This window comes from Thermanaerothrix sp. (assembly GCA_026417795.1).
Classification (GTDB): Bacteria; Synergistota; Synergistia; order Synergistales; family Synergistaceae; genus Thermanaerovibrio.
On the sequence record JAOACP010000014.1, the window covers coordinates 1 to 49,446 of the forward strand.

At 61.8% G+C, this 49,446-nt stretch carries 54 protein-coding genes and 1 pseudogene; all 55 read right to left on the reverse strand.

Translation table 11 applies throughout. The features are described from left to right. Positions 1 to 116 precede the first annotated feature (116 nt). A complete protein-coding gene (gene argH / locus N2315_04350) occupies positions 117 to 1,529 on the reverse strand; it encodes an argininosuccinate lyase (protein MCX7828424.1) in 1,413 nt (470 codons plus the stop codon). An 8-nt stretch (positions 1,530 to 1,537) separates the two neighbouring features. After that, complete coding sequence (locus tag N2315_04355; protein ID MCX7828425.1) at positions 1,538 to 2,125, reverse strand: DUF501 domain-containing protein; 588 nt, start codon at positions 2,123 to 2,125, stop codon at positions 1,538 to 1,540. Beyond that, positions 2,122 to 2,541, reverse strand: a complete 420-nt coding sequence (locus tag N2315_04360; protein ID MCX7828426.1) for a S1 RNA-binding domain-containing protein — start codon at positions 2,539 to 2,541, stop codon at positions 2,122 to 2,124. Before N2315_04360 ends, N2315_04355 begins: the two co-directional genes overlap by 4 nt. Before the next feature lie 49 nt (positions 2,542 to 2,590). Further along, positions 2,591 to 3,160: a hypothetical protein gene (locus N2315_04365; GenBank protein MCX7828427.1), complete on the reverse strand. Its 570-nt coding sequence runs from the start codon at positions 3,158 to 3,160 to the stop codon at positions 2,591 to 2,593. Continuing rightward, complete coding sequence (locus N2315_04370; protein ID MCX7828428.1) at positions 3,160 to 3,693, reverse strand: hypothetical protein; 534 nt, start codon at positions 3,691 to 3,693, stop codon at positions 3,160 to 3,162. The genes N2315_04365 and N2315_04370 overlap by 1 nt, the downstream gene beginning before the upstream one ends. Before the next feature lie 109 nt (positions 3,694 to 3,802). After that, a complete protein-coding gene (locus N2315_04375; GenBank protein MCX7828429.1) occupies positions 3,803 to 4,111 on the reverse strand; it encodes a hypothetical protein in 309 nt (102 codons plus the stop codon). A 12-nt stretch (positions 4,112 to 4,123) separates the two neighbouring features. Next, positions 4,124 to 5,716: a FapA family protein gene (locus N2315_04380; protein ID MCX7828430.1), complete on the reverse strand. Its 1,593-nt coding sequence runs from the start codon at positions 5,714 to 5,716 to the stop codon at positions 4,124 to 4,126. Positions 5,717 to 5,753: 37 nt separating this feature from the next. Next, complete coding sequence (locus N2315_04385; GenBank protein MCX7828431.1) at positions 5,754 to 6,491, reverse strand: FliA/WhiG family RNA polymerase sigma factor; 738 nt, start codon at positions 6,489 to 6,491, stop codon at positions 5,754 to 5,756. Positions 6,492 to 6,502: 11 nt separating this feature from the next. Next, entirely contained in the window at positions 6,503 to 7,561 is a 1,059-nt protein-coding gene (locus N2315_04390) for a DUF937 domain-containing protein (protein ID MCX7828432.1), read from the reverse strand. 15 nt (positions 7,562 to 7,576) lie between these two features. Beyond that, positions 7,577 to 8,065, reverse strand: a complete 489-nt coding sequence (locus N2315_04395; GenBank protein MCX7828433.1) for a chemotaxis protein CheD — start codon at positions 8,063 to 8,065, stop codon at positions 7,577 to 7,579. 3 nt (positions 8,066 to 8,068) lie between these two features. Next, positions 8,069 to 8,698, reverse strand: a complete 630-nt coding sequence (locus N2315_04400; GenBank protein MCX7828434.1) for a chemotaxis protein CheC — start codon at positions 8,696 to 8,698, stop codon at positions 8,069 to 8,071. A 36-nt stretch (positions 8,699 to 8,734) separates the two neighbouring features. Further along, on the reverse strand, positions 8,735 to 10,807 hold the full coding sequence (locus N2315_04405; protein ID MCX7828435.1) for a chemotaxis protein CheA: 2,073 nt from the start codon (positions 10,805 to 10,807) through the stop codon (positions 8,735 to 8,737). A gap of 43 nt (positions 10,808 to 10,850) precedes the next feature. Next, the gene (locus N2315_04410; protein MCX7828436.1) at positions 10,851 to 11,933 is read right to left on the reverse strand and encodes a chemotaxis response regulator protein-glutamate methylesterase; all 1,083 of its coding nucleotides are present in this window, start codon (positions 11,931 to 11,933) and stop codon (positions 10,851 to 10,853) included. After that, positions 11,930 to 12,613: a flagellar brake protein gene (locus N2315_04415; protein ID MCX7828437.1), complete on the reverse strand. Its 684-nt coding sequence runs from the start codon at positions 12,611 to 12,613 to the stop codon at positions 11,930 to 11,932. Before N2315_04415 ends, N2315_04410 begins: the two co-directional genes overlap by 4 nt. Then, positions 12,610 to 13,521, reverse strand: a complete 912-nt coding sequence (locus tag N2315_04420) for a MinD/ParA family protein (GenBank protein MCX7828438.1) — start codon at positions 13,519 to 13,521, stop codon at positions 12,610 to 12,612. Before N2315_04420 ends, N2315_04415 begins: the two co-directional genes overlap by 4 nt. Further along, positions 13,508 to 14,746 carry a flagellar biosynthesis protein FlhF gene (flhF, locus tag N2315_04425; GenBank protein ID MCX7828439.1) on the reverse strand — a complete coding sequence of 413 codons (1,239 nt, stop codon included), beginning with the start codon at positions 14,744 to 14,746 and terminating at the stop codon, positions 13,508 to 13,510. The genes N2315_04420 and flhF overlap by 14 nt, the downstream gene beginning before the upstream one ends. A gap of 1 nt (position 14,747) precedes the next feature. Next, positions 14,748 to 16,841 carry a flagellar biosynthesis protein FlhA gene (flhA, locus tag N2315_04430; protein MCX7828440.1) on the reverse strand — a complete coding sequence of 698 codons (2,094 nt, stop codon included), beginning with the start codon at positions 16,839 to 16,841 and terminating at the stop codon, positions 14,748 to 14,750. 92 nt (positions 16,842 to 16,933) lie between these two features. Further along, positions 16,934 to 18,052 carry a flagellar biosynthesis protein FlhB gene (gene flhB, locus N2315_04435; protein MCX7828441.1) on the reverse strand — a complete coding sequence of 373 codons (1,119 nt, stop codon included), beginning with the start codon at positions 18,050 to 18,052 and terminating at the stop codon, positions 16,934 to 16,936. Next, positions 18,052 to 18,831, reverse strand: a complete 780-nt coding sequence (gene fliR / locus N2315_04440) for a flagellar biosynthetic protein FliR (GenBank protein MCX7828442.1) — start codon at positions 18,829 to 18,831, stop codon at positions 18,052 to 18,054. Before fliR ends, flhB begins: the two co-directional genes overlap by 1 nt. Then, a complete protein-coding gene (gene fliQ, locus N2315_04445) occupies positions 18,828 to 19,097 on the reverse strand; it encodes a flagellar biosynthesis protein FliQ (protein MCX7828443.1) in 270 nt (89 codons plus the stop codon). The genes fliR and fliQ overlap by 4 nt, the downstream gene beginning before the upstream one ends. Positions 19,098 to 19,107: 10 nt before the next feature. Beyond that, positions 19,108 to 19,872 carry a flagellar type III secretion system pore protein FliP gene (gene fliP / locus N2315_04450; GenBank protein ID MCX7828444.1) on the reverse strand — a complete coding sequence of 255 codons (765 nt, stop codon included), beginning with the start codon at positions 19,870 to 19,872 and terminating at the stop codon, positions 19,108 to 19,110. Next, complete coding sequence (locus N2315_04455; GenBank protein MCX7828445.1) at positions 19,862 to 20,176, reverse strand: hypothetical protein; 315 nt, start codon at positions 20,174 to 20,176, stop codon at positions 19,862 to 19,864. Before N2315_04455 ends, fliP begins: the two co-directional genes overlap by 11 nt. A 103-nt stretch (positions 20,177 to 20,279) precedes the next feature. Continuing rightward, the gene (locus N2315_04460) at positions 20,280 to 20,642 is read right to left on the reverse strand and encodes a response regulator (protein ID MCX7828446.1); all 363 of its coding nucleotides are present in this window, start codon (positions 20,640 to 20,642) and stop codon (positions 20,280 to 20,282) included. A gap of 35 nt (positions 20,643 to 20,677) precedes the next feature. Continuing rightward, positions 20,678 to 21,796: a flagellar motor switch protein FliN gene (gene fliN / locus N2315_04465; GenBank protein ID MCX7828447.1), complete on the reverse strand. Its 1,119-nt coding sequence runs from the start codon at positions 21,794 to 21,796 to the stop codon at positions 20,678 to 20,680. 3 nt (positions 21,797 to 21,799) lie between these two features. After that, on the reverse strand, positions 21,800 to 22,804 hold the full coding sequence (gene fliM, locus N2315_04470; GenBank protein MCX7828448.1) for a flagellar motor switch protein FliM: 1,005 nt from the start codon (positions 22,802 to 22,804) through the stop codon (positions 21,800 to 21,802). 12 nt (positions 22,805 to 22,816) lie between these two features. Further along, complete coding sequence (locus N2315_04475; GenBank protein ID MCX7828449.1) at positions 22,817 to 23,266, reverse strand: flagellar basal body-associated FliL family protein; 450 nt, start codon at positions 23,264 to 23,266, stop codon at positions 22,817 to 22,819. Positions 23,267 to 23,282: 16 nt separating this feature from the next. Next, a complete protein-coding gene (locus N2315_04480; GenBank protein MCX7828450.1) occupies positions 23,283 to 24,008 on the reverse strand; it encodes a flagellar motor protein MotB in 726 nt (241 codons plus the stop codon). A gap of 6 nt (positions 24,009 to 24,014) precedes the next feature. Then, complete coding sequence (locus N2315_04485; GenBank protein MCX7828451.1) at positions 24,015 to 24,803, reverse strand: motility protein A; 789 nt, start codon at positions 24,801 to 24,803, stop codon at positions 24,015 to 24,017. A gap of 66 nt (positions 24,804 to 24,869) precedes the next feature. Continuing rightward, positions 24,870 to 25,064: a flagellar FlbD family protein gene (locus N2315_04490; protein MCX7828452.1), complete on the reverse strand. Its 195-nt coding sequence runs from the start codon at positions 25,062 to 25,064 to the stop codon at positions 24,870 to 24,872. Between the two features lie 12 nt (positions 25,065 to 25,076). After that, positions 25,077 to 26,987 carry a flagellar hook protein FlgE gene (locus tag N2315_04495; protein MCX7828453.1) on the reverse strand — a complete coding sequence of 637 codons (1,911 nt, stop codon included), beginning with the start codon at positions 26,985 to 26,987 and terminating at the stop codon, positions 25,077 to 25,079. A 106-nt stretch (positions 26,988 to 27,093) separates the two neighbouring features. Beyond that, positions 27,094 to 27,504, reverse strand: coding sequence for a flagellar hook assembly protein FlgD (flgD, locus tag N2315_04500; protein MCX7828454.1), 411 nt, complete (start codon positions 27,502 to 27,504; stop codon positions 27,094 to 27,096). A gap of 12 nt (positions 27,505 to 27,516) precedes the next feature. Continuing rightward, complete coding sequence (locus N2315_04505; protein ID MCX7828455.1) at positions 27,517 to 29,064, reverse strand: flagellar hook-length control protein FliK; 1,548 nt, start codon at positions 29,062 to 29,064, stop codon at positions 27,517 to 27,519. 15 nt (positions 29,065 to 29,079) lie between these two features. Beyond that, entirely contained in the window at positions 29,080 to 29,772 is a 693-nt protein-coding gene (locus N2315_04510; GenBank protein MCX7828456.1) for a hypothetical protein, read from the reverse strand. 23 nt (positions 29,773 to 29,795) lie between these two features. Further along, positions 29,796 to 30,128 (reverse strand): annotated as a pseudogene (locus tag N2315_04515) (lytic transglycosylase domain-containing protein). Positions 30,129 to 30,355: 227 nt separating this feature from the next. After that, positions 30,356 to 30,802, reverse strand: coding sequence for a flagellar FliJ family protein (locus N2315_04520; GenBank protein ID MCX7828457.1), 447 nt, complete (start codon positions 30,800 to 30,802; stop codon positions 30,356 to 30,358). A gap of 23 nt (positions 30,803 to 30,825) precedes the next feature. Beyond that, positions 30,826 to 32,145: a flagellar protein export ATPase FliI gene (gene fliI, locus N2315_04525; protein ID MCX7828458.1), complete on the reverse strand. Its 1,320-nt coding sequence runs from the start codon at positions 32,143 to 32,145 to the stop codon at positions 30,826 to 30,828. Further along, a complete protein-coding gene (locus N2315_04530; GenBank protein MCX7828459.1) occupies positions 32,132 to 32,563 on the reverse strand; it encodes a FliH/SctL family protein in 432 nt (143 codons plus the stop codon). Before N2315_04530 ends, fliI begins: the two co-directional genes overlap by 14 nt. A gap of 418 nt (positions 32,564 to 32,981) precedes the next feature. Continuing rightward, the gene (gene fliG, locus N2315_04535) at positions 32,982 to 33,992 is read right to left on the reverse strand and encodes a flagellar motor switch protein FliG (protein MCX7828460.1); all 1,011 of its coding nucleotides are present in this window, start codon (positions 33,990 to 33,992) and stop codon (positions 32,982 to 32,984) included. Between the two features lie 15 nt (positions 33,993 to 34,007). Beyond that, positions 34,008 to 35,582 (reverse strand): flagellar basal-body MS-ring/collar protein FliF, encoded by a 1,575-nt coding sequence (gene fliF / locus N2315_04540; protein MCX7828461.1) that lies wholly within the window; start codon positions 35,580 to 35,582, stop codon positions 34,008 to 34,010. A gap of 6 nt (positions 35,583 to 35,588) precedes the next feature. Then, positions 35,589 to 35,897 carry a flagellar hook-basal body complex protein FliE gene (gene fliE, locus N2315_04545; GenBank protein MCX7828462.1) on the reverse strand — a complete coding sequence of 103 codons (309 nt, stop codon included), beginning with the start codon at positions 35,895 to 35,897 and terminating at the stop codon, positions 35,589 to 35,591. A 162-nt stretch (positions 35,898 to 36,059) separates the two neighbouring features. Then, complete coding sequence (gene flgC, locus N2315_04550; GenBank protein ID MCX7828463.1) at positions 36,060 to 36,479, reverse strand: flagellar basal body rod protein FlgC; 420 nt, start codon at positions 36,477 to 36,479, stop codon at positions 36,060 to 36,062. After that, entirely contained in the window at positions 36,479 to 36,883 is a 405-nt protein-coding gene (gene flgB, locus N2315_04555; protein MCX7828464.1) for a flagellar basal body rod protein FlgB, read from the reverse strand. The genes flgC and flgB overlap by 1 nt, the downstream gene beginning before the upstream one ends. 148 nt (positions 36,884 to 37,031) lie before the next feature. Continuing rightward, the gene (codY, locus tag N2315_04560; protein MCX7828465.1) at positions 37,032 to 37,862 is read right to left on the reverse strand and encodes a GTP-sensing pleiotropic transcriptional regulator CodY; all 831 of its coding nucleotides are present in this window, start codon (positions 37,860 to 37,862) and stop codon (positions 37,032 to 37,034) included. Between the two features lie 45 nt (positions 37,863 to 37,907). Then, positions 37,908 to 39,296 carry an ATP-dependent protease ATPase subunit HslU gene (gene hslU / locus N2315_04565; protein ID MCX7828466.1) on the reverse strand — a complete coding sequence of 463 codons (1,389 nt, stop codon included), beginning with the start codon at positions 39,294 to 39,296 and terminating at the stop codon, positions 37,908 to 37,910. After that, positions 39,293 to 39,823, reverse strand: a complete 531-nt coding sequence (hslV, locus tag N2315_04570) for an ATP-dependent protease subunit HslV (protein MCX7828467.1) — start codon at positions 39,821 to 39,823, stop codon at positions 39,293 to 39,295. The genes hslU and hslV overlap by 4 nt, the downstream gene beginning before the upstream one ends. Further along, entirely contained in the window at positions 39,816 to 40,685 is an 870-nt protein-coding gene (locus N2315_04575) for a tyrosine recombinase XerC (protein MCX7828468.1), read from the reverse strand. Before N2315_04575 ends, hslV begins: the two co-directional genes overlap by 8 nt. 68 nt (positions 40,686 to 40,753) lie before the next feature. Then, on the reverse strand, positions 40,754 to 42,088 hold the full coding sequence (gene trmFO, locus N2315_04580; protein ID MCX7828469.1) for a methylenetetrahydrofolate--tRNA-(uracil(54)-C(5))-methyltransferase (FADH(2)-oxidizing) TrmFO: 1,335 nt from the start codon (positions 42,086 to 42,088) through the stop codon (positions 40,754 to 40,756). After that, positions 42,078 to 44,198, reverse strand: coding sequence for a type I DNA topoisomerase (gene topA, locus N2315_04585; protein MCX7828470.1), 2,121 nt, complete (start codon positions 44,196 to 44,198; stop codon positions 42,078 to 42,080). Before topA ends, trmFO begins: the two co-directional genes overlap by 11 nt. Before the next feature lie 2 nt (positions 44,199 to 44,200). Beyond that, positions 44,201 to 44,470 (reverse strand): hypothetical protein, encoded by a 270-nt coding sequence (locus tag N2315_04590; protein ID MCX7828471.1) that lies wholly within the window; start codon positions 44,468 to 44,470, stop codon positions 44,201 to 44,203. Between the two features lie 136 nt (positions 44,471 to 44,606). Then, positions 44,607 to 45,743 (reverse strand): DNA-processing protein DprA, encoded by a 1,137-nt coding sequence (dprA, locus tag N2315_04595; protein ID MCX7828472.1) that lies wholly within the window; start codon positions 45,741 to 45,743, stop codon positions 44,607 to 44,609. Next, positions 45,740 to 47,245 (reverse strand): YifB family Mg chelatase-like AAA ATPase, encoded by a 1,506-nt coding sequence (locus tag N2315_04600; GenBank protein MCX7828473.1) that lies wholly within the window; start codon positions 47,243 to 47,245, stop codon positions 45,740 to 45,742. Before N2315_04600 ends, dprA begins: the two co-directional genes overlap by 4 nt. Before the next feature lie 7 nt (positions 47,246 to 47,252). After that, complete coding sequence (locus tag N2315_04605; protein MCX7828474.1) at positions 47,253 to 47,633, reverse strand: YraN family protein; 381 nt, start codon at positions 47,631 to 47,633, stop codon at positions 47,253 to 47,255. Further along, positions 47,623 to 47,910 (reverse strand): EscU/YscU/HrcU family type III secretion system export apparatus switch protein, encoded by a 288-nt coding sequence (locus tag N2315_04610; GenBank protein ID MCX7828475.1) that lies wholly within the window; start codon positions 47,908 to 47,910, stop codon positions 47,623 to 47,625. The genes N2315_04605 and N2315_04610 overlap by 11 nt, the downstream gene beginning before the upstream one ends. Before the next feature lie 3 nt (positions 47,911 to 47,913). Then, positions 47,914 to 48,936: a flagellar hook-length control protein FliK gene (locus N2315_04615; GenBank protein MCX7828476.1), complete on the reverse strand. Its 1,023-nt coding sequence runs from the start codon at positions 48,934 to 48,936 to the stop codon at positions 47,914 to 47,916. Between the two features lie 2 nt (positions 48,937 to 48,938). Beyond that, on the reverse strand, positions 48,939 to 49,446 hold a 508-nt coding region (locus N2315_04620), incomplete at its 5' end, for a ribonuclease HII (protein ID MCX7828477.1).

Here is a 49,446-nt window from a genome sequence, read left to right on the forward strand (position 1 = left end):
CATTGGAGGAGCTGGGAAAATGCGGGGCAGAGAAAAGAAAACAGGGATCCCCCAAAAAGATCCCTGCCTTCGTTTAGGCTTTCACATGAGGCAACCCGTCTCGTTCGTTTAGATTCTTAAGAGAGGCAACATGGGGGGGTTTCCACATCCGAAAGCCAGACGGAGAGCCTGCGCTCCCCCTCCTCCCTTTGGCGCCTCACCTCTTCCCTCGAGGTGCCGCCGTAGGTGCGCCGCCGGTCCACCGACACCTTCACGTCCAAAAGGGGCAGCAGGTCCTCCCGGGCCTCCGGGATGAAACGATTTATCTCCCCAAGGCTCAGGGACTGCAGGGGCCTTCGGTTGTCCACGCACCAGCGGACCAGCTTGCCCACCTTCTCGTGGGCCTCCCGGAAGGGCACGTTCCTCACCACCAGGTACTCCGCCACGTCGGTGGCCAAGGCAAGGCCGTCCTCAAAGGCCTTAACCCCCCTGTCTTTATCCACCTGAACCCCCTCCAGCAGGGCGGACAACACCGACAACACCGACTGGGTCACGTTCAAGCTCTCGAAAAGCCCCCGCTTGTCCTCCTGAAGATCCCGGTTGTAAGTCAACGGCAGCCCCTTCACCATGCAAGCCAGGTCCACAAAACGCCCCAAAACGCCGGAGGCCTTGCCCCTGGAAAGCTCCAACACGTCGGGGTTCTTCTTCTGGGGCATCATGCTGGAACCGGTGCAGAACTGGTCCGGCAGGTCCATCCACCCGAACTCCCGAGAGGCATATATTATGAGGTCCTCACACAGCCTGCTCCAGTGAAGCCCACAGGACAGGCAGAAGTAATGCACATCCAAAAGCACGTCCCGCTGGGCCACCGTGTCCAGGCTGTTCTCCGTGGGGCCCTCAAAGCCCAGCTCCCGGGCGGTCATGAACCGGTCCAGCGGCAGCGTAGACCCCGCAAGAGCCCCGGCCCCCAACGGACACAGCCTCAAGGACCTCATGGCAAAGTCCAGCCTCTCCCCATCCCTCATAAACGCCCAGAAATGGGACATCCAGTAGTGCCCAAGGCTTATGGGCTGGGCCTGCTGAAGATGGGTGTAGCCAGGGACTATCACGTCCTCATGCCTCTTCGAAAGCTCCAAGAGGCTCCTGAGCAGCCCGCCCAAAGAGAGCTTCAAATCCCTAAGGCGCCGCCTCAGGTAAAGCCTCACCGCCGTGGCCACCTGATCGTTCCGGCTCCTGCCGGAGTGGAGCTTGGCCCCCGAAGGCCCCACCTTGGCGGTAAGACGGGCCTCCACGTTCATGTGCACGTCCTCAAGACACGGATCCGGCACAAACTCACCGGATCTTACCTCCTCCAGGATCTCAAGAAGGCCCCCCTCTATCAAGGCCAGGTCCTCCTCGGATATTATCCCCACTTGACGCAACATCCTAGCGTGGGCAATGCTGCCCCTTATGTCGTCCTCCGCAAGACACCAGTCCAGGTCCAGCGACTGGGTGAAATCCCTCACCCGCTCGTCCGTGTCAGCCTTGAAACGGCCCTTCCACAAAAGCATCACCCCCGCTACCCTCTTCCTTGGGAGAAGCCGCACCTCCCGTCGGAACAGCCCATGTCCCCCACCTCCAAGGAAAGATGGGATCCCAAGGGATGATAACCCAACCCAAGGAACGACCCCACCTGCAGGTGAAGACACTTGGCGCCGAAAGAACCGGAGAAGTCGGTGCCTCCCATGCCCTTGCTGAGCACGGGAATAGCCAGCTCCGACCTCTTCCTCATCAAAGACCACTCCGAAGGCGTGAGAAGAGCCCTCCGGACCATACGGTGCATCCGGTGGTAGTCCCTCATGGCCTCCACGTCCCTTCTCATCCTGGCCTCCAGGCGGGCAACCCCGCCGGCGGACTCCAACTGGGAACACCGATCCATCAGGTAGGGACAAACCAGCCAAAAAGAGGTGGGAAACGGCCCCTTCCTCGACAGAGGGCCGCACAACAACACCCTAGGGAAACCCCAGGGACACAGGGCGCAAAAACCCCTCACCACCGACCGGTCCCTTATCCTTACGGGGTAACTCCAGGATACCCCAAGATGATCCACCGGAACGTAGAAAACCGGGGGGCAGCCGCCCCCCGGCACCAGAACCCTTAAGGTCATCGCTTCCCGGTCTTCCTCTTCCCCCCTCGGGAATCCTTCATCTTGCTGTTGAGGTCGGCTATCTTCTCATCGCTGGCTTTCAAGAACATGGAGAGCTTCTTCTCGAAGTCCATCTCCTGACCACCGGCGCTTCGCTGCTGAGGCTTGGGCTCCCTGGGCTTCAGCGCCTTTATGGAGAGGTCTATGCGACCCCTCTCATCGATCTTGATCACCTTGGCGGTGACCTTCTGCTGAAGCTCCAGAACGTCCTCCACCTTCTTGACGTAGCTGTGGGAAAGCTCCGATATGTGCACCATCGCCTTCTGGCCGTTCTCCAGCCTCACGAAGGCCCCGTAGGGAGCTATGTGCTCCACAGTCCCGGTAACCACGTCCCCAACGTTCACCCCAGCAGCCATTACCGTCTTCTCTTCCACCATGTGCCGCTCGACCCTCCAGTTTTATCGTCTTCTCCCTCCAGGGGGAAACCTAAAGCCATATCCACCTGACCGGATCCTCCGCCCCAAATACCCTCACCATGAGGAGCCGAACGGACCTCTCCCGCGACGGACCATCGCGGTACCACAGGAGCAACCTGCCAGACCTCTTGTCCAAAACACTCCGCTTCACAAGCCCCCTGATTATAGGGTAGAACACCGCCATAACGCTAGCCCCCTTGATCTCCAGGGCACAGTACCTTATCCGGTTGCTCCTCTCCTGGGGAAGGCCGGCCACCCTCTCCAAACCGCCCACCACCCGTCCCCGCAACCCCAAGGGGACGCCCTTAACCGCCGCCTCGTAGACATGAAGCCCCCCGAACACCCTTACCGCCTTGGGGTCGAAGAGCCATCTACCGGGGCTTTCCACCCGCATCCTGCCCCACTTAACAAATGAGGCCTCCACAACCCGGGGTGACAACCCCATGGACCTGACCCGAACGTCACGGCCCCCCCTAAGGCTTAAAACCTCGCACCCTCGGGCCACAGCCCAGGATCTAACCTTAACCCTGCCCAGGAACAGACGGCTTAAGGCCCCTAGAATACCCTCAATGGAATCCATCAGATCGGCTCGTCCCTCAAGGCCTCTAAAGCCCTGGATATCCGCCCGAAGGGCTCTAAAACCTCCATGGTCTCCCCAAGGGACACCAGGCTATCGGAAACCTTCTTTATCTGCTGCACCTGATCCTTGGTGACCGTCACCCTTAAGGGCGAGCTTATGGGGTCCACCTGAAGCAGGAACTCAACCTCCCCCTGCATCTCCACGTGCCCCGCCCTCTCAAGGGGCGAGAGGGCGGTCCCCTCCACCGCCACCGCCAGGACCTTGCCGTGCCGCCGAACCGCCCCCAGCAGCTCCGGATCTTTGACTATCCAGATGGCGGGCTTGGACTCCACCGCCTCCGCAAGGCTCTTCACTATCACGTCCTCCCTCAGGTACACCTCCAGGGCGCCACCGTAAAGGATCCTCTCTATCTTGGTGGGACGCAGGGGCTCCGTGTACCTAAAGTCCACCGGCACCCCCCGGGAGTCCACCACCAAAGCGGCCCCAAGGTATAGCCCGTCCCTCTCCTCCACCACCATGTAACCGGCAGTCAAACCGGAAGACATAAGCTAAACAGCCCCTTCTCTCACCATAAACAAAAATCGAACGCCACCACCAAGGGCGGCTCCAAAAAGCTCACCCCCGCAAACCAAGAACAAAGCATCAGCCGTAGGCCTCAAAGGAGGTTCCAGCCCCTCCGGGCTTCTTATCCTCGCCAGGCCCGCCTTTCCTGCCGCCCCCACGGCGCTCCCGGCGGCCCCCGGACTGCCTCTTATCCGCCGCCTCCACGGGCCTCTCGGAGGCCGTCTTCGACGCCTCCTGAAGCCGCCTCCGCTCCTCCTCCCGGCGCTTTTCAACCTCCACCTGCCGGGACGCAAGGGACGCAAGGGACACCGGGTCCTTCGGCCCCTCCTGGGCCCTCTGCTCCAGGTTCCACATGGAAAGATGCCAATCCACCGGCCGCAAGGACACCTAAAACACCCCCTAGTAGTCGAAGGGCTTTATCCGGATCTCCCCCTCCTCCACGAGGAAGGTCACGAAGCGCTGGTCATCCCGTACTATGTAGTTCATGCCCCTTATGGACACCACCACCCCGTTGTGGCAGACCCCCTTCACCCGGACCTTGCCCACCGCCTTGCTCCGCTCCATCTCCTCCTCTATGGCCTTAAGCCGACCCTCCGAAAGGGACACCTGCCCCTGAAGCTGAAACTTGGCCCTGGTGAGCCTCACCATGAGGGCCCGCTTCTGGTCGTCAAGGAGGTTCCGCTCCTCCATCTTCTTGAGATACCCCAGGTTGGTGTCCACCTCCGCCATCTTGACCTTCAGATCCCTAAGGGCCTCGGTGAGCCTCTTCCGCTCCTCCATCAGCTCCGGAGGCACCCCCACCACCACCTCGGTCCTGGTGCCCATGTCGCTGCCCAGGGTCTCACAGACCACCTCAAGGCCCGCCTGAACCCGGCCGCCCACTATCTGCCCCTTCTTGCTGCCCTGGACCACCACGGCCCCACGGGCGGACACCAGACTGTGGGTTATGGCCTCGGATACGTATACGTCTCCGCCGGACACCACCTTGGCCTGGTCTATGTACGGACACCTTATGTCACCCTTGGCCTCCAAAACTGCCTTGCCGGTGCCACGCACCCCCACCTTCAGGTTCATGGCCCCCTCGCTTGACAGGAAAGCCCCCTCCACAACCCCCTCCACGAAGAGGTCCCCGCCGGCCTTCACGGAGAATCCCTCCCGGACGGAACCGTGAACCACCACGGGACCCACGAACTGGATGTTCCCAACCCCGTAGTCCACGTCACCCTTGACCTCGAAGATGGGGGACACGCAGAGCTTGCCGTCCTTTATGGACACATGGCCGTCCTGGGCGGCGTAAAGCCGGGTCCTGTCCTCCGAAAGCTCCGTTCCAGGACCGGCGGGAAGGTTCTTGTCCTTCCCCACCTGGGCCTTCACAGGCTTACCCATCAAGGTGATACCGTCGGCGCCTTGAACCGGCGGCAGCTTCTCCGCCAGCTCCTGCCCCTTTAGGACGTTTATGACCGTGCCGAGGTCCTTCATGTCCACCCGGCTCCCCTCGCCGGTCTCCTTAGGCTTAAGGCGCTGAAGGTCTATCTTGTAGTTTATGACCGCATCCCTGCCGTGGACCGCCTCCCGGCCTTTGGCCACCTCCACCCACTGCCTCATGTGCATGCCCCGAGAGAGCTCCTCCAGCACCTCATGCTTTATGCCCTCCACCACGCCATGCTCCTTTAGAAACCTCTCCAGGTGCTCCACGCTGGGCAAGGGCAAAGGCCCCAACGGGGGTATGACCCGGATGGAACAGCTCATGGCGTCCTCGGAGATCCTTATCTCCACCTCCGCAGGCCGATCAAGTTCCGGTTTGCGATCCGCGATCTTCACCGGCTCACCGGTCCGCTCCTGAACCGCCTTGGCCACCGCCTGGCCGTCGTAGTCCTCTATCCTCCGCTCCTTCAAGAGGGCCACCACGTCCGAAAGGGTCACATCCCCCTCCGGGTTCACCACCAAGAACATGCCCTCGTCGGTGACCTTAAGCCTGAAAAACCCTTCCAACCCGCCACACCCCCCGCCAACTGGTAAAACCACAACGCTACAGCAACCTGGAACGAAGCATGCCTATCGCCTTGCCGTGCAGCTGGGAAGCCCTTGACTCCGTAACCCCCAGAACCTCCCCTATCTCCTTTAGGGTAAGGCCCTCCTCGTAGTAAAGGGAAAGCAGAAGCCGCTCCCTCTCGGGCAGCTCCTCCAGAGCCCTCCGGACCCTCTCGCGCTCCTCCTTGAACTCCACCTCCTCGGCGGGGGAAGGGGATGGGTCCTCCAAAAGGCCGTCCCGCTTAACCTCCCCCTCCTCAAGGGAGAGCACCTCGTCCAGGGAAACCAGATAGCACCTTCCCGCTATCTCCAAGAGCTCCCTATAGCTCTTTTCGTTCATCCCAAGCCTCTCCATTAGGGCCCCGTCGTCCTGGGGGATGCCCATGGAGTAAAGCTCCTCCATGGCCTTCTCAAGGCGCTGTAGCTTCTCCCTGCCGTTCCGAGATATCCAGTCGTAGCGCCTCAGCTCATCCAGTATGGCCCCCCTGATGCGGGGAACCGCGAAGGTCTGAAAACAAAAACCCCTGGAGGGGTCAAAACGATCCAAGGCCTCCAAAAGCCCCATGGCCCCAAAGCTCAAGATGTCGTCGTAATCAAGCCCCGGCGGGGGGGTCACCGACATCCTAGCGGCCACGTACTTCACCAGGGGCAGGTAACGCTTAACAACCCTCTCCCGGTTCTCAGGAGAGGGGTTCTTCATGTAATCATCCCACAGGGCGCGGTCAGAGGCCTCCATGGACAACTACGTCACCCCCTAAGCGCCATTATGAGGACCAAAAGGAACAGCACAAGGACCCCCAAAACCACCGCCGCAACCCCAGGCCCCCCTCTGGCGGCCCTCACCGGCTCCTGGGCGACCCTTATCTTCATGTCCTTGGACATCTTGAAGACCGCAGATATCCCTTCGGACACCGCCAGCTTAACCACCGCGTCGCCCCCCTTGGTCTGCTCCACCGCCTCCACCGGGAACTCCACCCTCCTGCCGGCCCGGGCCACAAAGCGGCTTATAAGACGACCCACGGAACTGGAGTCGTCCAAGTCCACCGGCACCAGATCCCCAACCTTCAAATCCCCAACGCTCTTGCCCCTCACCGGGTCCAGCTGGGGTTTGCAGTGGAGGGTTATCTCCGCAAGCTTCGGCCTCTCGGCCTCCGGTTTCGGCTCCTCCCGCTGGGGCTCCTTAGGCTTCCCCAAGGGGGACATCTCCAAACGTATCCGGTGGAACCTCTCAACCTCTATGGAGCACACCATGTCCAGCTTGTAGGCCTGGGATAGGGCCTCCTTAAAGGCCTGGACCTTGGAGCTCACGGCGGACGGGTCCTTGAACAGGGTGTTCAACGCGGTGGGGGGAAACATGCGCTCCAACAGCCCCTCCAGCTGCCTGTAGGCACCCCTGTCAGGGGACATGGGAAGGGACCTTATGGCGGACCTCACCGCCTCCCAGCCGGCGGACACATCGAAGGAGTCCGGCACACCCCCGGACCCCACCCAGAAGCTGAGATCCAGCACCTCACCGGTGACGCCCTGGGCCACGTAACAAAAGACCCCCTGCAGGTCTCCCCTGCGGCGGGTCTCAAAACGGCCCTTCACGGCCACGTAGGTAGGGGCCGCGGCCATGAGCATGGCCACCGCCTTATCCTGGTCCACCCCGGAGGCGGATATGGCCTTGAGCACGCTCTCCTTTGAACACCCAAGAAGAGATGCCAGATCCTCCACCACGTCCGAGGGGATCAGGTTAACCAGGCTCTCCGGAACCGATCCCCCAATGTCGCCCCCAGGGCCTGTCTCAATCCTTCCTTCAACCATGACGACTAAGCTTGCCTACAGCTCCTTGACCCCGGTGCCCAGGGTCTTAACCACCAACACCCACGTGTCGGTGGAGAACTCCACGCTGCGCCCCTTGTTGCCACCCACGTCGGAGGCCACCAGGGGAACCCCGAACTTCGCGAGCATCGCAGAGGTGGCCTCCACGTTCCGCTGGCCCACCGCAAGGAGGGAGCTCTCCTTGCCAGGGATGTTGAACATCTGGGCACCCCCCGCCATCTTCGCCTTCAGCTGGGACTTGTTAACCCCAAGATCCCTCAACTTGTCCATCATGAGGGGCACCGCCGTGTCGGCGAACTTGCCGGGCTTCAAGACCTCCTTGGCATCCCTGCTGTCGGGCAGCATTATGTGAGCCATGGCGGCCACCTTGGAGGACTGGTCGTATATCACCAAGCCGATGCAGGACCCAAGCCCCAAGGTTATCAGCGTGGCCGGGTGCCTAACCGCCACCAGATCCGCCATCCCTACGTGTATAGCGGAGGACATGGGCTAGAGCACCCCCAATCTCTGAAGCAGAAGCTCCAGGGAACCGGGATCCGGGACCATGATCACCATTCCCTTTGCCTCCGTTTCGGAATCGATTATCTTGAGGGTGGTCTTCACCAACAAGGCGGTGTCCCCCATTATGCCGAACATGGCGGCCACCACGTCCATTATGGATCCCAACATGTCATGGGCCACCGCCGGCACCGACACCGGAAGGGCCCAGCCGGTCATGCTGGAAAGGGCGTTAAGGAAGGCCCCAAGTATTATGTTCCCCACCTCCGCCAAGGCGCTGTCCCGGATCTGAAGCCGAACCTCCTCCTCCATGGAACTCAAGTCCATGGATATCAGAAGGTCCGCCAGGGAAGAGGCCTCCTCCTCGTACATGAGGAATATGAGGTTGCAGGAGAACTCCCCATCCGCCCTTATGAGAACGCCGCAGGCAAGATCTTCCGGCGACCCGTAGTGCTGGGCCACCTCGTACACCGACACCAGCTCCGCCACGGGCACGTCCATGTCCACGGTCCTCCCCAAAAGCTTGGAGAGCGCCGTGGCGGCGTTGCCCGCCCCGATGTTCCCTACCTCCCTTATGGCATCCAGCTGAATGCTGTTGAAAGAATCGAAGTCAACCGACATGGCCTCACCAAAACCCTCTTCCGTTCAAAGGATCCCCTACAGGGAGGCGGCGTCCAATATGAGCGCCACGTTGCCGTCCCCTAGGATTGTAGCCCCCGCCACGCCGCGCACCTTCTGAAGCAGCTTGCCCAAGGGCTTTATCACTATCTCCTGCTGCCCAACGAAGTCGTCCACCACGAAGCCTATGCGGTTCCGATCCCGACCCACCCGAACCACCACCACCGGGTGCTCCTCCACCCCCTCGCGGTTCACCTCCGTGGAAAGGATGCCCGCCAGGTCAGACAGGGTCAGTATCTCCCCCCTCACGGTGGTGACAGGAGTGCCGTGAACGTACTTTATCTCGCTCTTCGGCACCAGCAGCGTCTCCTCCACGTTCTCCAGCGATATGGCGTAGATCTCGTCTCCAACCCTTATGAGCAGGGCAAGCACTATGGCCAAGGTCAACGGCAACCTTATGACCACCCGGGTCCCCTGCCCCAGCTTGGAGAACACCTGGAACTGACCGCCCAAGGATTCTACCTTGCTCTTAACCGCGTCCATGCCCACGCCTCTTCCCGACAGGTCGGTCACCACGTCGGCGGTGCTGAAACCGGGAAGCAGGATGAGCCTTATGGCCTCCTCGTCGGTCATGAGCTGGGCCTGCTCGGCGGTCACTATGCCACGCTCCACCGCCTTGCGCCTCACCTTGTTGGTGTCTATGCCCCGCCCGTCGTCCTGAACCTCTATTATGACCCCGTTGCCCTCCTGGTAGGCCGCCACCGTTATGGTGCCCTCCCGGGGCTTGCCGTTCTTAACCCGCTCCTCCGGGCTCTCCAGGCCGTGGTCCAGGGAGTTCCTCAGAAGGTGCACCATGGGATCCCCTATCTCGTCTATGACCGTCCTGTCCAGCTCGGTCTCCCTACCCTCCACCACAAGCCGGACCTCCTTGCCCATCTGGCGCGAAAGGTCCCGCACAAGCCGGGGCAGCCGGTCGAACACCATGGACACCGGCACCATCCGGAGCTTAGTCACCAGCTCCTGGATCTCCCCGGATATGCGCCCCAGCTGGGACAAGGGCTCGTCAAAGGCCTTCATCTTGGTCTCCTGGGCCAGACGCTCTATCCTGGCGCGGCCTATGACCAGCTCCCCCACCAGGTTCATAAGCTTGTCAAGCCTTCCTATGTCCACCCTCACCGTGCGGCTGCCCTTCTTATTGGCTCCCTGAGGCTGGGACGGCTGAGCGGCTCCACCTGCAGCAACCCCCTCCGGGGACCTGGGAGCCGCCGAGGCCGCCGCCACGGCCGCCGCCACGGCCTCCTCCTCACCCTCATCCCCTTCCTCAAGATCGCCGATGGAAAGCCCCCCGTCATCGTCAAAGTTAAGGGGCGTCACCTCCACCGATGCCACCTCGCTTATGGAGGATGCCACACCGGAAAGGGCCTCCCCGCTCTCATGGGTGGCCACGTACACCCAAAACTCGGTGTCGAAGGCCTCCCGCTCCAGATCCTCCACACCGGGCTGGGTCTTTATGAGCTCCCCCATCTCCCCAAGCCGGGTCACCACCATGTAAGCCCGGGCGGCCTTGAGCATGCAGCTTGGGCTCAACGCCACCTTAAGCTCGTACACCGACATGCCCTGGTTGCGGGCCTCCCTGACCCAGCCCTTCTCCTGCTCTGTGAGCTCCAACTTCTTGCTTCCCTTGGCGGACTTCGAGGGGGAGGCCGCCGGAGCGTCATGAGCCTTGTTCACCAAGCGATGCAGCTGATCCACCAGGGCCTTCACGTCAACGTCCTTGTCGCTGCCGCCTCCCCTGATGGAGTCCACCATGGCGGTTATGGCGTCAAGACACTTGAAAAGCAGATCCACGTCCTCGGAGTTGAGCACGTGCTCCCCGCTCCTGGCAAGACCCAACAGATCCTCCATGGCGTGGGTCAAACCCGCCATTCCGTCAAAACCCATGGTGGCGGACATGCCCTTGAAGGTGTGGGCCACCCGGAATATCTCGTTTATTATTCCCATGTCCGACTGGTTCTGCTCCGCGGCTAGAAGCAGCTCGTTCAGGTTCTTAAGCTGATCCGTAGCCTCATCCAGGAACGCGCCCAAGTACTGACTCATATCCATGTTAGTCATCGGTTATCGGCCTCCAGGTTCAGGGGATTTTGTTTTCTCGAACCTAAGGGCATGCGGCCCATCGATGCAAAGCCTCGGGCATATCGTACAGGGGAACCACTTCCTCCGCTATGCCCGCCTCCACTACCGCCCTCGGCATTCCGTACACCACGCAGGTATCGGGACTCTCCGCCAGGATAACGCCTCCCTTGCTGTGCAAGGCCGCCGCACCGTCGGCCCCGTCCCTGCCCATGCCGGTCAACACCGCCGCCACCACGGACCCGCCCACCACGTCGGCCACGCTCATGAAGAGCATGTCCGCCGCGGGCTTCACGGACCTGACCGGAGGCGCGTCAGATAAACGGCACACCAGGTCTGGGCCAGACCTCTCCACAACCATATGATAACCTCCAGGGGCTATGACCGCCATACCCTTTTGAGGTTTTAAACCATCGTACCCCTCCACAACCCTAAGGGGGCTCGCGTCATCCAACCTCTGGGCAAAGGAAGAGGTAAAACCCCGGGGCATGTGCTGCACCACCAGGATGGGACAGGGGAAATCACCCCTTAGGTTGGGGATCACCTCCTGAAGGGCCCTGGGGCCTCCGGTGGAGGAGGCTATCAACACCAGGTCCACCCGTTGGAGCTTCCGCCTTGGAAGAGCCCCCAGGGGGGCGGCCGGTAGCTTCGAAACCTCCCTTGCGGGACGCTTTGGAAGCCCTCCAGGCTTCAGCCTGGAACGGTCCACCGTGCTGGCCACCCAAACCTTCTGCCGAAGCTCCTCCTCCACCTTGTGCATGTCCAGGGATATGGTGCCCGAAGGCTTGGTCACGAAGTCCACCGCCCCCAGCGAGAGGGCCTGAAGGGTGACCTCCGCCCCCTCCTTCGTAAGGCTCGACACCATCACCACCGGCGTAGGCCGGCGCTCCATTATCTCCCTCAAAGCCTCCAGACCGTTCTTCCGTGGCATCTCAACGTCCATGGTTATCACGTCCGGATCCGCCTCAGAGAGCTTCTGAAGCGCCTCCTCCCCATCCCTCACCCGGGCCACCACGTCGAATCTATTGTCCGACGCAAGCATGTCGCCGATCACTTTCCTCATGAAGGCAGAGTCGTCAACCACCATAACCCTCACTTTGCGCGTCATGGCACATCTCTCCCCTGGCGGGAATTAAGTTCTTGGGTCCTTATGAACTCTATTATATACTTTTCCGCCCACCTAGGTACCGCCTCAAAGGCCCCCCCACAATCCCAAAGACCATCGGAGGTCTTATCGGCCCTCATAACCTTAATGAGGCCCGGGAAAGGCCTATCCCCCAGGGGAAGCATGCACAAAAACCTGTCCCCATGGGACAGCCTGTAGGGGTAGTCCATCCGAAACCTCACACCCCCAAGGCTCATGTCCACCGCCGTGCCCTTAAGCCACCGGCCGGACAAAGGAGACCTTGCCTCCGCCTCAATGGGAAACAACCGAAACTCCCTAAGACAGGGCACCCTCAAGTAGCGCCTGCGCTGTATCCTCTCCGGGGGGCCGAACATCTTGACCCAAAGCATGGGCACCGTACCGGTGATGTCGCTCCTCACCACCACGCAGGACACCCTCACGGGGGACCTGTTGTCCTCCGCCACAAGCTCACACTCCATGTCCCTGTAAACCGGCAGGAGCGCCCCCTTGAACATCGGATGAGCCAGCCCAAGCATGTCCTCCCGTTGGTCCTCCAACCTGGTGGGGTATGTGCCCTTGAAGAGCCCATCCTCCACCTTGAACTCCCCCTTGGCCCCCACGGGTAGCCCTATCTTCTCCCCATCCCGGCCCAAAGAGATCACCCCTTAAGCCTCATCCTCTTGCCAAGCCTCAGCATGAAGGCCTTGAGCCCCCTGCCCCCCATGTTCTCCTCCCGATCCACCTTAAGCAGCCGCCGGGCTATGACCCTCACGCAGGAAGACGCGGGAGAATCGGGGCTCTGCAGCACGAAGGGCCTTCGGCGCCTCACGGAGTCCATAACCCGCTGATCCCAAAGCACGTATCCAAGGTAGTTGACGTTGAGGTCCAGGAACTGGCCCGCCGCCAGCCTTATCCGATCCGCCACGGAGAAGGCCTCGTCGTCGCTCATGGCCATGTTGACCACCAGCGACACCCGAGGCTTCCAGGACAGTCCCGCCACCAGGGACTTCAAAACCCCGTAGGCGTCCCTTATGGCGGTGGGCTCCGTGGTGGTCAAAAGGAGCACCTCGTCGGCGGCGGCGGCGAAGGATATGACGTTCCTGTGTATGCCCGCTCCCGTGTCCACCAACAAAAGGTCCGCCCGCCCCTCCAGGGCGGAGAACTTCTCTATCAGCATGGCCTGGCTCTGCTCGTCCAGGTCCGCAAGGTCCGAAAAACCCGCACCCCCTGGGATCAGGCTCACACCCTGCTCCACCGAGAGAAGGATGTCCTCCAAACCCATGTGCCCACCTATCACGTGCCCCAGGTGGTGCTTCGGCACCACGCCCAGGAGAAGATCCGCGTTGGCAAGCCCCATGTCCGCGTCCATCAGCATGACCCGAACCCCCATCTGCCCCATGGCGAGCGCCAGGTTCACCGAAAGGTTGCTCTTCCCAACCCCTCCCTTTCCGCTCACCACCGCGATGGACCTAAGCCCCTGGAACTTGGACCTGCCAACCCCAGAGGAGAGCACCAGCTCCCGCAGGGCGGCGGCCTGATCCCGTCCCGACACCTGCCTATCCAAGGCCATCCCCCTCCAGGATGAGCCTCACAAGCCGCTCGGGCCTTGCAACCTCTATGTCGTTGGGGACGTTCTGCCCCACGGTGAAAAAGGACACCGGGAACTTGAAGTCCTCCAACACGCTGAGCAGGGGGCCGAAGGAATACGTCTCATCCAGCTTTGTGAATATGACGGACCTTATGGGCACCACGCCCATCCTATCTATCACCTTCAGCATGTCCTTGTACTTGAGGTTCGCCGCCAAGACCAGATGCACCGCATCGGGCATGAAGGCGTCGTACAGCACCTTGAGCTCCTCCATCTTCTTCGAATCCTTGGCGCTCCTGCCCGCGGTATCCAAAAGCAAAAGATCGCAGGAGCCGTGCTTGGAGAGTATCCCCTCGAAATCCTTTGGCTCGAAGGCCACCTCCATGGGTATGCCCAATATCTTGGCGTAGGTCCTGAGCTGCTCCACCGCCGCTATCCTGTAGGTATCCGCGGTGGCCAGCGCCACCCTGCGGCCCTCCCACAGGGAGTGAACCGCCGCCAGCTTCGCTATGGTGGTGGTCTTGCCCACCCCGGTGGGGCCCACGAACATCACCCGCCTGCCCCCCATGGCGGACACCGGGTCGCTGCCAACCACCTTGATCCTGGAGGACAAAAGCTCCTCCAGGGACACATCTGCACCCCTATGGCCCTCGATGATCTTGGAGGCCACCCCAGGATCCACGTCGGCCTCCACAAGACGCCTCACCATGGGGTCGTCTCCGCAGTAGCCGCCGCCGGAACCCACCCGCCGCAAGACCTGATCCAAGGTGCGGCGGAGCTCCTCCACCTGCTCCTCCAGCTTGGTGCCTGGGGCCACAGGGGCGGGCGCCGCAGCAGCATAGGCCCTCTCAGCCTGGGACGCCGCCACGTAGTTCAAAGGCGCCACGGGGACCCCCTGGGGCTGCGGATTAACCGGTTGGTCCTCCTCGGGCCCCATTACCGCCCGGTGAACTTCCTTCCGCATGTCCAAAAGCTGCTGGAACGAGAACAACCTCTGCCGGGACTCCTGGTCGATCCCCTGGGAATCGTCCTCCAATATACCGGCGGTTACGATCAAAACCCGCTTGCCGAAAAGACCAAGGAACCCGCCCTTCTTGACCGGTCGGGAGCTCAATATCACCGCGTCCCTGCCAAGCCTCTTGGAGGCTATCCTCATGGCCTCCGCGTCATCCCGGGCCTCGAACTCTATCTGCTTAAGAACCCTCATGCTACTCCACCACTCCCAAGGATCTCAGCTGGGTTGAAGGGGCTATCTCGTTATAGCTTACCACGAAGAGCTGCGGCAAGCTCCCCTCCACTATGCGGCGCACCACCAACCTCACGTCCGGATGGGTGAGCAACACCGGCGTTATCCCACCCATGGCCATGGCCTCCACCGCGGAAGCCACGGCCTGCATGAGCTCCTGCATCTCCTTGGGCGGCATGTTAAGCTGCCAGCCCTGCATCAAATCCCCCTTCATGGCCTCCTTTACGCGCTGCTCCCAGCGGGGAGACAGGGTGTAAACCCCCAACACCCCATCCTGGTCCTGAAGCCGAAGGGTTATGACCCTGGACAGCGCCTCCCGGGTCCTCTCCATCAGATAGTCGGTGCTCTTGGTGTAACGGCCGTGATCCGCCAGGGTCTCGAATATGGTGACCAGGTCCCTTATAGGAACCTGCTCCCTTATGAGGCCCTGCAAGACCTTCTGCACGTCCCCAAGGCTCAGCACGTCCAGAAGATCCTTGGTTATGGCGGGGTTGGACTCCCCCACCAGGTCCACCAGCTTCTGCACCTCCTGGCGGGTGATGAGGTCCGCCCCGTAGCACTTTATGACCTCCGAAAGGTGGGTGGCCAGCACCGACGGGCAGTCCACCACGGTGTACCCCAACCCCTCCGCCTGGTCCCGTATCTCCGGGGATATCCACACCGCCGGAAGCCCGAAGGCGGGCTCCTTGGTGGGTATGCCCACCAACAGATCCTCGCCGCCGGTGCTCATGGCAAGGTAGTGGTCCGGCAGCAGCTCACCCCGGCCCACCTCCGCCCCCTTTACCCTTATCAGGTACTCGGTGGGCTTAAGCTGGATGTTGTCCCTTATCCTTATGGGGGGCACCACAAGCCCCAGGTCCATGGCCATCTGACGCCTTATGGTCCCTATCCTCTCCAACATGTCACCCCCCTGGGACGGATCCACCAAGGGGATGAGGGCGTAACCTATCTCCACCTCCATGGGGTCCACGGTGAGAAGGGGCAGGACGTTCTCAGGGCCCGAAGGGGCCGGGGCGGGCTGGGATGGGGCGGAAGGGGCCTGGCCCTTAGGCGCCGCCGGTCTAACGGAATCCCCTCCCACCTCCGACGTGGCCGCCTCCCGCTGTACCCCGTAGGCCATGGCGGCCATGCCGGCCCCAAGAAGGCCGAAGGGTATGGTAGGAAGGCCGGGGACCGCCGCCAGGGCGAACAGCAGGCCGGAGCCTATGTAAAGGGGGCGGTGGTTCCTGGTAAGGGACGACACCATATCCTTGCCCAGGTCGCTCTCCCCCGCCGCCCTGGTCACTATGATGCCCGTGGCGGTGGATAACAAAAGGGCCGGTATCTGGGCCACCAAACCGTCGCCAACGGTCAAAAGGCTGTAAGTTCCAAGGGCCTGCTTGAGCTCCATCCCCCTCTGCAGCACCCCTATGGCAAGCCCACCCAGTATGTTTATGGTGGTTATGATGAGGCCCGCTATGGCGTCCCCCTTGACGAACTTGGAGGCACCGTCCATGGCGCCGTAAAAGTCCGCCTCCCGCTGCACGTTGGCCCTCCTGCGGCGGGCCTCCTGCTCGTCTATCATCCCCGCGTTAAGGTCCGCGTCTATGGCCATCTGCTTGCCCGGCATGGCGTCCAAGGTGAAACGGGCGGCCACCTCAGCCACCCGCTCGGCGCCCTTGGTGATCACCAGGAACTGGATTATCACCAATATCAAGAACACCACGCCGCCCACCACGTAGTTGCCCCCCACCACGAAGTTGCCGAAGGCGTTTATTATCTCCCCCGCGTAGCCGTTCAACAGCACCAGCCTGGTGGTGGAGACGTTAAGGGCCAGCCTGAAGAGGGTGGCCATGAGGATTATGGTGGGGAAGGCGGATATCTCAAGGGCCTGCTTGACGTAGAAGGTGCTCAGCAGTATCACAACCCCAAAGGTTATGTTGAGCGCCAAGAGCACGTCCAAAAGCCACGTGGGAAGGGGGATTATCATCATCCCCACGATTAAAACCAACAAAACCGCCATGCCCACGTCGGCGTATCTCATCACCTTGTTGGAAATCGAAGCGGAACCTCCCATGTCTGCCTCCCGTTGAACTAGAAATTCTGCGATCCCGTGTCAAACGAAGCCGGCCGGCGCCGGGTCGAAAGCCAACGATAAAGGATAAAGCCTCAGCCCCTGCGCCCCTTCAAACGGTACACGAAGGCCAGCACTTCCGCAACCGCCTTGTACAACCCCTCGGGGATCTCCTCCCCTATCTCCACCTGGGAGTATACGGCCCTGGCAAGGGGCGGGTTCTGCACCACCGGCACCCGATTCTCCCTTGCAATCTCCTTGATGCGCTCAGCTATGAGACCCTGTCCCTTGGCAAGGAGCACCGGAGCGTCCGACACCTTCCGGTCGTAGTTCAGCGCCACCGCCACGTGGACCGGGTTGGTTATGACCACGTCCGCCTTCGGCACGTCGGACATCATCCGCCTTTGGGCCAGCTCCCTCTGCCGCTGCCTTATGCGGCGCTTTATTAAGGGGTCCCCCTCCATCTGCTTGTACTCTTCCTTTATCTCCTGTTTCGACATCCTTATGGACCGCTCGAACTCCCACCTCTGGTAGGCGTAGTCGAAGAGCCCCAGCACCAGCAGCATCAAGGTCATCTTCATGCTCAGCGCCCAAACCCGCCCCATGACCGTTCCAAGCCCCTCCATAAAGGGATGCTCCACCGCCTCCACCAGGACCACCAGGTCCTTCTTCAGCGCCCCGTATAGCATGAATATCAGTATCCCCGCCTTCACAACCCCTTTAAGCATCTCCACGAAGGACCGGCCGGAGAACATCTTCTTCATGCCGCTTACTGGGTTCAGGCGGTTAAAGTTCGGGATCAGGGGCTTGGAGGTGAAGAGGAACCCCACCTGGTACGCCAAAAGCCCAAGGGCCGAAAGGGCGCATATGAGCCCCAGGGGAAGCCAAACCAGGAAGTAGGAGGACAATGACCGCAGGACGGGGAAGAGAAGCCACCTTTGGGTCCCCATGGAGGGCTCCTTGAGGTACCCCATGGTCACCTCAAAGAGCCTCGTAAGGTTGTCCATGAAGAACCCCCCAAACAACAGGACCCCGATGAGCCCCGAGGCTATGACCACCGCCGCGGTGAGGTCCTGGCTCTTGGTGACCTGCCCCTCTTCCCGGGCCTTCTGCCTCTTCCTTGGGGTGGCGGGCTCGGACTTCTCCTCCGCGAAGAACTGTATGTCCACGTCCATCGAAGGTATCCAGCCCCTCTTCAAGACCTCCGGTTCCATCAGCGCCAAAGGACAGTCCCCTCCAGGGCCCAGATCACCGCCTTGCTCACGTGGCCGTAAAACACGTCCACCGTCAAGGGCATCACCGCCATGAGCAGGATGAGGCCAAGGCCTATCTTGAGCGGTATGCCCAGGATGAAGACGTTCATCTGGGGAACCGTACGGGCCACGAACCCAAGGCCTATGTCCGCCAGGAGAAGGGCCCCCATGATGGGAAGCGACAGCCTTATGCCCAGGAGAAAGAGCTCCGTAAGCCACCGCCCCAGGGACTGGGACAGGGGGATGCCAAGAAACCCCTTCCCCACGGGGACCAGCGTAAAACTCCTGTTGAGGGCCTCCACCAGGAGCAGGTGTCCGTTCCAGTGGAACAGGAACCATATCCCCAACAGATACTTCATCTGCCCCACCAACGCCACGCTCCCCTCCTGGGAGGGGTCGAAAAGGGTGGCCATGGCAAGCCCCATCTGGCTGCCCTCCATGTAGCCGGAAAGCTGTAGCGCGTACAGGGGAAGGGAGGACAGGAACCCCACCGAAGCGCCTACTACGAACTCCCTCGCCCCGAAGAGGGCGACCCCCGTCCAGGTGGAGAGCAGCGCCATCGGCACCTGGGGATTGACCGATGGGACCATCACCAACGCCAGCATGAAGGCAAGCCAAAGCTTTATCGGCATGGGCCAGGAGGGCAGCGCGAACAGCGGGCTTGCGAACATGAGCCCCGTCAATCGGAGGGAACATAGCAGGTACACCAAGATGAGGTTTACTATCTCCTCGTAGTTCATGACACAAACCTGTACAGGGACTCGAACAGGAAGCGGGTCATGTCAAGCACGGTCCTGCCCATCCAAGGCCCCAGCAGTATAAGCCCCAGGATCACCGCCAGTATCTTGGGTATAAAAGCCAGGGTCTGCTCCTGGATGGAGGTGGCGGTCTGGATTATCCCTATCACCAACCCCACCAGCATGGCGATCACCAGTATGGGCATGCTGCTTATCATGGACACCCAAAGGGCTTGACTGAAGGCGTCCGTCACGCTCAGGGTCCCCAACCAAACCACCTCACTTAAAGCTGGTGACGAGGCTGGCTATCACCAGATCCCATCCGTCCGCCATTACGAAGAGCAGCACCTTGAACGGCAGGGATATCATCATGGGGGGCAGCATTATCATTCCCATGCTCATGAGAACGCTGGATACGATCATGTCCACCACGATGAAGGGGATGAATATCACCACCCCCATCTGAAAGGCGGTCTTCAACTCGCTCAGGATGAACGCGGGGATGAGCACCCTGGTGGGCACCTGGTCCTGGTTCTTTGGCTGCTTCATCTTGGCAAGCCTCACCATTAGGGACAGCTCCTGTTCCCTTGTCTGGCGCAGCATGAAGGCCCTCACTGGACCCTCCGCCCCCTGAAAGGCCCGCTCCGCGGATATCTGCCCCCTCATGTATGGAACCAAGGCCCCCTTGTAGACCTGGTCCCACACCGGAGCCATGGTGAAGAATGTGAGGAACAGCGCCAGGGACGCTATCACCTGATTGGGGGGTATCTGCTGAAGCCCCATGGCGTTTCTTACAAACCCCAGGACCACCAATATCCTGGTAAAGCTGGTGAGCATGAGCACTATGGCGGGAGCCATGCTCAAAACCGTCATCAGCGCCACTATCTGCAGCGTCAACGCCACATCCTGCTGGGACCTGGCGGCGTCAACCCCTATCCTCAAAGCAGGCACCGGCAAAGTGGGAGGCACCGGCTGGGCGTGGGCACACCCCGCCAGAATAGCGCAAAGCGCCGCCCCCAATAACAAACCCCGCTTAAGGCTCAACCGCCCCACCCCCCGTATCGCCGCTGCGTTCAACGTGGCGTTCGAACTCCTCAGCCTCCCAGCGATGAAGCACCTCAAACCCCCCCTTGGGGGACGAGATTACCGCCACCACCGTGGGCCCCATTTTAAGAACATAAACAAGGTCCCGCCCCACGGGGGTCACCGACAACACCGCGACCCCACCGGAGGGGTTAAGCCGCCACAGCCGCGGCAGGGCCCGAACCAACAGGGCCCCCGCAGCACCCAGCACCAAAAGACCGCCTAGCACCTTGATAAGGTAGCTCCAAAGGCTGACTTCCTCCACCGGGACACCTCGCATGATAATTTAATATTAACCAATAAAAGATAAAAAAATAAAAGGAGTGCCGGGGGATACTCCCCGCCACCCCCTTGGGGAAGCCGCCTCCTCAGGATAGGGCCTTGCTCAGGGCCTCCAGCACCCTGTCGGGCTGGAAGGGTTTAACTATGAAGTCCGCCGCCCCCGCCCTTATGGCCTCTATGACCATGGCCTGCTGGCCCATGGCGCTGACCATAACCACCTTTGCGTTGGGATCCTGCTGCTTTATCTCCTTAACCGCCGCCAGGCCGTCCATCTCCGGCATGGTTATGTCCATGGTGACCACGTCGGGCTTAAGCTCTGAGTACATCTGAACCGCGACCTTACCGTTCTCGGCCTCGCCCACCACCTCGAAGCCGTTCTTGGTAAGGATGTCCTTCAACATCATCCTCATGAAGGCTGCGTCATCTACTATAAGAACCCTGGTTCCCATTCTGCCCTCTCCTTCCTGGAAGAAAATGGCCTGCCTTAGACGCCCATGGAGCGGATCCGCTCCGCCCGGCTCACGATCTCGGTTATCCTCACCCCGAAGCTCTCGTCTATGACCACGACCTCGCCCCTGGCTATGAGCTTACCGTTGACCAACACATCAACCGGCTCACCGGCCATCCTGTTCAATTCTACCACGGAGCCGGGGCTCATGTTCAATATATCCGCGATGGTCTTTCTGGCCCTACCGAGCTCAACAGTTATTCTAACAGGAATATCCGCTATCAGGTCAATAGCGCTGGAAGAAACCGCCACCTCCTGCCCTCCAAGGGGGGCAAACTCCGCGGGGCGCACGTCCACGGGAGCGGTGGAGATCGAGGCGCTTCGGGGGGCAAAGGCCGCCTCCGGAGCTGCCTGGGAAGGCCGCGGCGCGACGGGCTGCTGCGGCGATGGAGCGCTCCGCGGCGCCTCATGGGGCTTCTCCTGAGGCGCCGAGGCCTCCCTTATGCGGTTTGCCAACTCCTTGGCGCTGCCCGCGGGCAACACCACGAAGATCGAGAAGGGGTCCACCCCCTCCACCGCCACGTCCAGCCGGGCTATCCAGGCCTCCTCCGTAACCGGCAGGGAGTCAAAGGGCACCCACGAAAAGTCCGAAAGCCCGCCGGACGTATCCTTCGGCGCAAGCCTCGCCCCCTTCAGCATCCCGCTTATGCTGGTGAGGGCGGAACCTATCAGCTGGCTGAAACCCTCCTGGGCGGCGGAAAGATAGAGGTCGTTGGGCTCCTCCGGCAGCTCCTTGGCATCCCCTCCCATCATCAGGTCCGCCAAGGTCAACGCCCCCCGGTCGGTGGTCACCAGCCTGGCGGGGGCATCGTCAAGGCCGTCCCAGGCCATGGAGAAGGCGAAGATGGACATGGCCCCCACCTTCTCCACCACCGAGTTCTGAGGCGCCGATTCGCAAAGCCCCACCGAGACGGACACGGACCTCCCAGCCAACATGCCCATCACGCCTCCCACGGCGGAAGCCGCGGTGGAGGCCACCTCCTTGAGCACCTCCATCTCGTCCAGGGTTACAGCCCCGCCGCCGCCCCCTCCCGAAGGCTTGCCGCCGGTCAGAAGGGCGTCTATCTCGTCTTGGCTAAGGAAATCCTCGCCCATTTCTTAATCCTCCCCGTGATGGGCGAGCCCCTCCCCGCTTAATACCTCGAGGATCCTCGCCGCATAGTGCTTTTCAAAGGTTCCAGCCTCACACAGGAACTTGACCCTGTTGCCCACCCTAAGCCCCAAGGGGTCCGACGTCTTACCGTCAAGCCGGATAACGTCCCCCTCCCGAAGCTGAAGCACATCCCCAAGGGTGAGCACCGTGTGCCCAAGCTCCAGCGCCATGGGCACCGCCACCTGGTGAAGCCTCGCCTCTATGGCATCCCTGGCGCCCTCCACGTTCTTCCTTCCCGTGGAGGCAAACCAGTGCTGGGACGACAGCTTGTCTATCATGGGCTCCATCACAAAGTAGGGGATGCACAGGTTCATTATCCCCTCCGTCTCCCCCACCTGAATCTTCAACGTTACCAAAAGCACCATGTCGCTGCCGGGACATATCTGCACGAAAAACGGGTTGCTCTCCATGCTCTCAAACCGGAACCGTATGTCCACCACGGTGCTCCAGCTCTCCTCAAGGTGCTCCAGGATCTTCAGCATCACCCGCTCCACCACGGTGCGCTCTATGTCGGTAAGATCCCGGGGCTTCCTTATGGGCTCCCCCTTGCCGCCAAGCATCCTGTCTATTATGGAGAACACCAGATGAGGGTTCATCTCCAACACCGCGTTCCCGCTCAAGGGGTACATCTCAAGCACCCCCATCACCGTGGGCTGAACCAGGGACCTTATGAACTCGTCGTAGGCCAGCTGGTCAACGGACACTACCTCCGCGGAAACCATGGACCTCACCAGCGTGGACAACGACGTGGTCAGCTGCCTGGCGAAGGAGTCGTGTATCATCTGGATGGCCCTGAGCTGGTCCTTGCTGAACTTGTCGGGGCGCCTGAAGTCGTAAACCTTTATCTTCCTGTCGTCCTGCTTCTCTATGGACGCCAGGTCCACGCTCCCGCTGGACAGGGCCTGCAGAAGGGAGTCTATCTCGTTCTGGGAGAGAACCTCCGGTACCACTTAACCACCTCCCTACTGCAACATGAACTGGTCGAAGAGGACCTGCCTTACCGCAACCTTGTCATCCTTCTTCGTCCTGGGAAGCAACGAGTTAAGCCGCCCCCTGAGATCCTGGGCCAGTATCTGAGCCCCCTCGGAACTCTTGAGCTCGTCGTAGCGCCGGTCCTTCACGGTAAGTATTATCTCGTTCTTAACCCTGGACATCCAGCCCGCATCGGATAACAGCGCCGCCGCATCGGGATCCTCCATCTCCAGGGTAACCCCCAGCTGTATCAAATGGGGCTCCGGGTCCGCCAGGTTTATGGTGAAGTTCCCCACCGACACCGTGGGCCCCGGAGGCAGAAGCTTCTCCTTGGGCTTATCGGGGCCGAAGAACTTAAGCCCCACCATCACCCCTCCTCCTATGCCGAGGAGCAGGACCACCACCCCTACCACCACGAAAATCACAGCCTTCTTAGCCATGGCCCCTCCTCCTCGATCAAAGAGAGTTGTCAGTAAGGATAACCAGATCCACCCTTCGGTTTAGAGCCCGGTGCTCCGGCGTATCGTTGGGCACCAGGGGCTTGGAAGCTCCGTAACCCACCGCCTGGACGTTCCTGTCCGACAGCCCCACCCGGTTCACCATGTACGACGCCACCGCAGCGGCCCTGGCGGCGGAAAGCCCCCAGTTGTCTCCGTAGGGCCCTCCCTCCAGTGGAGTGTTGTCCGTGTGCCCCTCAAAGGATATGGGGTACCGAACCCCTATCAGCACCTGCCCCACCTTGAAAAGAAGCCTCCTGGCCAATGGGCTCAGCTCGGCGCTCCCGGGGGCGAACAGGAACTGCTCCGAAAGGGACACCGTGACCCCCCTCTGGTTTATCTGCACTATCATCTGATCCTGAAGCCCCTGGTCCTTGGCAAGGGCCTGAAGCTGCTTCGCTATGCCCTCCTTGAACTCCTGGGTCCTCTTCGGCGCGTCCCCCGCGTCCTGACCCACTCGGCCGGCGTAAACCCCCGCCCCCTCCTGGATCGTCTTGCCCCCGGGCAACACCCCTAAAGCCCCCTGGAAGGAGAACATCATCTTCTGGAACTTCTGGACGTCTATGGAGGAAAAGGAGTACAGGAACACGAAGAACGTAAGAAGCAACGTGACCATGTCCCCATAGGTGGCCATGAACAAAGGAGCCCCTGCGGAACCCTCAGGCTGCTTCTTCTTACGCGCCAAAGGACATCACTCCTCCTGTCCCTGTTCCTTCTCCGCCTCCATCTTGGCCCTCAAATCCGGGGGCAAGAAGACCTTCAGCTTCTCCTCCACTATCCTGGGGTTCTCCCCCGCCTGGATCGCCAGTATCCCCTCCACCATCAGCTCCCGCGAGAGGATCTCCTGGCTGGACCGATAGGCCAGCTTCTTCGACGTGGGAATACATATGACGTTGGCTATGAAGGACCCATAGAAGGTGGTTATGAGGGCCGTGGCCATACCGGGGCCCAAAGCGTCAGGATCGTCCAGGTGCCCCAACATGACTATGAGGCCTATCAGGGTCCCCAGCATCCCGAAGGCGGGGGCAAGCTCCGCCATTATGTCGAACATGGCCTTGCCCGCCCCGTGGCGCTCCTCCAAAAGGCCTATCTCGGTGTCCAATATGGACTTCACCAGCTCCGGGTCCGTGCCGTCCACCACCAGCTGGATGGACTTCTTCATGAACGGGTCGTCCAGCTGAGACGCGTCCTCCTCCAACGCCAAAAGGCCCTCCCGCCTGGCCTTCTCGGCGAAGCTCACCAGGGTCTGGATGAGGCCCGGAAGGTCTATGGGATCGTTGAAGAACGCCTTCCGAAGGATCTTTGGAAGCGCCTTGGTCCTCTCCATGGGGTTAGCCATTATGGCGGCCCCCAACGTCCCCCCTCCGGTTATGAGAAGAGACGGGACGTCTATAAACGCCCCAGGATCGCCGCCCGCCAATATTCCCCCTATGACCAGTATCAGGGCCAGAAGAAAACCTATTACAGTTCCAAGATCCACCGGAGCCTCACCTCGACGATTCCCATGATGTTAAAGCCTCTGCCAGCCCCAAACCTCCGCTAAAACTCACCTCGGAAGAGCCCCAAAAACCCTGCGCTTGAACTCCACTACCTTGTCTATTATATCCTCAGGGGTCTCCTTAACCACATACCTCCTGCCGTTCGACATGGTCACCACCGTGTCCGGATTCGCCTCAACGGCCTCTATGAGGTCGCTGTTGAGCACGAACCGACCTCCCCCAAAACGGGTAAGCTCTATCAACGCCTAAGCCACCTACCTCTTAAGGTTTATCAGTTCCTCCAGCACCTGGTCCGATGTGGTTATCACCCGGGCGTTGGCCTGGAAGCCCCTCTGAGCCACTATAAGGTTCACGAACTCCTGAGACAGGTCCACGTTGGACATCTCAAGGTTGCTCCCCATTATGCGGCCAGCCCCTCCTTCCATGGGCTTCACTATCTGGGCTATGCCGGAGTTGGCGGACTCAGAGAACACCGTGGAACCCTCCTTGTTGAGCCCCTGGGGGTTCGCGAAGAGCGCCAGTGCCATCTTATATAGAGGCTGGCGCTGGCCGTTGCTGTAGACCCCCTGCACGGTGCCGTCGGAGCTCACCGCGTAGTCCTGCAACACTCCCATGGGATAACCGTCCTGGTAGTAGGCCTTGGTGGTGAAGGCGGACCCGTACTGGGTAACCCCCTCTATGGCCTCCTTGCCGAAGGACCTGCCGCTGAAGTCAAGCTTCACCGTTGAGTCCTCGGCGCCCAGGGCGGCGAAGTTTATGGTGACGTCAAACTCCGAAACCCCCTCTATCTTCCCCAGGGAGTCGAAGTTGATCACCCCGGTGTTGTTCGTAAGGGTTATGTCCGGCTCATCGGGCAGGAATGCCCTCCACCTCCACTGGTTGTTGTCTATCTTCTCCCAGGACACCTCCAGGGTGTGGGGGTTCCCCAAGCTGTCGTATATGTCCATCTTGCTGGTGTGGATGCTGCTTAAGCGGTTGTTAAGCGTAGCCACCGTGGTGGCCCCATCCTTAACCACGAGGCCCAACCCATCGGTGGTGGCCTGAACGGTAATGGCGTTGCCGCTCGGCGACTGGGCGGCGGTCAATATGTTCTGAGCAGCGCTCAGGTCAAAGGTTCCGTCCGCCTTGGTGGGAACCGTAAGTGAAAACCGGGTTGCGGCGCCGCCCGCCGAAGCGTCGGGCCCCCATAGCACCAGCTCCTTGTAGCCGTTGGCGGCAACGTCGTTGAACTCCGCCAGGTACCGATACACGTTGTTGGACGCGTCGGTCACGGTGAGCACCTCAAAGTCCATCATGGCGGAGAGGTCCACGGTGCTGCTGTTGGTTCCATCGGTGACCGTGAGCTTGCCGGTCAGAGGATCGTACGAAGCCCCCGTAAAGGCCCCCGCGGTGGTAACCTGGGTCAAGTTGGGAAGCAGCGACGTTGGGTCCACCGTGGGACCAGCGGCGGGGAACCCAAGCTGAACCGAGTTGGTCCCGTCCGTTAAGGTGAGGAAGTTGCCCACCGTACCGGCCTCCGCTATGTTGTTAAGCGTGTACGTGTTGGCGCCCAGGACTATCTTGACCGACGAGTCGTTGCCGGTTATGCCCATGGGAAGGTGCGATTTAACCCGGCTGTCCAGGTTGCACCGGTAACCCCCAAGCTGGGTCTTCCGGGCCTCAAGCTTCTGCCCCACCGGTATGTTTATGCTCCCCAAGGGGCCTTCGATGTACTTGGTGGGATCCGTGGGATCCTTCTCCATCTTGTACCCCTGGTACATGTAGCCCGATCCGGACATCACAAGGTTGCCGCCGGAGTCCAGGGTGGCGGATCCAGCCCTGGTGTAAAGGGTGTCCGCCCCGTTCTTAACCACGAAGTACCCGTCCCCGGACACCGCGAAGTCGTTTCGGTTGCCGGTGTACTGCATGGTGCCCTGGGTGTGTATGGTCTCCACGGCCCCCACCAGGCTTCCAAGACCTATCTGCATGGGGTTTATGCCGCCCCTGCCCTGCCCAGCGTCGGGGGACATGGCGCCCCTCACGTTCTGGTACAGAAGGTCCTGAAAGAGCACGTTAGACTTCTTAAAACCCGTGGTGTTCACGTTGGCTATGTTGTTACCCACCACGTCCAGATAGGTTTGATGCCCCTTGACGCCGGTGACTCCAGAATATAGGGACCTCAGCATCTCAAGCTTCCTCCTCCTAATAAAGCGATAAAGGCCATACCTTCCCTAGATCCCAAAGCCCTCCGTCCCTGGGGGCCAAACCATCCAAAGGCGCTAGAACACCAGGTCATCCCACGTACTGCACCTTGTCCATGGGGATCGACTTGCCGTCCTTAAGGTGAAGGGTGACGGCGCCGTCCTTCATCTCTACGAACTGCACCACCCCAGCGGCGTCAGATCCGTCTTCACCGGTGTAGCCCACCGTGCGCCCCACGTAGTTCACCGCCGACGCCATGGACATCTTGGCCAAACTCTCTATCCCCTTGGCCATGTTCACCTGCTGCTCCAAGGCGGAGAACTGGGCCATCTGGGCTATGAAGTCCTTGTCCTTAAGGGGGTCCAGCGGGTCCTGATGGGTCAGCTGGGCCACCAGGAGCTTCAGGAAATCGTCCTTACCTAGCTCCGTCTTGGTGGTCCGCTGTTTCTCCGCTCCAACCTCCACGCCGCTGCCGCTTACCCCGTTAACCCCGTCAGCCATCCCTATACCTCCTCACGCAAGCCAGTGCAAAAGCCCGTTCCTCAGGTCAACCCTGAAAAGCTGGCCATCCTCAACTTCCTCTCCGTCCCCCTCAATCCCCACGGAAGACCTCCTGCCCTTCCCCGACGGGCCATCCTTGGGACGGCGCTCATCGTTCCTCAAGTCCACCGAAAGGCCCGACACCTGAAGGCCCTGGGCTTCCAGGGACTCCTTAAGCCGCTGTGACTGGGCCTGCACCATCCCAAGAAGCTCACGGTTGTCAACCCTTATCCGGGCGCTCACCTCGCCCCCATCCAGGAGGAGCTGAACCTCAACCCGGCCCAAAGAGGGAGGCTCCACAACAACCGTGGCCCTGCCGGCTCCGGACGCGGCCTCCTGGAACACCCGAACCAGGCCCTCGCCAAGCGCCGCTTCCCCGGTGTGCCCAAGCCTCAGGGGCCAAGCCCCTGGGGCCGGGGCGGGGTCCAAGACAGACCCATTAAAACCCGCCTCCCGGTGAGGGGCAAGGTGGTTCAGCAAAGATCCCTGGGGCACTGGTCTATCCTTCCTCGCCCCATGGGAGGCCTCCGAAACCCTCAAGACCTCCCCCTGCTCCTCCTCGAAACCCCTCTTGTTCCTCAAGGACACATCCCTTGACCCCTGGGACGGCCTTAGAGCTTCAAGGGGCGAGCCGCCAACCCTGGGAGCATCATCCTCCAGGACCGATCTGCCTTCCAGCTTCCCATGGGCGGCTACGGCCTTCAAAGGCGGCTCCGCCTGGGATTTAGCCTCCATGGATAAACCCGGTGGATCGGCCTGAGCACGGGCGTCTTCCAAAGAACCTGGAACTCCGTCCTCTACCTCGGCTGAAACCGCCGTGGCTAAGGCCTCCGAACCCGCAACGCAAAGCTCCCTTTGGCCCTTGGCGCCCCTCCCCATCTCCTCCAAAGCGGCGATGAACCGGGAGAGCCTCACGCCTACGGGATCATCCTCCACCCATGCCTCTTTGGCTTCTGAGGGGCCGTCCTCGCCGCATCCCAGGGCCCTTGCCTCATCGTCTCCCATGGGCGCACCCTCGCCGTGGGCACGGAAGCTAAGGTCTCCTTCCACCTCCCAACCCGCTGGGGCGCCATCGCTGCATTCCTCGTCGCTTCCCTTAAAGAACAGATGACTCAAAGGCGCCTCAACCCCACGGGAGGACGGGGAAGAAACCTGGTTTGCGCAATCATCGGGAACTGTTGGATCCTCTACGGACTTGCCGAGGGCCGCATTTAAATTTAAAAGCCGCTGCCTCAGGTGCCACTTAAGGCCAACGGCGCCAGCCGACACCTTCCCCTGCGGCGCCTCCCTTGTCCCTTGCGCCTCGGCCAATCCGATTAAATCACCAAAGGCCGCCTCCACCTGCACCCCCTCGGAACCCTCGCCGGCAAGGGCCCTCTCCAAAGCGCTTGCGAAGGGGTTCCCATCCCCGGATGACAGAACCAACCCCCCCTCAGGGGACCGCACTCCCCCCAAGGGGCGCACCGCTTCTCCGGAGCTAACCGTCCCCTGATCCAAAGGGAAAACCGAAAGGTCACCCATGAACGCACCTCCACGTCAAGGCTTCTTACCCATCTTAGCAAGCCGTTCCGTCAGCCTCGCCGCCCGGTCCGCGTCCATGCGTCCCAGTATCTTGGCCGCCTGTTCGTTAGGCAGCCTTGAGAGTATCTCCACCGCCAGGTCCTCGTCCATCTTGCCCAGTATCTGGGCCGCGTTCCTGGGGGACATGTCCTTGTAGGTCTTCAATACATCCTCCAGGGACTCCTCTAAGACCTGCGGTTTTGTATCGTCGCTCGAGGCAAGCTCCTTTAGCTTCGCCTGGAGTTCCTCCTGAAGCTTCACAACCTGAAGGGTCCTGCGGCTTAAGTCCTCGGAGACCGCCTCCGCGGCGGCCTTCTCCCGGTCCAGCTCCGCCTTCATCTTGGCCAGGTTCTCCTCCATGAGCTTGATCTCCATCATCCGGCGGTCCTGGGCGGACATGGCGTAGGTGGAGGGTATGCCCAGGGCGGCGCCCAAAGAAGATCCCACCTTGGGTATGCGGTACACGGCGCTGAAGAGAGGCCCCCTGAGGTCCACCGCCCCTGAAAAGTGAAGCCCCAGCGCCGCCCCAAGGGACAAGAGCAGGATCAGCCCAAGGCGCTTAAGAGCGGAAGAGCCCTTGGACTTCTTTTTCTTGTCATCCTTCTTAGGCTGTTCCTTCGGCCTCTCCTCCAGGAGCTCCTCCTTATCTATCTCCACGTCCTGGGGCATCACATGCTACCTCCCCGGTCATACTTCCTGTACAGTGCCAACACGTTCTTCACGTACCTCTGGGTCTCGGGGAACGGAGGAACCCCGCCGTAGGAGTCAACCCTGCCAGCTCCGGCGTTGTAAGCCGCCAGGGCCTTCTCCACATCCCCGCCGTAGCGCTCAATGAGCTGGGCCAGGTACTTTATCCCCCCCTCCAGGTTCCTCACCGGATCCCTGGGATCCACCCCCAAAGCCCTGGCGGTTCCCGGCATGAGCTGCATGAGCCCTATGGCCCCTGCGCTGGACACCGCGTCCTCCCGACCCCCAGACTCGTGCCTCATCACCGCCCTCGCAAGATCCGGATCCACCCCGTACTGCTCGCAAAGGCGCCTCAACTCCGGCTCCCACTTCATAAGCCGCTCCGACACGCTGGAAGGGACCTCCGGGTCTCCCTCCGGAAGGGACGGATCCCCAAGGTCCCCCTGGGCCTTGGAGAGCACCTCCTCAAAGGACGCGGCCTCCCCCATCGGCCTTCTCTCGATGCCAAAACGTGACTCTATCTCCCTTATCCTTCCAAGGACAGCATCCATGCAACCCTCGGGCCTCATGCCGCACCTCCAACCCCGTTTCTACGAAGAGCAATCTCATCCAAAAGGGCCTGCTCCGCCGCGGACTCCTCCGCCGCCAGCCGGGACCTAAGGCGCCCCATGTAGTTCTCCAACACCTTAAGGTCCCGATGGCTCTCCTTTATGGCCTCCACTGTCCGCTCTATCTCGCAAAGACACCTCTCAAGGTCCTCCCCGGCGGAACGAACCCTGTCCTGGGCGGAATCGATGGAACTCCTCATCATCCAAAGATCCCTGGCGCTTACGGTGCCGCACAGGGACCTGAAATCCTCCTCCGCCCTCAAACGCTCCTCCTCGAGCTGCCTTATCCGCCTGCGGAAGGCCTCTTCTTCCTCCCGGCGCCTCGCGAGCTCGGACCTACGCTGGTCCAGCTCCGCCTCATAGGTCCTGTATATCCTCTCAAACCTGGCTATGCGCTGCCTCATCAAGGGACACCACCCCCCTCATCTCAAAAGGGCGCAAGCTCCAAAAGCCTTGACACGGTCTCCTCAAAACCGCTTCTCTCGTGCATCCCCTGTCTTAGGAAGTTTCGGACCTCCTCCAGGTGTTCCAAAGCCCAGTCTATCCTGGAATTGCTGCCCGCCCTGTAGGCCCCTATGTTTATGAGGTCCTGGGCCTCCTCGTAAACCGCCAGCAGCTCCCTGACCCTTCCCGCCGCCATAAGGTGCTCCTCCGAAACTATGCTGGGCATGACGCGGCTCACGCTGCGCCCCACCTCCACGGAGGGATAGTGGTTCTTGGCCGCCAACGAACGGCTAAGTACTATGTGGCCGTCCAGGATGCCCCGCACCGTATCCGCCACGGGCTCGTTCATGTCGTCCCCCTCCACCAGAACGGTGTATATGGCGGTGATGCTACCCCGCTCCCCAGCGCCGGACCTCTCCAGAAGCCTCGGGAGAAACGCGAACACCGATGGGGTGTACCCCTTGGTGGCCGGCGGCTCCCCTATGGCAAGCCCCACGTCACGCTGGGCCATGGCCACCCGGGTGACCGAGTCCATCATGAGCAGCACGTTGGCCCCCTGGTCTCGGAAGTACTCCGCCACAGCGGTGGCGGTGAGCGAAGCCTTGAGCCTCACCAGCGGGGGCTGGTCCGATGTGGCCACCACCACCACGGACCTCTTAAGCCCCTCGGGCCCCAGGTCCCGGTCCACGAACTCCCTGACCTCCCTGCCCCGTTCACCCACCAGGGCTATGACGTTCACGTCCGCCTCGGTGTTGCGGGCCATCATCCCAAGAAGCACGCTCTTGCCAACGCCGGAGCCGGCGAATATGCCCACCCTCTGGCCCTGGCCCAACGTCAAAAGGCCGTCTATCACCCGTACCCCCACCGAAAGGGGGCGCTCTATCATCTGGCGCCTCAAGGGGTGCGGGGGCGAAGCGTAAAGGGGGTAGAACTCGCTGGCCCCCACGGGCCCCAGGTCGTCTATGGGGTTCCCAAGGCCGTCCAGGATCCTCCCCAACAGATCCTCCCCCACGTGGACCCCAAGGGTGGGGCCAAGGGCCGCCACGTCGCAGCCCGGACCTATGTCGTTGAGGTCCCCAAGGGGCATCAGCAACACCCGGTCGTCCCGGAAGCCCACCACCTCCGCCTTCAAGGGGTTCCTGCGGTTCCTAAAGGATATCTCGCAAAGGTCCCCAACCTGCACGTCCGGCCCCTGGGACTCTATGACGAGGCCAACCACCTGAACCACCCGGCCGTTGAGCCGTATGAGCTCCGTCCTGTCAAGCCGCCCCTCAAGGGCCTTTAAAACCTCAATCCCCCTCAACTTCGTCTCCTCCGAAGAGAAGGGACGACACCTGAAGTCCCACCTGCTCCAGCTGGGTCCTCCATCGGGCGTCGTAGACCCCAAGGTTCGTCTCCACTATGCAGCTCCCCTTGTCCACGTCGGGGTCTGGGATAACCTCAAGATGCCGGTTGCCCCGAAGCAGGTCCCCAAACTCCGCCAGGGCCCTCTCCACGTTGCCGTGGTCCTCGGGGTTAAGGTACACGAGCAGCCTCTCCCGGTCGCTTATCTTGGCGAGCACCCCTTTAAGGACCCGCAAGGCCACCCCTTCGTCCATCCGAACCCGGTCAAGGAGCATCCTGGAAAGGGTCTTCTCCCACAGCCTCACCATCTGGGGCACCAAAAGCCCCAGCAACGCCTCCCGTTCCTCCTCCAGGGACCTATGGAACCGCTCCGCCATCCCCAGGGCCTCCTGGAACTTGGACCGGTAAAGTTCTTCCATCTCCTCCCTGGCGGACCGAAGGCCCTCCTCCCGGCCTTGCCTTAGGCCCTCCTCCCGGCCCTCCGCCTCCGCCTCAGAGCGGGCCTCCTGGATCTTAATGGCCGCCTCCTTGAGAAAGGCCTCCCTCTCCTCCTCCTGGCGGAGCTTCAAGGAGACCAGCTCCCCCTCCAGGGCGGCAGCCCTGTCCTGAGCCCTCTTGAGCTCCTCCTCCAGAAGGGCCAACCGCTCCCTTAAAAGGTCCTCTTCCGAGGGGGCGGCATTTGGGAGCTCCTTTGGGTCATCCCCCTTCAAGGGATCCTCCAAAGGCCTAGCCTTGGCGCCTATCCGAACCGCCTCGGGCAGCACTCGGACCGCCTTCAAGAGTCTGTGACGGGAGCTAGACAACCAGCTCCTCCTCTCCACCCCTGGCTATGACGATCTCTCCCGCCTCCTCCAGGGAACGCACTATGTTCACTATCTTCTGCTGGGCCTCCTCCACCATTCTGACCCGCACGGGACCCATGAAGTCCATGTCCTCCTTCAGCATGTCCGCCGCCCGCTTGGACATGTTGCGGAAGAACTTCGCCTTCAGCTCCTCCGTGGCTCCCTTCAGGGCCAGGGCGAGGTCCTTCATGTCCACCTCACGGAGCACCCGCTGCAGGGACCGGTCGTCCATGCCCATGATGTCCTCGAACACGAAGAGCCGTTTCTTTATCTCCTCCGCCAGCTCCGGATCCTGTTCCTCCAGGGCCTCTATTATGTTCCGCTCGGTACCCCGGTCCACCCGGTTTATTATGGCCACCACCGCGTCCACCCCTCCCGCCATGGTGAAGTCCTGCCCCATGACGGTGGAGAGCTTCCTCTCCAGCACCCGCTCCACCTCCCGAAGCACCTCCGGGGTTATCCGGTCCATCCGGGCTATGCGCCGGGCCACGTCCCACTGGGAGGAAGGCGGAAGGCCGCCCAGTACCTGCCCCGCCTGCTCCGGCGAAAGGTAAGACAGTATGAGGGCGATGGTCTGGGGATGCTCCCCCTGGATGAAGGATATGAGCTGCGACGGGTCCGCATGGCGCACGAAGTCGAAGGGGCGCACCTGAAGGCTGGCGGTGATCCGCCGCAGGATGTCCTGGGCCCGCTCGGGGCCCAGGGCCTGCTCAAGCAGCTTCCTGGCGTAGTCCACGCCCCCCTGGGTCATGAACTCCCGGGCCATTATTATCTCCTGGGCCTCCTTGAGGACCTCGAGCTTCGTCTCCGGGGTTATCTTCCTCATGTTGGCTATCTCAAGGGTAAGAAGCTCTATGGTGGCGTCGTCCAGGTGACGGTAAACCTGGGCTGACACCTCCGGCCCTATGGCCACCAAGAATATGGCGGCCTTCTCCCTGCCCCTGAGGTCCTTGGCCTTTGCCATCTCAACCCGCCCTTCCTAGATGTCCTCCGCCAACCAGTTCTTTATAAGGTTGGCCACTTCCTCCGGGTTGTTGGAGGCGTAAAATCTGAGCTGCTCTTCCAGTATGGCCAGCTCCCCCTGGGCGGTCATAAGCTCCGGGTTCTCCAAAAGCTCCTTGAGGGACGGGGCCTTCTCCCCTCCCTCCTGGGGGACCAGCCTGGCCAGCGCCGCAAGGCGCCTGCGCTTGTACCACACGAAACCCGCCCCGGCGGCCACGGCCAGCACCAAAAGCCCAACCAGGGCGGCGCCTATCAGCTTCTGGCGCCTCTCCGCCTCCAGCTGGGCCAGCATCTGGTCCGCCAGGGTGGTGTCGAACTTCATGGCCTGGATCACCAGCTTGTCACCCCTGGCCTCGTCAAGGCCTATGGCGGCGGCCACTGTCTGCCTTAAACCCTGCACCTTAGCGTCATCCAGCTCCCCGTCCACGATGACCGAGGCGGAAAGACGCTTCACCGACCCCGGCGTGGCCACCGTCTGGGACTCCTGGGTGGTTATGTCGTAGTTGGTCACCGTGTCGGTCTTGTTGTACTCCACGTTGCCCGTCTGGTTCTGGTTCACCACGTATCCCGGTATGTTGGTGGTGGTCCCCGGAGCTCCCCCCGGCGGGGTTCCAGGCCCCACGTAGCTCTCCTCGGTGTTCTGCTGGCTGCGGACCACCCCCTTGCCGTCGGGGCCTGGGATGAACTCCTTGCGGGTGCTGCTCTTCTTGTCGAAGTCCAGCTCCACCCGCACCCGGACCACCGCCTTGCCGGGGCCAAACACCTTCTCCAACATCACCCGGACCTTACGCTCCAGCTCCTGCTCCTGTTGACGCTCCAACTCCCGCTGCACCGACGAAACCGCCCTGCCGTCGGAGCCAGAGGTGTATATCAGGGAATCGTCCTGGATGAGGTCCGACAGGACCTTGCCGGAGGTGTCCACCACCGTCACGTCCTCGGGGTTCAAGCCCTCAACGCTTCGGGCCACCAGGTTCACTATGCCCCTAACCTGCTCCTGCCCTATCTCCCTGCCGGGCTTTAGGCGAACCAACACCGAGGCGGTGGAGGGCTTCTGCTCCTCCAGGAAGAGCCGCTGCTCCGGTATCACTATGTTCACCTTGGCCTCCTCCACCGCGTCTATCTTGGATATGGTCCTTGAGAGCTCCCCCTCCAGGGCCCTGGAGTAGGCCACCCGCTGCTGGAAGTCGTTCATCCCCATCTTGGGCTGGTCGAATATCTCAAAACCCACCACCCCGCCCCGGGGAATGCCCATCTGGGCCAGGGCTATCCTGGCCTCGTACACGTTCTTCCTGGGCACCAGTATGGCGTTGGCGGAAGGATCCACCTTGAAGGGTATCTTCTGCTCCTTCAGGTACTCCACCACCGCCCCCTGGTCCTCCATGCTGAGCCCTGAGAAGATGGGATCGTAACTGGTCCTCCCCGACAGGGCGGCCAACAGCACAAGGGAGGCCAGGACCAACGCCCCGGCCCCCAATATGGAATATCTCTGCCAACGCTGAAGCCCCCCGAAGAAGACCTTAAGGCGCTCCAGCTGCTCCTTAAACCGATCCATAAGGGGCTACACCGGCATCCTCGATATCTGCTGGTAAGCGTCCACCAGCTTATTGCGGATCTCCACCAAGGTCCTCAAAGCAAGCTCCGCCTTCTCCACCGCCACGGAGACCTGGGACACATCATCTACCTCGCCAAGGGACAGCCGGCGCACCATCTGGTCAGCCCCCATCTGAAGGGAGTTAACCTGCTTCATGCTGGACTTGAGAACCTCCTCAAAGGGAGTGACCGGAGACGACGGCGTCTGCGCGGACGGCACCCCGGAACGGGCCCCCAAAACCCCGTAACGAGACAGATCCAAACGGACAACGTCCATGAAAGCGAACCTCCTCAAGGGCGCCCCAAAGGGCGGTTTTATCGTGTCGTTCAAACCAAGACCAGTCTAAATGCCCCGGGCAAAATAACAAAGTGCTTTAAGTCGCAATGTCACAAGACAGGGGTACCCTCCTCATGAGCCCTAAGACCCATATTAGAAAGCCTACCCCCTCATTATCTCCAGGGCGCTGTTCCACATGGCCTTCCCGGTCTCCACCACCGTAAGGTTCGCCTCGTAGGCCCGGCTCGCCACCATCATGTCCGCCATCTCCCTAACCACATTGACGTTGGGGTATGCCACGTAACCCTCGGGGTTCGCGTCGGGATGGTCGGGCTGGTAAACCATCCTGGGCGGCAGGGGGTCCCTCTCTATGGACACCACCTTGACGCCAGATGCGGTGGAGCCGTCCTTCAACGCCTCCATGAGACGCTCCTGGAACACCGGGACCCGCCTCACGTAGGGCCCCCCCTCGGGGGTCCTGGTGGTGTTGGCGTTGGCCAGGTTGGAGGATATGGCGTCCATCCACACCCGATGGGCGGTAAGGGCGCTGCCCGCCACGTCCACGCTTCTGAAAACCCTCATCACCGACCACCTCCTATGGCGGTCCTGTACATGGCTATCTTGCGGCTCAAGACCCTGGTCATGGCCTGGTACAACATCCTGGTCTCCGCAAGCTTCGCCATCTCCACCTCCGGATCCACGTTGTTGCCGTCGTATCTATATATCTCGTCTTGAACTCTGGACTCCACGGGGCGAACCTGCTCCACCCCAAGGGGCACGTTGGTCATGTGCCTCTCGTGGCTCACCGCCATGGGAAGCCTAGAAGGCTGGTCTATCACCGCCTTGAGCTGGTCCTCGAAGGTTACCTCCCTCCGGGCGTACCGAGGGGTGTTGGCGTTGGCCACGTTCTGGGCCACGGCTCCCATCCTTCGGGACAGCCCCTCCAGATCCACCTGTATGACGTCCCAGGTGAAATCTCCCCTCATCGCAACACCTCCCCAAGGACATGAAATACACGGAGATTATAACCTTCAACACCGGAAGGACGAAGGGCCTATTTAAAGTTGCAACCTTTGTTTTATATTTTCTTATCTTACAAAAAGCGCCAGGGGGAAGGCCCCGGCGCCTAACCGTCTACTCCTCTATGCCCAGCTCCTCCAGGAACAGGGAGCTTATGACCTTTATGTAGGTGCCCTTCATGCCAAGGCTTCTGCTCTCGATGATGCCGGCGCTGCTGAGCTTCCTTAAGGCGTTCACTATCACGCTCCTGGTGACGCCAACCCGGTCCGCCACCTTGCTCGCCACCACCACGCCCTCGGACCCGCCGAGGTCCTGGATTATGTGCCTCACCGACTCAACCTCCGAGTAAGACAGGGCCCTCATGGCCATCTGGACCACCAGCCTCTCCCTGCCTCTCTCCTCTATGGACCTGGAACGGTCGTGCAGTATCTCAAGGCCCACCACCGTGGCCAGGTACTCCGCCAACACCAGATCCCTGGTGTCGAAAGGACAGCCGAACCGGGCCAGTATCAAGGTCCCGAGCCTGTCGCCGCCGCCGTTTATCGGCACGTACAACACGTGCTTGTTGGAGTAGGTGCAGGGCTGGTCCGCATAGGCGCACATGCCGTTGTCCGTGTGGTTCAGCACCGACTCGTGGTACTGGTTGAGCCTGTCCATGTAATTGACGGGAAGGGTGTTGGAGGACAGGATGTCCACCATTATGGGGCAGTCGTAGGAACTTATCCAAGCGTAGCCCAGTATCCGTCCGTCCCGGCTCACTATGTACACGTTGGCCGCCGAGAGGTCGCAGAGAAGCCTGGACAGCTTGGCATAGTCCGGCGCCCCCCGGTCCTTCCGGTTCTGAAGGGCCCGGGCCACAAGACGGGTCTTCTCCAAAAGGTCCTGCATGGCCGAGGGGTCCAATATCTTAGGCCTTGATTCCACCAAGTCGCTAGGGGTGTTCATCGTCATTCCTCCTGATCTTTAACCTTAATTTATCTTATAAGAAACCTAGAGAAGGTACCTTCTCGGATCTCTCTCTTCCAAAAGTCCGCCCAACCGCTGCCTCACGTAGGCCCCGTCCACCCGCACCTCGCCGCTTATCCCGTCGGGGGCGTCGAAGCTTATCTCCTCCAACAGCAGCTCCATCAACGTGTGAAGCCGCCGGGCCCCTATGTCCTCCATCTGGCGGTTCATCTCCGAGGCCAGGCGAGCCACCTCCCGAAGCCCCGAGTCATCAAACGCCAAGCTCACCCGGTCTACCTCCAACAGGGCCCGGTACTGGTCCGTGAGGCTCCCCGCGGGCTCCTTGAGGATCCTGTAAAGCTCCTCCTCCCCAAGGGGCTCCAGCTCCACCCTTATGGGAAGCCGGCCCTGAAGCTCCGGGGCTAGGTCCGAAGGCTTGGCCTTGTGGAAAGCCCCGGCGGCTATGAAGAGCACGTGCTCGGTGCTCACCGCCCCGTGTTTCGTGTTAACCACGGACCCCTCTATCAGGGGAAGAAGGTCCCTTTGAACCCCCTCCCGGCTCACATCGGGCCCGTGGGATCCCCCCACGGAGGCTATCTTGTCTATCTCATCTATGAAGACTATGCCCTCCTCCTGGGCCAGGGCCACCGCCTCACGGCTCATGGCCTCCCGATCCAGGAGCTTCTCCGCCTCCTCAAGGGCCAACGCCTCCCTGGCCTTGGCCACCGTCATGGACTTCCGCCTGGTCTTCTTGGGGAACAGCCCTCCAAGCATCTCCCCGAGGTCCAGCCCCTCCATGCCCATGGGGCCCATCACCGCCATGCCAAGGGAAGGGGCCTCGGAAAGCTCCACCTCCACCACCCGGTCGTCCAGCTTGCCCGCCCGAAGCAGCTCCCGGAGCTTCTCCCGGGTGGCGGACCTACGCTCCTCCCCCTCCCGATCCTCCTGCTCCACCGAAGGCTGATCCTCCGAGATGCCAAGGAGCCTCAAAAATCCCTTCTCGGGCCCCTTGGGGCGGGGAGAGGGCAGCAGGGCGTCCAAAAGCCGCTCCTCCGCCATACGCTCCGCCTCGGGCTTGACCTCCCCAAGGCGCCGGGACTTCACCATCTGATGGGCCACCTCCACCAGGTCCCTTATCATGGACTCCACGTCCCGGCCCACGTACCCCACCTCGGTGAACTTGGTGGCCTCCACCTTCACAAAGGGAGCCCCAACGAGCTTGGCAAGCCGCCGGGCTATCTCCGTCTTGCCCACCCCGGTGGGACCCACCATGAGGATGTTCTTTGGATAAACCTCCCGGGCCAGCTCCTCCGGGAGCCTGCGGCGCCTCATACGGTTCCTCAAGGCCACCGCCACCGCCCGCTTGGCCTTCTCCTGCCCTACTATGTACCTGTCAAGGTACTGAACTATCATCCGGGGAGTGAGATCCATCATCTCGCTATTTCCTCCAAGGTGACGTGGGAATTGGTGTATATGCATATCTCCGACGCTATCTCCAAGGACCTGCGGGCTATGGAGGCGGCGTCCCAGTCGGTGCCCTCCAGAAAGGCCCTGGCCGCCGCCAGGGCGTAGCCGGAGCCAGACCCTATGGAGGCGCACTGCTCCTCCATCTCCAACACGTCCCCGGAGCCGGACAGAAGAAGGGTCCTCTCCAGGTCCGCCACCAACATCATCGCCTCAAGGCGCCTCAAGGCCCGGTCGGTACGCCACTCCTTGACCAGCTCCACCGAAGCCCTTAGAAGATCTCCCTTGTTGGCATCCAAGCTCCTCTCAAACCTCTCGAAAAGGGTCATGGCGTCGGCGGTGGACCCAGCAAACCCCGCCAACACGTTCCACTTCAGGGGACGGACCTTTCTAGCTCTTGTTTTCACAATCTGAGACCCCAATGTTACCTGCCCATCCCCCGCCATGGCAACCCTGAAATCCCTTCTGACGCACACCACGGTGGTTCCCTTAAACAACCCTATCCCCTCCAGCCCTGGGATGGGAGAGCTGGTAGCTCTCCTTCATCCTCTCGGCGGTTATGTCCAAATACCTCTGGGTGGTCACCAGGCTCTCGTGCCCCATGAGCTCCTGGACCACCCGCAAAGACGCCCCGCCCTCCAGCATGTGGGTGGCGAAGCTGTGCCTTAACGTGTGGGGGCTCACTCCCCAAAGGCCAACCCGCTTGGCGCAGCCGGTGACTATCCGATGGACCGTGCGGGAAGTCATCCTCAAGGCCCCCCGCTTGCCTGGGAAAAGGGGCCCCGATCCGCCGGTAACATCCCGCCAGGCGCGAAGCAGCCCCTGCACTGGAAACCCAAAGGGCACCATGCGCCCCTTGCTCCCCTTGCCGCTCACCCTCAGCCAACGCTCCTCCAAATCCACATCGTCCCAATCAAGGGCGCAAAGCTCAGACACCCGAAGGCCAGACCCGTACAGCACCTCAAGCACCAGCCGGTCCCTGAAGGCGTCCTTGCCCTCAGGCCCCTCCTCTATGAGGCGCTTGACCTCATCGTAGGATATGGCCCGTGGCAATCCCTGGGGAGACCTGGGACCCCTCACCCCTAGGCAGGGATCCTCCTGGATCACACCCATCTCCTTGAGGTACCCGGTAAAACCCCTTATGGACGACAGCTTCCTCAAAGCCGACGTCTTGGCAAAGCCATAACCCAAGAGGCTCCTCAGGTAACCCCTTACGTGATCGCGGGAAATCTGAGGGATCTCCACCACGCCGGCACCCTCCAGGTACTCGGCGAACTGCCCAAGATCAACCCCGTAATTTATCACCGTGTGATCGGAGCGGTTAAGACTTCTTAAATATTCCAGAAAAGAATCTATCAAGGGGTAAATTCCGCCGACCATGCCGACTATTTTACCCCATGTTCAGCCTAGCGCAATATTCCGAATTTTTAAAGTTCGACCCCCAAGGGCCCAATATCGGTATTCTCCGCCAGGAACTTCTCCATGGCCGCCAAGGACCTGTCAAAGTACCGGGAGCACCTCTCCCTCCTATCCCTTATCCTCTCGTTGAGCGGAGGGAAGATGCCCAGGTTCACGTTCATGGGCTGGAAACCATCGGGCCTGGCGTCCCTAAGGTACTTGAGCAAGGAACCCATGGCGGTCTCCTCCGGAATCTCCGGAAGCGGCATCCCCCTTAAAACCCTGCCCATGAACAGTGCGGCGCAAATCCCCATGGCGGCGCTCTCCACGTACCCCTCCACCCCGGTTATCTGCCCCGCGAGGAACAGGTCCTCCCTCCGGGCCTCCCTGGGCCTCAGGTGCCCGTCCAGCACCCTGGGGGCGCAAACGTAAAGGTTCCTGTGCATAACCCCCTTGCGGACGAACTCCGCGTTCCTCAACGCTGGGATCATCCGGAAAACCCGCTCCTGCTCACCCCAGAGCAGATTGGTCTGGAACCCCACCAGGTTGTACAGCGTCCCCTCCCGGTTGTCCTGGCGGAGCTGAACCACCGCGTAGGGCTCCCTGCCGTCGGGGCCTGGGAGCCCCACGGGCCTCATGGGGCCGAACCTCAAGGTGTCCTTCCCCCTTCGGGCTATCTCCTCCACGGGAAGACACCCCTCGAAGAAACGGCTATCCTCGAACTCGTGGCGCTTCACCTGCTCCGCGGACACCAGGGCCTCCCAAAATGCCGAGTACTCCTCCTCGGTGAGGGGGCAGTTCAAGTAGTCCTCCCCTTCGCCGTAGCGGCTTCCGCGATAACAAAGGTCCATGTCCACGCTCTCTATGGTAACTATAGGGGAAGCGGCGTCGTAGAAGTACAGGAACTCCTCCCCCGCAAGGCCCCTCAAGGCCTCCGCCATCCCAGGGGAGGTCAAGGGCCCGGTGGCGATGATGCAAGGTTCCTTGGGGATCTCCGAAACCTCCTCCCTTATCACCTTGAGGTTCGGAAGGTTTGACAGGGCCTTTGTAACCTGCCTCGCAAACCCGTCCCTATCCACCGCCAAGGCCCTGCCCGCTGGCACCCGGTTAAGGTCCGCACAGTCCAACACCAAGCTCCCAAGGCGCCTCATCTCCGCCTTCAGTATCCCCCCTGGGGCACCGGGCTGATCCGCCCCCAGGGAGTTGCTGCAAACCAGCTCTCCAAAAAGGTCCGTCTTATGGGCAGGCCCCTGCTTCACCGGCCTCATCTCGTAAAGGGCCACGCTGAAGCCCATCTTCGCAAGCCTAAAGGCGGCCTCGCTGCCCGCAAGGCCGCCGCCGATCACAGAAACATCAAACCTCATCGGACACCTCCGTAACGTCCCCGCCCTTGGAGGGCTTCTTCCAGGAGGCATAGTCGCACTGGGGGTACCTAGAACAGCCGTAGAAGCTCCTCCCCTTGCCCTTTCCCTTGGAGGCCTTCCTCACCACCAAAACCCCTTCGCCGCACTTGGGGCACTGAAATCCCGTGGAGGTCTCCTTGCGCTTGGTGAACCGGCACTCGGGATAACCGCTGCACCCCACGAACTCCCCGAACCGGCCTCGCTTAACCACCAGGGGCCTGCCGCAGTCGGGGCACAGCTCCCCGGTCTGCTCCGGCGGGACCGACATCCTCTCGGCGGACCGCTGCACCTGCTCAAGCTTCTCCTCAAAGGGGCCGTAAAACTCCTCTATGGGGCGCCTCCACTCCAGCTCCCCCGCCTCTATTAGGTCCAGCTGGTCCTCCATTCGGGCGGTGAAGTCCACCTGCACCACCTCCGGGAAGTGCCTAACCAGGAAGGAGTTCACGTACCTTCCAAGGGTGGTGGGGGCAAGGCGCTTCTCCTCGTCCCGGTCCACGTAACCCCGGTCCGATAGGGTCTCGATTATGGTGGCGTAGGTGGAGGGCCTTCCTATGCCCTTCTCCTCCAGCTCCTTTATGAGCCCCGCCTCGGTGTACCGACCCGGCGGCTGGGTGAAGCGCTGCTCAAGCCTCACTTCCCCTGCCTTAAGCTCCTCCCCCTCCCTGGCGGAGGGCACGTCCTTGTCCTTAACCCCCAAGGGCCACAGGACTCCCCAGCCCTGAAAGACCACCTCCACCCCGGAACACTTAAGCCCCAAGGTTCCGCACCGGACCTCCAGGGTGTTGGTCCGCACCTTGGCGTCCGCCATCTGGCTCGCCACCGCCCGCCTCCATATGAGGTCGTAAAGCCGGTACTGCTCCGTGGTAAGGTGCTCCCTCAAAGCCTCAGGCTCCAAAGTAACGTCGGTGGGCCGTATGGCCTCGTGGGCGTCCTGGCTCCTGCCCTTCTGGGAGAACTGGTTGGGCCCCTTGGAAAGGTTCTCCTCCCCGAAACGGCCCGCCACGTAGGACCTGAAGGCTCCTACGGCCTCGTCGGAGAGCCTAAGGCTGTCGGTCCTCATGTAGGTTATGAGCCCCACCGGGCCCCTGCCAGGTATCTCAACCCCCTCGAAGAGGGACTGGGCGATCCTCATGGTCCTCCTGGGGCCGTAACCCAGCCGCCTTGAGGCCTCCTGCTGCAGGGTGCTGGTCTTAAAGGGGGGCATGGGACGCCTTAAGCCCTCACGGCTCTTGAAGGAGGCCACCACCAGCGGGTTGGCCCCTATAAGATCCCTCACCCGCTCCGCCTCGGAGCGGTCCTTGAGCCTTAAGGGCCTGCCGTCCTCCCGCTCAAGCTTCAAAGTGTAGCTCCTTCCGTCCTCCGAAAGGGCGTCCACCTCCACCAGCCAGTACTCCTCTGGCACGAAGGCGTCTATCTCATCCTGCCTTTCGCACACCAGCCTCAATGCCACCGACTGCACCCTGCCGGCGCTTAAGCCCCGCTGGAGCTTGGACCAGAGCAGGGGGCTAAGCTTGTAGCCCACCAGGCGGTCCAGCACCCTCCTGGCCTGCTGGGCGTACACCTTGTTCATGTCCAGGTTGTCCACGTCCTCCAGGGCCGCCGCCACCCCCGCGGGGGTTATCTCGTGGACCCTAACCCGGCAGGGGGAGGCGAGGTCCACCCCAAGCAGCGTCCCAAGGTGCCAGGCTATGGCCTCTCCCTCCCGGTCCGGGTCCGAGGCCAGCAAAACCCGCTCAGCCCCCTTGGCCAGCTCCTTAAGACGCTTTATCAGCGGGGCCTTACCCCTCACCTGGATGTACTCGGGCTCAAAGCGGTTGTCCACGTCGACCCCAAGCCTTCCCTTGGGAAGGTCCATCACGTGCCCCAGGCTAGCCTCCACGGTGTACCCCGACCCCAACATCTTGCCCAGGCTCTTGGCCTTGGTGGGGGACTCCACCACCACCAGGGTGCCTCCCGTTGCACCCTTAAGGGCGGACTCCCCGCGGGATCCCTTGGCCCCCCCCTTAGCAGAAGGGGGCTTCTTCTTGGAAGAAGAGGCCCCAGCAGCCTTGGAAGCACCCTTTGCGGCCATGGTCAGCAGACCCTCCCAAAGCCCATGAGATCGTCCGACACCTCATCAACCCCCATCAAGGGGCTCAGCCGGTCCATGCCCCTGTCCAAGATCTCCGAAAACCGGTCCCCGTCAAGGGAAAGGCCCGTGGCCCTGAAAAGCAGCACCGACTCCAGCAAGGCCCTCTCCATGACCTCCCTGGGGAAGCCCATGTGCAAAAGGGTGTAGAAGAGCGACGCCGCCTCCGGCTTAAGGGCTGCCCTCTCCAGGGAAGAAAGTATCCTGAACTCCATGAAACACCTCCGAAAAAATTTTGATGGGGCCTCCTATTAAGGCTCGGCAAGAGCCCGCCGGGGTGCCGAAGGCCCCTGCAACCTAAGCCCCATCTACCATAAAGCCTCATTCTATTAACCTAAAAATCGCTAAACCCTAAAAATCCTCGCCACGCAACCCTTCAAGACCATTGGGGGTCAGGCTGAAACGCCCGGGGAAGGGGCTGTACACCAGCCCTCGGGCCTCCAAAAGGCTAAGGCGGCTCATCAAGCCGGCGGCGCCGATTTTACATTCAACAGCCAGGTTGTCAACAGTCCGATCCCCCTTTTGGGCAAGGAGGTCCAATATGGTCCTGTCCACGGGATCCAAGGGTTTTCCCTTATTGTCGGCCTCTCCGTCCTCATCCTTCTTGGGGCATCCCCCAAGGCCCAACAGGCCTATGTCCGCCAACGCCAGGGCCCCATCGTATATGAGCATGTTGGACCCCTCGCAGCCCGCCTCCCCGATCCTGCCGGGAACGGCCCAAACCTCCCGCCCAAGCTCCAGGGCATGGGACGCGGTTATGATGGCCCCGCTCCTCCTCGGGGCCTCCACCACCACGGTCTTGCCCGCCAGGGCCGCCAGTATCCGGTTCCTAAGGGGAAAGCGCCACTGGGCTCCCTTCGTGCCAAGGGGATACTCGCTCATGAGGCATCCACTTTGGGCTATGCTCCGGAAGAGCTCCCCGTGGGAGGAGGGGAACACCACGTCCACCCCCGTGCCAAGCACCGCGCAGGTGGGGCCGCCGGCGCTCAAGGCCCCTCCGTGGGCGGCGCCGTCAATCCCCGCGGCGCCGCCGCTTAAGGTCCATATCCCACGGGAACCCAGGGCCTCGCCTATGCACCGAGCCACCGTCAACCCGTAGCCCGACGCCTTGCGGGTGCCCACCACCGCAACCGCCCGGTCCAAACTCCCCGGAACCCTTCTTAAGGTACCCTTCACGTACAACACCGCCGGGGGGGACTTTAGATCCATGAGTTGACCGGGATAACCCTCCTGCCCCATGAACACAAGGTCCACCCCAATGCCGCAACACCGCTCCATCTCCTCATCGGCCCAAGGGGACGAGAACAGGGACCGGGCCTTGGGGAAAAGCTCCTCCCTGAAGCCCCCCTGAACAAAGGCCCCTCGGCTCCTTAAAAGCTCCTGGGGCAGCCGGCCCTTCTCCATCCACATGCGAAGGTGGTACCCCGCCCGACCCTCGAAGAGCCGGTTAAGGCACAGAAGGGCCCGCATGAAGTCAAGGTCCTTCATGGCATGGCCTCCTGCCGGTTCCGATAGGACAGGGCCTCCGCCACGTGGGGTCCCTCAACCTTGAAAGAGCCCGCCAGGTCCGCCACGGTCCTGGCCACCCGGAGCACCCGGCTCAGCCCCCGTCCGCTGAGCCCAAAGGCCCCCACCGCCTCCTTGAGCATCTCCCTTGCCTCCCTGGTAAGGCCCGCATGCCTTCGGAGGACCCCCTCGGGCACCTCGGAGTTGCAGAGGTACCCCAGCGCCTCCCACCGGGCCCGCTGAACCTCCCTTGCCGCCATGACCCTCTCCCTCACCGCTGCGCTTGGCTCCCCATCCACCGCGGAGGCCTCCATGAGCTCCCCAGGGGTGAGGCGCGGAACGTTGAGGTGCATATCTATCCTGTCCAGTATGGGCCCCGACAGCCTCCGCCTGTAGCGGTGTATCTCCCCGGGGCCGCAGCGGCAGCGGCCTTTGGGATCCCCCAGGTAGCCGCAGGGACAGGGGTTGGCGGAGCAGACCAGGAGGACCCTGCAGGGGTACTCCACGGTGCCGGAGGATCGGCTAACCCTTATGAAGCCGTCCTCCAAGGGCCCCCTCATGGCCTCGATCACATCCCTTTGAAACTCCGGGAACTCGTCCAGGAACAGAACCCCCCGGTGGGCAAGGCTTATCTCCCCGGGCCTCAACGATGAACCGCCCCCGCATATGGCCACCGCGCTGGCGGTGGGATGCACCGGCCTGAAGGGCCTTGCCCTGCTGGGCCGGCGATCAAGCCCCGCCACGCTGTGGACCGCCATGACCTCTATCATCTCCGAGTCCCCAAGGGGGGGAAGGATGCCCTTGAGGGCCTTGGCCAGCATGGTCTTCCCGGCCCCCGGGGGACCTACCATCATCAGGTTGTGGTGCCCCGCGGCGGCCACTTCCAGGGCCCGCTTGGCCATCACGTGTCCCCTCACGTCCCCCATGTCCACCTCCGGAAGGTCGGGAAGCTCCTCGTCCTTCTCCCTTTCAAAGCGGGGTATCGCCGCCTCCCCCTTGAGGTGGCGCAGCACCTCCTCAAGGGTCGATGCACCGTAGATCTGAGCCCCGCTGACCATGGCGGCCTCCTGGGCGTTATCCAGCGGAAGGAAGAGGGGGACTCCAAGCCTTTTAGCCAGAAGGGCCGCCGGCAGGGCCCCCCGTACCGCCCGGAGCCTCCCGTCCAGCGACAGCTCCCCTATGAAGACCGCCCCCCTAAGGGGCAGCGGACAGCCCGCCGCGTCCATCATGGCAAGCCCCATGGGAAGGTCCAGGAGGGCCCCCTCCTTGGGCACGTCCGCCGGAGCCAGGTTCACGGTGACCCGCCCCTTAAGGGACACCCCAATGGACCTAAGGGCCCCCCTCACCCTCTCCCTAGCTTCCCTCACCGAAGCGTCCGGAAGCCCCACCACGTTTATGGAAAAGAGCCCCCCGGTTATCTGGACCTCCACCTCCACCGGCAGAGCCTCTATGCCCCTAAGGGTCACTCCCAAAGCCAGGCTCAAAGGCCCATCACCCCCCGGTTATGTCCCGGTAAAGCTCAAAGCTGAACCCCGAAGGCCCCTCCTCTATGGCCAACAGGTCTATCCTATAGCTCCCGGAGAAGTCCCTGGACTCCGCAAAGGCCCTGGCGGCCATCTCAAGGCGCCGGAGCTTCCTTGGCCCCACCGTGTCCGCCGCGCCCTGGAAGGGGTTGGCCTTCCTAAGGCGCACCTCCACGAAGACCAGCTGGGAACCGTCGTGGGCCACTATGTCTATCTCCCCGAAGGGATACCGTACGTTGCGCTCCAGCACCCGCCAGCCCATCTCCACAAGGTACCTGGCCCCCATGCGCTCCCCCAGGGCCCCCCTTAAAGGGGCGCTGCCCCCTCTGGCAGGGCCGCTACCTGCCACCGGAAGCCCTCCTCTCCATCTCCATCACGAAGGCCAGCACCTTCGCCACCGCCCCGTAAAGCTCCGGCGGGATCTCGTCCCCCACCTCCAGGGCCAGAAGGGCGCTCACCAGCGCCGCGTCCTCCACTATGGGAACGCTGGCCTCCCGGGCCACCTCCAATATCTTATCCGCCAGGCGCCCCCTACCGGAGGCCACCACCACCGGCGCGTCATCCCTATCCTTGTCGTACCTTAAAGCCGCCGCCTTCCGCACCCTAGGAGGACCGCCCTTGGACATAGCTTACGCCTCCATGTCTATGGGTCTTGGGGTCATGGAGGGCTTGGGCCTCCTCGAGGAGGCGGACACGTGGGACACCTTGAGCCCGCCGGAGGACAGGTCCTCCTTGAGCTCCCCAAGGTGGTGCCTCATGAGCTCCACGCCTCTGGAGGAGTCCGCCCTAAGGTCGACGCCGATGAGGTTGTTCATGAAGGCCACCCACCCCTCCGTCCTTCCCAGGTTATCCCCCTCAACCTCGAAGAACACCGAATAGGCCCGTCTTCCGCCCTTCATCGTCTCGGAGAACACCACCCGGGCCATGGGCCCATCCTCGCCGGCGGGCCAGAAGGCGGGGGCCATAAGGGGCTCCTCGGTGGACCAGCGGACCGGGGTTGAGGCCCATCGATGGGCCTTGAGAAACCTCAACGCCTCGGGGTCCTCCCGGAAGAGCTCCTCAAGGCTTCCCACGCCCTTAGTAGAGTTTTTAAGTTTAAGGCGCTCCCGCACCCTCTTCCAAAGGGTGAGCGCCGCCTGGGGCGCCAGGGCCATGTACCATCCCATGGCCTTGACGGATTCCTGGGTCACCGGAAGCCCCCTGGCAAAGAGCTCCACCGCCGCGGGCAGGTCCTCGTGGGCGCCGCCGGAGGCCATCCAGGCCTGTCTAAGACCCCAAAGGGAGTCCAGATCGGCGGGAAGGCGCCGCAGGATGAGCGCCTGAGCCAGGGGACGGTCCCTCATTGGAAACCGGGAAAGCAGCTCCAGATCCTCTTGCCTGAGCCTTAAAAGGGGCACCTCCCCCGACGCGTCCCACAGGGCCCTGAAACGCTGCCCCGGAAAGAGGGGCACCGACGACTGGGCCCAAAGGGTCCTGCCTGAAACCCGCACCTGAACCATGGAGCCCTCGGACCGAAGGACCAGCCCATCCACCTCCTGGCCGTCCTTTATGGCCTTAAGGTCCTGGGATCGGACCTCCCGGGACTGTCCTACGGGCCCCAGGTCTCCCCCTTGAGAACCCCCTGATCTTATGCCTCCAACGTCGTATCCCATGGTCAAAGGCCTTTTTTAAACGAAAAGCTCAGCCGATGGACCGGGGAGGGGCCCAGCTCCTCAAGGAGCCGCCGATGCAGCTCCGTGGGATAGCCCTTGTGCCGGTCAAAGCCATACAGGGGGTACACCCGGTGAAGCCTCTCCATGACCCGGTCCCTAAGTACCTTGGCGGCCACCGAGGCGGCCATTATGGCGGGAACCTTGGAGTCCCCCTTCACCACGCACCTCTGGGGGGCCAAAAGACCCTTTATGGGCACCTTGCCGTCCACGAGCACCAGCTGGGGCCTCACCGGAAGGCGCAAGACCGCCCTCTCCATGGCCCACAGGGAGGCGTTTAGAACGTTCATCCCGTCCACCCTTCTCCAGGAGGCCGCCTGAACCCCCATGGGCACCTTCATGGAAAGCATCACCTCAAAAAGCCTCTCCCTCTGAGGGCAGGACAGCTTCTTGGAGTCCTTAAGGCCCAAGGACAGCAGCTCCCGGGCCTCCCTCTGTCTCTTATACACATCT

What these genes read in the sequence shown, in the direction of transcription:
- argH (MCX7828424.1), bottom strand. Translation starts at nt 1,529, where the DNA reads ATGCTTTTGTGGAAGGGCCGTTTCAAGGCTGACACGGACGAGCGGGTG.
- N2315_04355 (MCX7828425.1), bottom strand. Translation starts at nt 2,125, where the DNA reads ATGACCTTAAGGGTTCTGGTGCCGGGGGGCGGCTGCCCCCCGGTTTTC.
- N2315_04360 (MCX7828426.1), bottom strand. Translation starts at nt 2,541, where the DNA reads ATGGTGGAAGAGAAGACGGTAATGGCTGCTGGGGTGAACGTTGGGGAC.
- N2315_04365 (MCX7828427.1), bottom strand. Translation starts at nt 3,160, where the DNA reads ATGGATTCCATTGAGGGTATTCTAGGGGCCTTAAGCCGTCTGTTCCTG.
- N2315_04385 (MCX7828431.1), bottom strand. Translation starts at nt 6,491, where the DNA reads ATGGAGGCCTCTGACCGCGCCCTGTGGGATGATTACATGAAGAACCCC.
- N2315_04390 (MCX7828432.1), bottom strand. Translation starts at nt 7,561, where the DNA reads ATGGTTGAAGGAAGGATTGAGACAGGCCCTGGGGGCGACATTGGGGGA.
- N2315_04395 (MCX7828433.1), bottom strand. Translation starts at nt 8,065, where the DNA reads ATGTCCTCCGCTATACACGTAGGGATGGCGGATCTGGTGGCGGTTAGG.
- N2315_04400 (MCX7828434.1), bottom strand. Translation starts at nt 8,698, where the DNA reads ATGTCGGTTGACTTCGATTCTTTCAACAGCATTCAGCTGGATGCCATA.
- N2315_04405 (MCX7828435.1), bottom strand. Translation starts at nt 10,807, where the DNA reads ATGACTAACATGGATATGAGTCAGTACTTGGGCGCGTTCCTGGATGAG.
- N2315_04410 (MCX7828436.1), bottom strand. Translation starts at nt 11,933, where the DNA reads ATGACGCGCAAAGTGAGGGTTATGGTGGTTGACGACTCTGCCTTCATG.
- N2315_04420 (MCX7828438.1), bottom strand. Translation starts at nt 13,521, where the DNA reads ATGGCCTTGGATAGGCAGGTGTCGGGACGGGATCAGGCCGCCGCCCTG.
- flhF (MCX7828439.1), bottom strand. Translation starts at nt 14,746, where the DNA reads ATGAGGGTTCTTAAGCAGATAGAGTTCGAGGCCCGGGATGACGCGGAG.
- flhA (MCX7828440.1), bottom strand. Translation starts at nt 16,841, where the DNA reads ATGGGAGGTTCCGCTTCGATTTCCAACAAGGTGATGAGATACGCCGAC.
- flhB (MCX7828441.1), bottom strand. Translation starts at nt 18,052, where the DNA reads ATGGAACCGGAGGTCTTGAAGAGGGGCTGGATACCTTCGATGGACGTG.
- fliR (MCX7828442.1), bottom strand. Translation starts at nt 18,831, where the DNA reads ATGAACTACGAGGAGATAGTAAACCTCATCTTGGTGTACCTGCTATGT.
- N2315_04460 (MCX7828446.1), bottom strand. Translation starts at nt 20,642, where the DNA reads ATGGGAACCAGGGTTCTTATAGTAGATGACGCAGCCTTCATGAGGATG.
- fliN (MCX7828447.1), bottom strand. Translation starts at nt 21,796, where the DNA reads ATGGGCGAGGATTTCCTTAGCCAAGACGAGATAGACGCCCTTCTGACC.
- N2315_04475 (MCX7828449.1), bottom strand. Translation starts at nt 23,266, where the DNA reads ATGGCTAAGAAGGCTGTGATTTTCGTGGTGGTAGGGGTGGTGGTCCTG.
- N2315_04495 (MCX7828453.1), bottom strand. Translation starts at nt 26,987, where the DNA reads ATGCTGAGGTCCCTATATTCTGGAGTCACCGGCGTCAAGGGGCATCAA.
- flgD (MCX7828454.1), bottom strand. Translation starts at nt 27,504, where the DNA reads ATGGCTGACGGGGTTAACGGGGTAAGCGGCAGCGGCGTGGAGGTTGGA.
- N2315_04505 (MCX7828455.1), bottom strand. Translation starts at nt 29,064, where the DNA reads ATGGGTGACCTTTCGGTTTTCCCTTTGGATCAGGGGACGGTTAGCTCC.
- N2315_04510 (MCX7828456.1), bottom strand. Translation starts at nt 29,772, where the DNA reads ATGCCCCAGGACGTGGAGATAGATAAGGAGGAGCTCCTGGAGGAGAGG.
- N2315_04520 (MCX7828457.1), bottom strand. Translation starts at nt 30,802, where the DNA reads ATGAGGCAGCGCATAGCCAGGTTTGAGAGGATATACAGGACCTATGAG.
- N2315_04530 (MCX7828459.1), bottom strand. Translation starts at nt 32,563, where the DNA reads ATGGCGGAGCGGTTCCATAGGTCCCTGGAGGAGGAACGGGAGGCGTTG.
- fliG (MCX7828460.1), bottom strand. Translation starts at nt 33,992, where the DNA reads ATGGCAAAGGCCAAGGACCTCAGGGGCAGGGAGAAGGCCGCCATATTC.
- fliF (MCX7828461.1), bottom strand. Translation starts at nt 35,582, where the DNA reads ATGGATCGGTTTAAGGAGCAGCTGGAGCGCCTTAAGGTCTTCTTCGGG.
- fliE (MCX7828462.1), bottom strand. Translation starts at nt 35,897, where the DNA reads ATGGACGTTGTCCGTTTGGATCTGTCTCGTTACGGGGTTTTGGGGGCC.
- flgC (MCX7828463.1), bottom strand. Translation starts at nt 36,479, where the DNA reads ATGAGGGTTTTCAGAAGCGTGGACGTGGCGGGCAGCGCCCTTACCGCC.
- flgB (MCX7828464.1), bottom strand. Translation starts at nt 36,883, where the DNA reads ATGAGGGGAGATTTCACCTGGGACGTCATACAGGTGGATCTGGAGGGG.
- codY (MCX7828465.1), bottom strand. Translation starts at nt 37,862, where the DNA reads ATGAACACCCCTAGCGACTTGGTGGAATCAAGGCCTAAGATATTGGAC.
- hslU (MCX7828466.1), bottom strand. Translation starts at nt 39,296, where the DNA reads ATGATGGATCTCACTCCCCGGATGATAGTTCAGTACCTTGACAGGTAC.
- trmFO (MCX7828469.1), bottom strand. Translation starts at nt 42,088, where the DNA reads ATGAGGTTTGATGTTTCTGTGATCGGCGGCGGCCTTGCGGGCAGCGAG.
- topA (MCX7828470.1), bottom strand. Translation starts at nt 44,198, where the DNA reads ATGGCCGCAAAGGGTGCTTCCAAGGCTGCTGGGGCCTCTTCTTCCAAG.
- N2315_04590 (MCX7828471.1), bottom strand. Translation starts at nt 44,470, where the DNA reads ATGGAGTTCAGGATACTTTCTTCCCTGGAGAGGGCAGCCCTTAAGCCG.
- dprA (MCX7828472.1), bottom strand. Translation starts at nt 45,743, where the DNA reads ATGAAGGACCTTGACTTCATGCGGGCCCTTCTGTGCCTTAACCGGCTC.
- N2315_04610 (MCX7828475.1), bottom strand. Translation starts at nt 47,910, where the DNA reads ATGTCCAAGGGCGGTCCTCCTAGGGTGCGGAAGGCGGCGGCTTTAAGG.
- N2315_04615 (MCX7828476.1), bottom strand. Translation starts at nt 48,936, where the DNA reads ATGGGATACGACGTTGGAGGCATAAGATCAGGGGGTTCTCAAGGGGGA.